Source organism: Actinoplanes sp. NPDC023714 (assembly GCF_040639855.1).
Lineage (GTDB): Bacteria > Actinomycetota > Actinomycetes > Mycobacteriales > Micromonosporaceae > Actinoplanes.
Genome location: NZ_JBFAAR010000010.1, coordinates 220,276 through 276,795, shown reverse-complemented (window position 1 = coordinate 276,795; position 56,520 = coordinate 220,276). Strand labels below are relative to the sequence as shown.

Here is a 56,520-nt window from a genome sequence, read left to right as displayed (position 1 = left end):
CGCTGGCCTGGCGCCGCTGGTCCCCGCGGCCGGCGGCCGGCGCGGCCGGGTTCGCGCTGACCGCCGCGGTCCTGATCGCCGGCCCGGCCCTGATCCCGCTGACCCAGCCGTCCGGGCCGTCGGTCACGGTCGCGATCGTGCAGGGCAACGTGCCCCGGCTCGGCCTCGACTTCAACGCCCAGCGCCGGGCCGTGCTCGACAACCACGTGAACGGCACCCGGCAGCTGGCCCTCGACGTCGCGGCCGGCCGGCAGAAGCAGCCCGACCTCGTGGTCTGGCCGGAGAACTCCTCCGACATCGACCCGCTGCGCAACGCCGACGCGGCCGACGCCATCTCCGCGGCCGCCGACTCGATCAAGGCGCCGATCCTGGTCGGCAGCATCCAGCGCACCGACGACCCGGAGGACATCTACAACGTCGGCATCCTCTGGTGGCCGGGCACCGGCCCCGACCACGACCAGCAGTACGCGAAGCGCCACCCGGTGCCGTTCGCCGAGTACATGCCGCTGCGCCCGATCGCCCGGCTGGTCACCGACAAGGTCGACCTGGTCCGCAACATGCTCCCCGGCGACCACCCGGGCGTCATCGACACCGGCAAGGTGACCCTCGGCGACGTCATCTGCTTCGAGGTGGCCTACGACGGGATCGTGCGGGACACGGTCACCGGCGGGGCGCAGCTGCTCGCCGTGCAGACGAACAACGCCACCTTCAACGAGGCCGAGGCGTTGCAGCAGCTGGCGATGGTCCGGCTGCGGGCGGTCGAGCACGGCCGCGAGGCGTTGATGGTCTCCACCGTCGGTGTGTCCGGGTTTGTCGACGGTTCGGGGCAGGTACACGGTTCGACGGGCTTCAACACGCCTGCGGTGGTGGTGCGTGACGTCGCCACGGAGGGACCGCGTACGCTGGCGACTCGTTCGGGCAACTGGCCCGAGGTGGCGGCCGTCGCGATGATGGCCGTCGCCCTCGCCGCCGTGCTGCCCCTGCGCCGCCGGCGGGCGGACATCGGCAATGACGGCGATAAAGACACGGAGGAACGGTGAGCGAGTACCCCGGCGTGGGACGAGCCCTCGTGATCATCCCGACGTACAACGAGGCGGACAACGTACGGGTGATCACCGACCGGGTGCGCAAGGCGGTGCCCGACGTCGACATCCTGGTGGCCGACGACAACTCACCGGACGGCACCGGCGCCATCGCGGACGAGCTCGCTCTCGCCGACGATCACATCTTCGTGATGCACCGGGCCGGCAAGGAGGGCCTCGGCGCCGCGTACAAGGCCGGCTTCGCGTGGGCCAAGGACAAGGGCTACGACGCGGTCATCGAGATGGACGCCGACGGCTCGCACGCGCCCGAGGAGCTGCACCTCCTGCTCGACGCGCTGAAGGACCACGACGTCGTGCTCGGCACCCGGTACATCCCGGGCGGCAGCGTGCACAACTGGCCGATGCACCGGCTGCTGCTCTCCCGCGGCGGCAACATCTACATCCGGATGGCCCTCGGCATGCCGTTCAAGGACGCGACGGGCGGCTACCGCGCCTACCGGATCGGCGTCCTCGACAAGATCGAGGTCGACAGCATCGCGTCGACCGGGTACTCGTTCCAGGTCGAGATGGCGTTCCGGTCGTACAAGCAGGGCTTCCGCATGGTCGAGGTGCCGATCACGTTCACCGAGCGGGTCAACGGCGTCAGCAAGATGAGCGGCAACATCTTCAAGGAGCAGCTGCTGCGGGTCACCATCTGGGGCGCGCAGACGCGAGCTGAGAGTTTGCGTAAAGTCTTCGATCGCAAGCCGCGACAGGGCTCCACCTGGCCGTGAGGTGTCATGCTTGAACCGGGCCCGCCCTGTCGTCGGGAGGGCCCGGGACACCGGAGGTCGATGTAATGCGCCGTAGCAGACTGGCTTACGCACCACTCGCACTACCGATCTGGGCGCTGGCCGAGTTCTTCGTCTTCGTGGCGGTCGCGCACGCGATCGGTGCGGGCTGGGCCATCCTGCTGCTGGCCGTCTCCACCCTCGCCGGCATCGCGCTGCTGCGCCGCGAGGGCATCAAGGGCTGGCGTGCCTTCCAGGAGGCCGCCCGGGAGAACCGGCCGCCCGGCGCCGGGGTGGCCGACTCGCTGACCGGTCTCGGCGGCGCGCTGCTGCTGACCATGCCCGGCTTCATCACCGGCGTGGCCGGCCTGCTCCTGCTCCTGCCGCCCGGCCGTGGCCTGGCCCGCCGGGGGATCGAGCGGTTCGCCGAGCGGTCGCTGGGCTCGGCCGCGACCGGCGACCTGTTCGGCCCGCGCAAGGTGAAGGTGCACTCCGGCGCCCCGGTCACGGTCGTCGTGGTCGACGAGGAGCCGCCCGCCGGCCGCACCCCGCCGCCCGCCATCGAGGGCGAGATCGTCCGCTAGAAGCACGCACGACGAAGGCCACCCCTGTCGACAGGGGTGGCCTTCGTCGTGTGCTTCAGGATCAGCGCCCGCGGCGCGTGCGGACTTCCTGGAGACGCTCGTTGAGGATGTCCTCGAGCTCGGCGATCGAACGCCGCTCGAGCAGCATGTCCCAGTGGGTGCGCGGCGGCTTCGCCTTCTTCTGCTCCGGCTCGCTGCCGTCGACCAGCCGGGCGACGCTGCCGTCGAACTTGCACTCCCAGGTGGTGGGCACCTCGGCGTCGACGGCGAACGGAACCTCGAACTGGTGACCCTTGACGCACAGGTACTCACGGGTCTGTCGGGGCGCCAGCTCGGTGTTACGGTCGGACTCGTAGCTGACTGCGCCTAGACGGCTGCCGCGCAGCATGCGTTCGCCCATGATCGGCTTTCCCCTCGCTCGTGGTGCTGCTCTCGTTGGTGTAACGAAAGTGGTGGCCGCTGGATTCCGGATCTTGGCATGGAGCTATGCCCGACCGGAACATCGGCTGTCTGTATCCGCGGTGTTAACGCTATGAGCGTAACCGGCCACCGCCCTTACCCGGCAAATCGAACCCGCGTTCCAGTGGACCTTGGTCCTCTATGCGGCATTTGCGATGTGTACGGGTAGTGCGATGTCGGTCACTCGATTCGGTTCACCAGCAATTTACTCATGTGTCGGTCACTGCTCGGTGCCTCAACGGTAGCGGCGTGGTAGCAGTGGCCCGCCCGATTCGACCCGTTCTCTAGCTGTTCGTGGTTGATTGCGGGTGAGAAATGTCGCGTGTCTGACCCGGCACCGCCGCGCCCCTGCTGCCGAGCGACGCCAGCGCCGACGCGAGATCACTGACCTGCGACGTCAGCTGCGCCACCCGCTCCTGCGCGGCCTCGGCGTCGGCCCTCGCGGACGCCAGCCGGCGCTCGAGATCGGCCCGATCAAGTTCAAGATCCTTTTGGGTACGGGCGAGCCGGTCCCGTTCCTCGGTGACCGCCACGATCGTCGCCTCCCCGGCCACGGCCCGGGCCTCCGCCTCCCGGACAGCGTTTTCCGCTTCCCGGACCGCGGCGTCGGCGTCCCGGACCGCGGCCTCGAGCTCGGTGGCGCGCGCCGTGGCGGCCCGCTCCCGAGCCGACGCGTCGGCTGCCCGGGCGCCGGCCTCCTCCACCTCCGACCGGGCCGTGGCCAGATCGTGTGCGGCCCGCTCGGCGGCCTCCTGCGCCGCCGACCGTGCCGCGGCCAGATCGGCGGCAGCCCGTTCGGCGGCCTGTTCCGACGTACGCCGGAAATCGGACGCATCCTTGAGCGCGGCAGCCAGATCGCGCTCCGCGGCATCGCGCCGGTTCCGGACCTCGGCCAGCTCGGTCGTCGCGGCGTCGCGCTCGGCCTCGGCCCGTTCCCGCAGCGCCGCCGCAGCCGTCGCCGCCCGCACCGCCTCATCCCGCGCCGCGACCGCCTCCTCGGAACGCTTCCCGGCCTCCTCGGCCGACCGCTGCGACCCGGCCGCCCGCTGCCGGGCCTCGTCCCGCTCGGCCGTGGCCGCCACCGCGATCTGCTGCGCCGCCGCCGTGGCGGACGCCGCCTGCTCGGCGTCGCGGCGCGCGTCGTCCCGCTCCGCGTGCGCGGCCGCCACCTGCCGCGACGTCTCCGCCCGGACCTCGGCCACCTGCCGCTCCACGCCGGCCGGCGACATCTCCGAATGCAGCGCCTCGGTCAGCGTGCCGACCAGCGTGTCCAGGCGGTCCACGACCTCCCAGGTGCGCGCCACCGAACCGGCCAGGCCGGGCGACGAACGGTGCCGCATCCGCGTGTTGCGCGACGCCCGCTGACACTCGCCGTCATTGTCACGGCAATACCGGAACGGGCGGCCGGCGGAGGCGCGCTGCGGCACGGGGCGGCCGCAGTGGGCGCAGGGGCGGGTCTCGGAGTCTGTATCAGGCGCAGTCATAGCGCCCCTCACCCTATTTCGTCGGCCTGCCCGGGCCGGTCAGCCGCGCCGCCGGTCCTTGCCGTGCCGTTCCCTTGCCGCGCCGCCGCCCTTGCCGCGCCGCCGGCCTTTCGCTCGTCTCCGGCCGCCGGCCGCGCCGTCACCTCGGTCGCCCGCACCTCCTCGCCCTCTTTCTTCGCGATCTTGTTGATCTGTGCAGGAACGTGGCGGCGGGAATCAACAAGATCTGTGAGGGGCGAGGCGAGGGCGTGGGGCGAGGCGAGGGCGGGGGCGGGCGGTGGTTCTTCGGAGTCAGCGGCGGCGGGGGGAGCGGGCCAGGTAGGCGTGGGGGTAGGGGAGCGGGCGGTCGCTTGCGGCGGTGAGGCGTTCGACGCTCTTGTCGTCGAGGGTCCAGCCTGCGGCGCCGAGGTTGTCGTCGAGCTGTTTCAGGGACCGGGCGCCGATGATCGGGGCGGTGACGCCGGGGCGCTGGGACAGCCAGCGCAGCGCCACCTGCGCCGGGGTGCGGCCGCTCTCCTCCGCCGTCTCGATCAGGGCGTCGGTGATCGACCAGGTGCGCTCGTCGACGCTGTTCTCCCAGTCGCCGAGCCACGGCTGCTTGTCGCCCTCCCAGCGGGAGTCCGGCGGCGCCTGGGTCATGCCGCGGCGGTACTTGCCGGTCAGCCAGCCGCCGCGCAGCGGGGACCAGGGGATGATGCCGGCGCCCTCGTTGAGGCAGACCGGGGCCAGTTCCAGCTCGACGTCGCGGTCGATCAGGTTGTAGAGGGGCTGGCACGCGACGAACGGCTCCCAGCCGTGCTGCCGTGCCACGTCGATCGACTTCTGGAGCTGCCAGGCCGTGTAGTTGCTGACGCCGATGTGCCGGACGTACCCCTGCTTGATGAGCCCGTCCAGCGTCGACAGCGTCTCCTCGATCGGGGTGGACTCGTCGAAGCAGTGCAGCTGGTACAGGTCGATGTAGTCGGTGCGCAGCCGCTTCAGGCTGGCCTTCACGGCGCTGATCAGGTGCTTGCGCCCGGCGCCGTGGTCGTTCGGCCGATCACCGGTGGGCCAGAAGCCCTTCGTGGCGATCACCAGGTCGTCGCGGTCCGCACCGGTCCGGGCGAGCCAACTTCCGATGATCTCCTCGGAGGCGCCGCCGCCGTACACGTCAGCCGTGTCGATGAACGTGCCGCCGGCCTCGGTGTACCGGTCGAGCAGCGCGTGCGACGTCTGCTCGTCCGCCTCCTTGCCGAACGTCATCGTGCCCAGACAGAGCTCGCTCACCAGAAGGCCGCTGTTGCCGAGATACCTGTGATCCATGGATCTGATTCTTGCAATGTTCGCGGGCCGCGGGCGACACAGTTGTCCACTGTGTCGCCCCGCGCCTGCTAGACGTTCTGCTTCTCGGTGCTGTCCGAGTGCAGCTGCGCCGTCGTCTCCGTCACGAACTTGCCGGTCTTGGCGCTCCGGTTCACCTCGCGGCCGCCCTTCTCCCTGTCCCCGCCGACCGTCTCGGTCGTCGTGGTGTCGGGCTGGCGCTGCGCCGTGCTCTCCTTGACGAAGCGGCCGGTGCGGGCGCTGCGGTTGACCTCGTGCTCGTTGCCTGCCATCGGGGAGACTCTCCTTCGTCGTCTAGGGATGTCTCATTCGTTCCCGGCGGTCCGGTGACCGAAACTGCCCCTCGTGGATGTCCCGCTACGGCGTGCGGCGGCCGAGCGTCGCGGCCGCGCCCAGCCGCAGGTGGCCGCCGGCGCGGTCGAGAGGGTGCGGCGAGGTGAGGGCGTCGAGCGTGAAGGCGACGTGATCGGCCTGCTCGTGGACGGTGTGCCGGAGAACCCGGCGGCCGTGATCGTCGGGCACCGCCAGGAGCGTGGTGGCGGACGGGGCCCGGTCGTCGTGGGCGGCGGCCCGGCGTGCGTGGGCCGCGCTGCGGTTGGCGTGGGCGGCGACCCGGGGTTCGTGGGCCGCGGTGTAGCCGGCGAGGACCAGCTGTGCCCGGTCCGCTTCCGGGGTGGGGGCGGTGGGGAAGCGATCGCCGTTCTCCACCCAGGCGGCCAGGGTGGGGCTACGGGCCAGCCAGCCGTCGGCGAGTCGCCGGAACGCCCGGTCGCGCCCGATCCGGCGCCGGGCCGCGGTGTGGATTCCGTCCAGTGCAGGGCGTGCCCGGCCTGCCGCTCCCGCTGCCGCCGGGGAGCCGAGGCGACGCTCAGCAGGGGAACCGTGTTGTTGTCCCAGACGTCAGCGGCCTCGACCACCGCGGCCCGGTCGAAGTGTCGCGCGTCGGCGGACGCCTCGGCGATCCGCGTCACCGAGCGGTCCAGCAGGGCGGTGAAGACCGCGAAGAAATCCTCCATCGTGGGTGCAGCGTAGAAACGTACACAAAGGGGGTCTGAAAATGTCGCAGCGGGAGGCGGTGCTGACCGGGCTCGCGGAGCGGATCCTCGGGGTCGCGGGTGGGGGATCGGGTTCGACGACATGTTGCGCCGCCTTCAAGGAGGCGGCCAGAGGTGCAGCCCGCGCGGCACGCCGACGTTGTGATCGACAACCGGATTCTCGCGGCTCCGAGGATCGTAAAACGCTGATGTCATAGGTTTGGCGGCGGTATGCGTAGACACCGATCGAATCTGGGCACCCTGCTCCACCACGTTCATGTGAGCGGGCCGCTCTCCCGCGCCACCCTCGCCGAGCGGATGGGCGTCAACCGCAGCACCATCCTCGGGCTCACCGCTGAACTGGCCTCCGCCGGTTTCGTCCGGGAAGAGCCACCCATGGGTACGACGGGAGCAGGGCGGCCGTCCTTCGTCGTGGTCCCCGAGTCGCGGCGGTTCTTCGTGCTCGCGTTCGACGTCGCGGTGGACCGGCTCACGGCGGCGCGGGTCGGGCTCGGCGGACCGATCCTGGACCGGCGGGAGGTGGCGCGGTCGCGGGCCGGCGCCGACCTGGACACGGTGGTGCGCGAACTCGCCGCGATGGGCGCGGAACTGCTCGCCGCGGCGCCGCCCGACGCCGTGGTGGCCGGGATCGGGGCGAGCTACTGCGGGATGATCCGGCCCGGCGACGGCATGGTCCGGTACGGCCCCGAGATGGGCTGGGTCGACCAGGCGTTCGGTGCGGAGCTGGAGCGGGCGCTCGGGATCGGCCTGCCGGTGGCCGTCGGCAACGAGGCCCACCTGGGGGCGCTGGCCGAATACGCCCGCGGGGCCGGGGTCGGGTCCCCGGACCTGATCTATCTGCACGGCGATGTCGGGGTGGGCGGCGGCATCCTGGTCGGCGGCAAACTGCTCGGCGGGGAGAGCGGGTACGGCGCCGAGGTCGGGCACATGCTGGTCAACCCGGTCGGCGGCCGGCCGTGCCTGTGCGGGTCGGCGGGCTGCCTCGAGGCCGAGACCGGGGAGCACGCGATCCTCGAAGCGGCCGGGCGGAGCGGGGAGTTCGGGCGCCGGGCGGTGCGCGACGTGGTCCGCGACGCGGAGAACGGTCACCTGCGCGAGGCCGCCGCGATGGCCGGGATCGGCGACTGGCTCGGCATCGGCGTGGCCAATCTGATCAACCTGTTCAACCCCGGGGTGGTGATCTTCGGCGGGATGCTGCGGGAGGTCTACCGGGTCGCGGCGCCGGAGGTGGCGGCCCGGATCGCGCAGCACGCCATGCCGGTGTCGCGGGAGCGGGCGAAGCTGAGGGTGTCCGGGCTGGCCGACGACGCCACGCTGCTGGGCGCGGCGGACCGGGGCTTCGCGGCCCTCCTCGCCGATCCGCTGGCCGGTCCGCGCGCCGATCCGCTCGTCGGCCCGCGCGCCGTTCCGCTGGCCGGTCCCCGCGCCGATCCGCTGAAAAAAGCCGAAAAAACGGTCTAAAGGGGAGCGGCGGGGCTACCTTCCGGTCGAGTGCACAAACCGGACGGGAGAGACGGATGCTCAAACCCTGCACCGCCGCCTTGCTGATACTGCTCACGGCCGGCTGCGGGGGCGGTGACGACGAGGAGACGACCACCGCGACCCCGACGGCGGCGGCCTCGACGGCGGCGAGCACCTCGACCGGCGGCACCGAGGACGTCCTCAACGCCACCAACGCGTTCCTGGCCCTGCTCGACGACACCCAGAAGTCGGCGGTCCAGGGTGAGCGCACCACCGAGAACCTGGCGAAGTGGTCCAACCTGCCCGACCAGCTCTTCAAACGGGACGGCCTGCGGATGGACGCGCTCTCCACGGCGCAGCAGGCCGCCGTCCTCAAGATCTTGCAGGCCGCCCTCAGCGCCGACGGATACGCCCAGGTCACCGGCATCACCACCGGCGACGGCGTGCTCAAGGCCGAGGGCGGGATGGACCTCGACTTCGGCGCCGACCACTACTGGATCCGGATTCTGGGCACGCCCTCCGAGACGGAGATCTGGACCATTCAGTACGGCGGCCACCACCTCGCGGTCAACCTCACCCTCAAGGGCGACCACATGACGATGGCGCCGACGCTGTGGGGTGCGCAGCCGGCCTCCTACACGACGTCCGGCACCACTGTCGAACCCCTGAAGGGCGAGACCGACGCCGCGTTCGCCGTGATGGACGCCCTCGACGACGAGCAGCAGGACGCCGCCCAGCTCGACACCGCGATCACCGAGATCGTCCTCGGCGCGCAGCAGGACGGCAAGAAGCCGGCCGAGGAGGGCGTCAAGGTCTCCACCTTCTCCGAAGAGCAGAAAGAGCTCCTCATGGCCCTGGTCACCGAGTGGCTCAGCCCGCTCACGCCATCCCAGGCCCAATCCAAGATCGAGGACGCCGAGAACAACCTCGACAAGACCTGGTTCGCCTGGTCCGGCAAGGTCACCGAGGGCGAGCCGATCTACTACCGCGTCCAGAGCCCCTCCCTGATCATCGAGTTCGCCCACCAGCAGGGCCAGGGCGCCAACGCCGGCGGCGTGACCCACATCCACTCGATCTACCGCGAGCCCGACAACGACTACGGGGCCGAACTCAATTGATCAAAAAGCTCGCCCTGATGGCGGCCGTGGTGTGCGGTGTGATGGGCCCCGCCCCCGCCCCCGCCTTTGCCCACTCGCTGGATGAGGTCATCCAGCAGGTGTATCTGACCCCGGCTGCGGCCACCCTTGATGTGCAGGTGGACATCGTGCCAGGGGCGCTCGTCGCTCCCGGATTTGCGCGGTCGCTTGATGGTGATGGGGACCGGGTGCTCAGTGACGCTGAGATCGCTGCTCATGATGGGCGGGTTGAGGCAGCGCTCGCCCTGGCCACGGACGGCGCGCCTGCGGAGCTCAGCGTCACCGGGTCGAGCTATCCGCCCTATGACCTCCTCGCTGCCGGGGGTGGTGCGATCACGGTGCGGGCCACGGCGCCGCTTGCCGCTTCGACCGGGGCGTTCGCGATCACCGATGGGTACATCGCCGAGCAGAAGACTCGTATTCAGATGAGCGTGCTGGTCGCCAAGGACGCCGGGCGGGCGGCCAGTTCGATCCGGCGCGGTCATGAGGGGCGCGCGATCGCCGTCGGGCTCGCGCCGGCTGCCGTGGCGCCGGCTGCCGTGTCCGAGGTGAAGACCGGCGAGAGTACGGGCGGAGCGATGCTGGCCGCCCTGCGCACACCGATCGAGTCGCCGCTCGCGCTCGCCCTGCTGATCGGCGTGTGCGCTCTGCTCGGCGCCCTGCACGCGCTGACGCCCGGGCACGGCAAGGCGATGCTGGCGGCCTATCTCGTCGGGTCCCGTGGCACACCCCGCCAGGCCGTCGCGCTGGGCGGGATCGTCACGGTGACGCACACCGGATCGGTGCTGCTGCTGGGAGCGGCCGTCCTCGCCGTGGGGCACTATGTCATGCCGAGCCTCCTCGTGCCTGGGTTGCAGGTGGTGACCGGGGCGGTCGTGCTCGCCCTCGGCCTGCGGATCCTGCGGCGTCGCCTGCGGGGTGCGGATGGCGTCCACACCCACGCCTTCGGGGAGCACCTGCGGGGTTCCGGCTTCCATTCTCATGTGGGGGGTGGGAGGGGGCACGCTGCCAGCGGACAGATTCACGCTGCCAGCGGACAAGGGCGGGCGCTCGCGGGGCACCGGCACGCGGGCGATCACGACGGGGACTTCGAGGAAGCCGGGGAAGCCTGGGAAACGCGAGAAGCCCGGGAAGCGCGAGAAGCCGGGAACGCCGAGGACTTCGATCGCGAGGGTGGGCGCTGGGCGGGGACCGCGCGGGGGCCGTACCTCGTGAAAGAGCGTGCGAAAGCCGCCCCGATCTCCACCGGGAGCCGCCGGGAGCTGGCCGCCATGGGCGCGGCGGGCGGTCTGATCCCGTGCCCGGAGGCGCTCGGCGTGCTGATCCTCGCGGTGGGCCTGAACCGGACGGCGCTCGGGCTCACCATGATCGTGGCGTTCAGCGCGGGGCTCGGCGCCGTGCTCGTCGGGCTGGGGCTGATCCTGGTCACCGCGCGGGATCGGTTCACCGACGTACGCCCCGGGCCGCTGCTGCGCCGCCTGCCGGTAGTGTCGGCCGCGATCGTCGTGGTGCTCGGCGTGGTGATGACCGTGAGCGGGCTGGCCGAGGCTCTCTGACTCTCCTTTGATGATCCGTCTGCGACAGTGGGGTTCGTGCTGTGAAGTTGCGTGAGGAAATCGTCGCGGTGCCGTCGGCGGCCGGGGACATCCGGACGGCGGTGATCGCGCCGGTCGGTGCCGGGTCGTGGCCGGGGGTGCTGCTCTACACCGACATCTTCCAGCTGACCGAGTCGACGCTGCGGACCGCGCGGCGGATAGCGGCCGCCGGGTACGTCGTCGTGGTGCCGGAGATCTACCCGCACGGCGCGGTGGCCGGGGTCGCCCTCGAGTTCGACGACGCCGGCAAGAAGGCCGGCCTCGACGCGGCGGCGGCCACCACGACCGCCTCCTTCGACGCCGACCGGCAGGCCGTGCTCGACTGGATGGCCGCGTACGACGGGATCGGCGCGCTGTTCGTGACCGGGTTCTGCCTCGGCGGGCACCTGGCGTTCCGGGCCGCTTTCGATCAGCGGGTGGAGGCGACCGTCTGCTTCTATCCGACCGGGCTGCAGAACGGCGCGCTCGGCGCCGACGACCCCGGCTCCCTGGTCCGGGCCGCCGAGATCCGGGGCCGGCTGCTGGTCGTGTTCGGCTCGAACGATCCGCACGTGCCGGCCGGCGCGCGGCTGGAGATCGTCTCGGCGCTCTACGCGGCCGGGCTGGACGATGTGGAGCTGCACGTCTACCGGGGTGGGGAGCACGCGTTCATGCGGGACGTCGGGCCGCGGCACGACCCGGAGCTGACCGACCTGGCGCTGGCCGAGGCGGTGTCGTTCTTCCGGGGCCGATCGCGCTGAAAAAGGTTGATCGCGCTGAAAAAGGTTGATCGCGCTGAAAAAGGCCGATCGTGCTGAAAAAGGCCGATCGCGCTGAAAAGGCCGGGAGGATTCAGGGGACCTTGCAGATGCGCCGGAGCATGGTGTCGAGGGCCGTCCGGTCGTCCTCGTCGACCGGGACGGTGCCGGCCAGCGGTTCGGCATCGTCGAGGGCGACCCGGACCGGGAACTCGAACGGCTTCTTCACCTCGGCGAACGCGTGCAGGTCGCAGCGCAGCGGCGTCACGACGATCGGGATGCTCGCCCGGGGCCGGGCGGCGGTGACCGCGGCCTCCCGCCGGCCGGGGAAGGCGAGCCGGTAGAGGACGTTGCCGTCGAGCTCGGTGACCCGCACGGCCCCGGTCGCGGCGGCGGTGCGGGTGATCTCGAGGCTGCCGCGGACGCCGTCCGGGCCGAGGTCCTGCCACGGGCCGAAGGCGAGGGTGACGCTCTGCTCGACCCGGTCGGCGGCGCAGTCGATGGCGAGGAGCTGGTCGAGCAGCGGGTTCGGGTCGGGCAGGTCGACGGTGACCTTCTGCCAGGATGTCGCGTTCTCCGGCCGGGCCGTGACGATCACCCGGGACGGCGCGGAGCGGGCCGGCGTGCAGCCGCCGGTGCCGAACGTGACCGGCACGTCGACGCGCAGGCCGCCGACCGGGAGCAGCGCGTCGGTGTCGGCCGCGGTCTCGCCCTCGAAGGACGGCAGGACCGGCTCGACCCGGGCCACCCGGATCGGCGTGGGCCCCTCGTTGTGCAGGGCGATCGCGAGCTGGCGGTTCACCTCGTGGACGCGCCACTGCTCGGCCGTGGCGCTGATCGCGAGCGGCGGATCCGGACTCTCCGGGGCTGCATCGCAAGCGGCGAGAAGAGCGGCGAGAAGAGCGGCGGGAAGAGCGGCGAGCAGCGCGGCGGGCAGCAGATCGACGACGGCCACCGCCCGAGACAAGACCCGCATCATCGGGACTGTAGCCGGGTTCCGTCCTCGGCGGGGACTGCCCGTCCCAGGCGGCGGACCGCCGGGATGAGCAGCAGGGTCGCGCTGCCCAGCACGCCGACCACGACCGAGACGCCGAGGACGCGTTCGGCGCCGACCGCGCCCGCCACCGGGCCGGCCAGGGCCTGGCCGATCGGGAGGCTGCCGGTGGAGCCGAGCACCTCGTAGGAGGTCATCCGGTTGAGCAGCTCGGGCGGGGTCTGGGTCTGCACGCTGGTCTGCCACTGGATCGACCAGAACGCCCAGACCAGGCCGTTCGCCCCGGCCGCGGCCAGCAGGAGCGGCAGCTCGGCGTGCAGGGCGATGGCCAGCGGCAGCAGCACGAAGGCGAACATCGCCACGGCGCCGGTCGCGAGCGGGCGACGGGGTGGGAACCGTAGCGCGAGCAGGCCACCCACGATCGTGCCCGCTCCGATCGCCGACTGCATCCACCCGTACGATGAAGGCCCTTGATTTTGACTCACCAGCACCGCACCGAGCGGGATCAGTGGTCCGAAGAGGAAGATCCCGTAGGCGATCCAGACCAGGATCACGCTCCAGATCCAGGTGCGGGCCCGGAACTCGCGCCAGCCCTCGGTGAGGTCCTTGATCGTCGAGCTCGCGGGGCGGCTGACCCTGCCGACGCGCAGGCCGGCCAGGCAGAGCGCGCTGATCGCGAACGTGGCGGCGTCGACCGCGTAGACGAGCCCGGCGCCGAAGAAGCCGAACAGGATGCCGGCCGCGGCGGGACCGAGCAGCTCGGCGACGGCGTTCGCCATCCGGATCGTGGCGTTGGCGCGGTTGGGATCGTCGGTGACCTGCGGGACGATGCCGTTGACGCCGGGCTGGAACATCGCGGCGGCCGTGCCGCTCACCGCCGAGCAGGTGATCAGCAGCCAGAGCGGCGGGGTGCCGGTGAAGAACGCGACGGCCGTGACCGCCTGGGCGACCAGCCTGATCAGGTCGGCCGCGAGCATGAGCGGGCGGGCGCCGATCCGGTCCGCGAACACGCCGCCGAAGAGGATGAACCCGAGGAACGGCACCATCCACGCCGCCAGGACCACGCCGACGCCGGTCGCGCCGTAGATCCCGCCGACCGCGAGTGCGGCGGCCACGGTCAGCATCGCGTCGCCGAAGGCCGAGACCGAGCGGGCGATGAAGTACCGGGTGAAGGTGGCGGTCCAGAGCATGAGCCCACTCTATTAAAAAGACAATTAACTGTACGGGGTGGCAGCCGCGCAAAGCGACGGACCTCCTCATTCGGAAATGCCTGCCATTCCAGGTCACAAACAAGATCAAATAGGGCGAATACTGAGAAGAACGTCACTATCCCGGCCCTCAGGCTTGGAATTCCGTCGATGGGCGTGGTTACCGTCGTGGCCGTCCCGCGATGGCGGGCACCGCGGGCGGTCCGCCGAATCCTGCCGCCGCCCGGGGAATCTATTCGCAGGGCAGGAGCGGGGGACCCAATCAGTACGGCGCCGGAAAGTGACGGCGCCTCGGGGTGAAGCCGCGAAGACGACGGCCGGGCGCCTCTGTCCGAACCCGACAGCTCACCTCGCAGGCGTGGAGGATCATCCATGTCTCGGATCGGTAGACGAACGCGCCTCGCCCTCGGTCTGGTGACCGCGGGCATCACCGGAGCCGGTGTGCTTCTCGCGCCGGCGAGCCCGGCCCAGGCGGCCCGGCAGGTGAACTGGGACGTCCTGGCGAAATGCGAGTCGGGCGGCCGGTGGCACATCAACACCGGGAACGGGTACTACGGTGGCTTGCAGTTCAGCCGCAGCACGTGGAAGGCGAACGGGGGCGGCAAGTACGCCCCGACCGCCGACCGGGCCACGAAGGCCGAGCAGATCAAGGTCGCGACGAAGCTCTACAAGAAACGCGGGCTCAAGCCGTGGCCGGTCTGCGGCAAGAAGCCGGGCGTCTACAAGAAGGCCGGCACCGGCAAGAAGGTCAAGGCCGTCAAGGGTACGTATGTCGTGAAGTCCGGCGACACCCTCGCGAAGATCGCCAAGAAGTACAAGATCAAGGGTGGCTGGAAGACGCTGTACCGGTTGAACAAGGATCGGCTCGACAGCCCGAGCGTGATCTACGTGGGTCAGCGCCTGCGCCTGAAGTGACCGCCCGGACCTGCGCCGGCATCGGGTGCGGGCGCAGGTCCAGCGCGGCTGGGTACCCTGACGGATCATGACCCTCGCCCACGCCGTCCTGCTGTTCCTGGGCGGGGTCGGCGGGGGTCTCGCCGGGTCGATGGGCGGGCTCGCGTCGGTCGTCAGCTATCCGGCCCTGCTGGCCGTCGGCATCCCGCCGGTGGCCGCGAACGTCACCAACACGGTCGCGCTGCTCTCCACGGCGTTCGGCGCCGCCGCCGGTTCCCGCCCGGAACTGCGCGGCCAGGCCCGCCGGATCGCCCGGCACGGCGTCACCGGCGTGGCCGGCGGCACGGCCGGGGCGGTGCTGCTGATGAGCACCCCGTCGTCGGCGTTCGAGCGGGTCGTACCCGGGCTGATCGCGCTCGGCGGGCTCATGCTGCTGTTCCGCGAGCCGCTGCGGGCCTGGTACGTGCGTCCCGGCCGGCGCCCGCCCCTCGCCGTCGCGGTGCTGCTGATCGCGGTCTACGGCGGCTACTTCGGCGCGGGCGCCGGCGTCATGATGCTGGCCGCGCTGTCGGTGGCGGCCGCCGAGCCGCTCGCCGTCACGAACGCGGTCAAGACCGTCGTCCTCGGCTTCTCCAACGTGGCGGCCGCGCTGCTCTACGCCCTCATCGCGCCGGTGCACTGGACGGCCGCCGCGCTGCTCGCGGCCGGATGCCTGCTCGGCAGCTGGATCGGGCCCGCCCTGGTGCGGCGCACGCCGGAGCGGCCGCTGCGGGTGGCGATCGGGCTGGCGGCGCTGGCGCTCGCCACGTTCCTCTGGCACGAGGCGGGGGCGTCGCCCGCGTCGTCGTGAAAGCTAGGATCCTAGGACGCCGCATCCTAGATTCCTAGGATGCTCTAGAGGCGGTGCGCGGGCATCGTAGGGTCGCGGCATGCGTGAAGTGATCGTCGCCCCGATGGCCGGCGGGCCGTCCACCGTCGCGCTGGTCGCCGGCGCCGCCCGGGCCGGGGCGCTGGGGTTCCTGGCGGCCGGCTACAAGACGCCCGACGCCGTCGCGGCGGAGCTCCGGCAGGTCGACGCGATCCCGCACGGGCTCAACATCTTCGTGCCGATGCCGGCGCCCGCGGATCCGGCGCCGCTGGCGGCATACCGGCTTTCACTGCGGGGAGAAGCCGATCGGTACGGGGTGGACCTGCCCCCGCTGCGGACGGAGGACGACGACCACTTCGCGGCCAAGGTGGAGCTCGCCGCCCGATTCCGGGTTCCGGTCGTGAGCTTCACGTTCGGCGTACCCGATCCGGGGATTGTGGAGAGGCTGCACGACGCCGGCTCGACCGTGCTGATCACGGTGACCAGCGCGGCCGAGGCGCGGGCGGCCCTCGCCGTCGAGCCGGACGGGCTGATCGCGCAGGCCGGTGCGGCGGGCGGGCACGCGTCCACGACCGACCCCGCCGGATATGCCGGGACGAGCACCGCCCTGGAGGCCCTCGCCGCGGTCCGGGCGGTGACCGAGGGGCTCCCGGTGATCGCGGCGGGCGGGGTCGGCACCGCCGGCGACGTGCACGGGCTGCTCGAGGCGGGCGCCGCGGCGGTGCAGTGCGGGACCGCGTTCCTGCTCGCCGACGAGGCCGGGACCCGGCCGGCGCAGCGGGCCGCGATGCTCTCCGGCGAGTTCACCGAGACCGTGGTGACCAGGGCGTTCACCGGGCAGCCGGCGCGCGGGCTGCGCAACCGGTTCATCGACGAGCACGACGCGGCGGCGCCGATCGGCTATCCGGCCGTGCATCACCTGACCGCGCCGATCCGGGCCGCGGCCGCCGCGAAGGGCGATCCGGGCGCGCTGAACCTGTGGGCCGGCACCGGGTTCCGGCACGCGAGGCCCGGGCCGGTGGCCGACCTGATCGCACGCCTGAGCGCGTGAAGCCCCGGGCCGGCGGCCGAGGTGATCGCACGCCTGAGCGGGTGAAGCCCGGGCCTGTCGGCTCGGCGGGACCGCCGGGACGGGTCTACTTTCGGTAGCCATGACGGCTACCGGGACGGTTCTTGGCTACGCGATGAAGGGGCTGCACCGGCTGCCCCGCACCCTCCGCCGGGCGGTCCTGCTCCGGGCCGCCGGCGGCGACCTGCCGGCGGTGCCCGACTACGTGCGGATGCTGGAGATCGCCGGGGACCTGCCGGAGACCGGGCCGACCGACGCCGAGTTGTTCGACCGGTTCCCGCAGCTCGCCGCCGTGACGGTCACCGAGCAGCCGGCCGGGGTGCCGGCGATGCTCTACCGGGGTCCGGGCACGCCGGCGGCCGGGCTGGTGTGGGTGCACGGCGGCGCGTTCGTGAGCGGCTCGCTGCGGATGGCCGAGGCGCACTTCACGGCGCTGGCCCTGGCCGCCCGCGGGATCGCGGTGCTGACCGTCGGCTACCGCAAGGCGCTGCGCGGGGTGCGCTACCCGGCCGGGTCGGACGACGTGCTCACCGGGTGGCTGTGGGCCGTCATGAACGCGGACCGGTTCGGGGTGCCGGCCGAGCGGCTGCACCTCGGCGGGGCGAGCGCCGGCGCGAGCCTCGCGGCCGGGGTGGCGAAGCGGCTGCGCGACGGCGCGGGGCAGCCGCCCGCCTCGCTGGCGCTGATCTATCCGTCCGTGCACGCGGCGCTGCCGCCGTGGGAGCCGGCCGAGCTCGCGGCGATCCGGGGCAGGAGGGCCGTGTTCTTCTCGCCCGAGTGGGTGGCGGCGATGAGCCGGCACTACTGCGACGACCTGGGCGACCCCTACGCGTTCCCGGCGAACGGCGAGGTGGCCGGCCTGCCGCGGACGCTGATCGTCAACTGTGAGCACGACACCCTGCGCAGCTCGGGGGAGGCCTTCGCGGACCGGCTGCGCGCCGCCGGGGTGCCGGTGACCGTGCACCTCGCGCCGAACGCCGTGCACGGCTGCCTCGGCGAGCCGTTCACGGTCGCGGCCACCGAGGTGATCGATGTGATGCAGGTGAATATCATCTCGCCGTGACGATGTTCCTGCGGTACCTGATCCACGCTCTGTTCCACGGTCCCGTCCCCGACCCGCCGGAGTTCACCGAGGATCTGCCGCCGCGCGACCCGGGCGAGCGGGAGGCGCGGCACCGGGCGGTCCGCGGCGACTGGCCGGCCGCCGCGAAGCTGATGGCCGACGCCGGCGCCGACGGGGAGCTGCGGGGCCGGCGCGCCGACCTGCTCGCCGCCGCCGCGGCGACCGACGGCGCGTGGCTGCAGCGCTGGCTGGAGGCGTCGCCGGACGACCCGGACGCCGCGCAGATCCAGGCCGCGACGCTGCAGCTCCGGGCCGCCCGGGCGCGCGGCTCGGCCTCGGCCGCGGAGACGACGCCGGAGCAGTTCCGCGCGTTCCACCTGCAGTCCGGGCTGGCCGGCCGGGCGGCCGACCGGGCGATCGCCCTGGCCGCGCCGGGTGACCCGCTGCCGTGGGTGCGCAAGCTGCGGACCATGTTCGGCGACCAGGAGGCCCGGGCCGGCTTCGAGGAGGTCTACGCCGAGGGCCGCCGCCGCGCCCCGCACCACTTCGGGCTGCACCTGACCGCGCTGAGCCTGCGCTGCCAGAAGTGGTTCGGCTCGCACGAGCGGATGTTCGCGATCGCCCGGGAGGCGGCCGCAGCCGCGCCGGCCGGGTCGGACACCGTGCTGCTGCCGCTGTTCGCGCACTACGAGTACGTGCTGCGCGAGTACACCTGGAACGCCGCGCCGGGTAAGGGGCTGCGGGCCTGCCGCGCCTACTTCCGCCGGCCGGAGGTGCGCCGGGAGATGGACGGCTGGGTGGCGAAGTGGCGCACCGGCGTGCCCGCGGGCGAGCGGAGCCGGGAGTGCCTGCACTGGGTAGCGCTGCACCTGGTGCTGGCCGGCCGGCGCGCCGAGGCCAAGGAGATCGTCGACGAGCTCGGGCCGGTCGTGGACCCGTCGGTGGCGTGGGGCTACGTGTACGGCGGGAGCGAGTACGGCTACATGCGGGCCTGGCTCTGGGTGAACCGGCTGGGCCGTTGACGGGTGGGGTCGACCAGGATCTTGGGGCCGTCGCCGGCGCCGGGCGGGCGGCGGCCGGCCAGCACGCCGGCCACCTCGTCGAGGCCGACGACCGCGGCGACCAGCGGTTCCGGGTCGACGAGTCTCCGCGCGTACGCTCCGGCCACGTCCTCGAGGCCGGCCGACGCCCCGAGGATGCCCACCGCCGTGACGTCCTTGAGCACCAGTTCGCGGGTGTCGACGGTGCTCGGCGTGCCGGCCAGCCCGATGTAGACGACCCGCCTGCCCGGCTCGACCAGCCGCACCGCGAGCCCGGGCAGCGACGGGGCGTTGCTGGCGTCGACGACCGCGTCCCAGGCGAGGTCCGGCAGCTCCGGCAGCGTCCAGGCCCGGTCGAACCCGAGCGAGCGGGCGAAGCCGAGGTGCTGCCCGAGCAGGTGCACCTCGATGCCGCGGGCGCGGGCGATCATGGCGGCCAGCAGCCCGATCGTGCCGGTGCCGAGGACGAGCAGCCGCTCGCCGGGGACCAGGCCGGCCGCCGCGACCGCGCGCTGGGCGTTGCCGCCGGGCTCGACGAGCGCGCCGACCGTGGCGTCCACGGCGTCCGGCAGGGCGTGCAGGTAGCGGGCCGGGAACGCCAGCTTCTCGGCGAGCGCGCCGGGCAGCCCGTCGGCGATGCCGATCTCCCGCATCGCGGCGCAGACGTGGTGCCGGCCGGCCAGGCAGCGCCGGCACGTGCCGCAGGCGATCATCGTGTCGCCGGTGACCCGGCGGCCCAGCCAGGACGGGTCCACGCCCGGCCCGGCCGCCGTGACGACGCCGGCCCATTCGTGGCCCGGGCGCAGAGGGTACGAGGACCGGCCGCTCGCGAGATAGCTCATCTCGCCGGTGAACAGTTCGACGTCGGTGCCGCAGACGCCGGCCCGCTCGACGTCGACGACGACCTGCCCGTCCCCGGCGACCGGGACGGGCACCGGGAGGACCTCGGCCCGGCCCGGCCCGGTGAACACCAGCGCCCGCATGATCATCAGTCCAGTAGAGCACGCGGCGCCGCGAGGTCCTGCACGCCGTAGAGGGCGGCCGGGTCGTCCGCGGCGGCGATCCGGTCCATCAGCGCGTCGTAGTCGTCGCCGGTCTCGCCCCGGTAGGACGCCTCCATCCGGCCCCACTCGTCCCAGGGCAGCGTCTCGACCTTGTTGAGCGCGGCCAGGTCGCGGATCACGTTGCCCCGGATCTCGGCCGGTCCCCAGTTCCCGGTGCCGCCGACGCCGAACCGGGCCGCGTCGATGCGGCCTTCCCGGTACGCCGACCAGGCCTCCCCGCCGGACAGGAACGTCCCCGGCTCGGGGAACCGGCCGAGCTGGGCGTCGAAGCGCACCCAGCGGCCGTCCGCGCGGTACTCGGCCACCCAGTGGTCGAGGCCGTGCCCCTCCTGGAAGTAGGTGGCGAACCCGCACCGGGCCCGCGCCGGCACGCCCCGGTGCCGCAGCAGCGCGACGGCGAGCACGGTGAAGTGCCGGCACGTGCCGACGATCCGGCGCTCCGGCGGGCGGGGCACGGCCAGCGGCGCCGGGTCGAGGCCGAGCAGGGCGGTGACCAGGGCGGCGGCCGGCCGGACCTGGTTGGTGGCGAACCGTTCCTCGGGCAGGTGGTGCGGGGCGGCCTCGAGCGGGTGCAGGACGAGATGCTGGACGATCCCGGCCAGCGCGTCCGGCGCGGCGGGCAGGTCGTCGAGGTGCGGGCCGGCGGGCAGGGCGCTGAGCGGTCCGGGAGAGGCGTAGTCCACCCGTGGCACGGTAGCGGGCCGCAGTCGTGCGGGCACGATGCGCACGGGCGCTGCGGCGTACCCATGAAAAGGTTTTGAATGCGGGCCGCGGAGGCAAGTCCTCCTATCGTGCGCGAGCCCGGGGACGGCTCGTCGGCTACGTTGTCTGCGGGCCGGTCGGCGGCATGCCGATCGGCTCGATCAGCTCGACGCGGGGAGAATCGGGGCACATGAGCGGTACGGCTGCGGCGGACGTGTTCGCCGCGGGTGGCGACGTCGGCCGTGACCTGGCCGCCGTGGACTGGACGCAGACGCCGCTCGGACCCCCGGGCGCGTGGCCGCAGAGTCTGCGCACGGCGGTCAGCATCCTGCTGGCGTCACGCTTCCCGATGTGGATGGCGTGGGGGCCGGAGCTCACCTTCTTCTGCAACGCGGCATACCGGCGCGACACGCTGGGGCGCAAGTACCCGTGGGCGCTCGGCCGGTCGGCCAATGAAGTGTGGAAGGAGATCTGGGGTGACATCGGCCCCCGGATCGAGAACGTGCTGAGCACCGGCGAGGCCACCTGGGACGAGGGCCTGCTGCTCTTCCTGGAGCGCTCCGGATACCCGGAGGAGACCTACCACACCTTCTCCTACAGCCCGCTGCGCGACGACGACGGCGAGCTGGTCGGGATGCTCTGCGTGGTCAGCGAGGAGACCGACCGGGTCATCGGCGAGCGCCGGATGGCGACGCTGCGTGACATCGGCTCGGACCCGAGCGTGATCCGCACCGAGCAGGAGATGCTGGCGTTCACGGCGCAGCAACTCGGCAAGAACCTCAAGGACCTGCCGTTCACGCTCACCTACCTGTTCGCCGAGGACGGGCGGGCGCTGCTGGCCTCGTCGACCGGGATCGCGGCCGGGCACCCGGCCGCGCCGATCATCGGTGAGGCGGGCGGGGTGTGGCCGATCGAGGGCCCGGTCCGGCACGAGTCGGCGCTGGTGGAGCTGACCGGTCCGGCCTTCGAGGCGCTGCCGGGAGGCGACTGGCCCGAGCCGCCGTCGCAGGCGCTGCTGGTCCCGCTGCTGCGGCAGGGCGGCGCGCCGTACGGGTTCCTGGTCGCGGCGCTGAACCGGTACCGGCCGCTGGACGAGTCGTACCGCGGCTTCGTCGAGCTGACCGCCGGCCACGTGGCCGCCGGGATCGCCAGCGCCCGCAGCTACCGGGCCCAGCAGCGGCGGGCCGAGGAGCTCGCCGAGCTGGACCGCGCGAAGACCACCTTCTTCTCCAACATCAGCCACGAGTTCCGCACCCCGCTCACCCTGATCATGGGTCCGCTGGAGGAGTTGCGCGGCCGCGTCGACCCGGCGCTGCGCGAGGAGGTCGAGGTGATGCGCCGCAACGGGCTGCGCCTCGGCAAGCTGGTCAACGCGCTGCTCGACTTCTCCCGGCTCGAGGCCGGCCGGATGCAGGCCCGCTACGAGCCGGTCGACCTGGCCGCCACCACGGCCGAGCTGGCCAGCGTGTTCCGGTCCGCGGTCGAGCGGGCCGGCCTGACGTTCGAGGTGGACTGCCCGCCGCTGCCGGAGCCGGTCTTCGTCGACCGCGGCATGTGGGAGAAGGTGGTCCTCAACCTGCTCAGCAACGCCCTGAAGTTCACCTTCGACGGCGGCATCCGGGTCAGCGTGCGCGCCGACCACGGCAACGCCGTGGTGACGGTCGCCGACACCGGCGTCGGGGTGCCGCAGGAGGAGATGCCCCGGCTGTTCGAGCGCTTCCACCGGATCGAGAACGCCCGGTCGCGGTCGAACGAGGGCAGCGGCATCGGCCTGGCCATGGTGAAGGAGCTGATCCTGCTGCACGGCGGCACGGTCGGCGCGGAGAGCACCCACGGTGAGGGCACGACGTTCACCATCCGGCTGCCGTTCGGCGCGGCGCACCTGCCGGCCGACGCGGTGGCGGGCTCCTCGGGCGTGCCGGCGTTCCCGTCCGGCGCCGACCCGTTCGTGCAGGAGGCGCTGCGCTGGCTGCCGTCCGGCGGCGAGGTGCCGGTCGAGGTGCCCGCCCCGGTGGCCGGGGACCCGGCCCGGGTGCTGGTCGCCGACGACAACGCGGACATGCGCGACTACCTGGCCCGGCTGCTGCGCTCGGCCGGTCACCTGGTCACCGCGGTCGGCGACGGCCGGCAGGCGCTCGACGCGGCCCGCGCCGACGCGCCCGACCTGGTGATCAGCGACGTCATGATGCCGGTGATGGACGGCCTGGAGCTGGTGGCGGCGCTGCGGGCGGACTCGCGCACGGTCGGCGTCCCGGTGCTGCTGCTCTCCGCCCGCGCCGGTCAGGAGGCCGCGATCGAGGGTCTCGAGGCGGGCGCCGACGACTACCTGTTCAAGCCGTTCTCGGCGGCCGAGCTGCTGGCCCGGGTGCGCGCCAACGTCGAGCTGGCCCGGTTGCGCAACCACCACACCCGGTGGCGGACCGCGCTGGTCGAGCAGCTGCAGGAGGCCTTCTTCGTCTGTGACGCGGAGGGCTCGGTCATCGAGATCAACAAGGCGTTCACCGACATCCTCGGCTACGGGCAGGAGGGCCTGCCGTACCGGCCGGTGCACCCGTGGTGGCCGGACGCCGCGTCGGACGCCGACGCGCACGCCGAGGTGTCCGACGCCTTCGACCTGCTCACCACCCACCAGCACGGCACCTACACCATCCCGGTCACCCACCGTGACGGGCACCGGCTGTGGGTGGCGGCCGCGTTCACCCAGGTCCGCGACCCGGACAGCGGGCAGCAGGTGATCGTCGGCACGTTCCGGGACGTCACCGACGAGCACTACGCGATCCAGCGGGAGAGCGCCGTGGCCTCGCTCAGCCTGCGGCTGTCGCAGGCCGACGACCTGCCGGGCGCGCTGGGCGGCGCGCTTGCGGAGCTGCGGGGTCTCTGGCATGCCGGGTACGTGTCGGCAGCCGTGTTCGACGGTTCCGGGGCGCCGGCGTTCCACGCCACCGACGAGGAGCTCACCTGGGAGGCCCTCCCGCAGGCCCGCCGGGACTCGATGGCCGCGCTGCGTGACGGGCCGCCGCTCACCGCGGTCAGCGAGCAGCTCGCCGGCGCCGGCATCGCGCTGGCCCACCCGGACGGCACCATGGTCGTCTGGCTGGAGCTCGGCGACCGGCGGCCGTTCACCGAGCAGGACGAGACGCTGCTCGCCCTGCTCGCCGGCCACCTCGGCCAGGGCCTGCGCCGGGTGCACCAGATCGACCAGCAGCGGGAGACCGCGCTGGCGCTGCAGCGGGCCATCCTCGGCCCGGCGCAGCTGCCGGCCGGGTTCGCGGTGCGCTACGAGCCGGCCACCCGGCCGCTCAAGGTGGGCGGCGACTGGTACGACACGGTCACCCTGCCGGACGGCCGGATCGGCATCGTGGTCGGCGACTGCGTCGGCCACGGGCTGCCCGCCGCGACCGTGATGGGCCAGCTGCGCAGCGCCTGCCGGGCCCTGCTGCTGCAGGACACCGGGCCGGCCCGCACGCTGACCGCCCTGGACCGGTTCGCGGCGCTGCTGCCCGGCGCCACCTGCGCCACCGTGTTCTGCGGCGTGCTCGACCCGGCGACCGGGCACCTGGTCTACTCGAGCGCCGGGCACCCGCCGCCCATCGCGGCGCACGCCGACGGCACCATCGAGCTGCTCGACCGGGGCCGGTCCCGGCCGCTCGCGATCCGGCCCCAGATGGAGCGGGTCGAGGCCGAATACCGGATGCCGCCGCGGGCCACGCTGCTGCTCTACACCGACGGCCTGGTGGAGCGCCGGCGGCAGCCGCTCACGGCCGGCATCGAGGCGGCCACCGACGCGGTACGGCTGGGCCGCAGCACGCCGATCGACGACCTGGCCGACGAGGTGATGGACCGGCTCGCCCCGGCCGGCGGGTACGACGACGACGTCGCCCTGCTGATCTACCGGCAGCCGGGCCCGCTCGAGCTGGAGTTCCCGGCCGAGGCGTCCCGGCTCGCCCCGGTGCGCTCGGCGCTGCGCGGCTGGCTGGAGCGCTGCGCCATCGACCCGGTGACGATCCAGAACGTGCTGGTCGCGGCGGGGGAGGCGTGCGCCAACGCGATCGAGCACGGGCACCGGGACCGGGGCGGGCAGATCCGCCTGCGCGCCATCGCCACCGCCGAGGACCTGCGCCTCACGGTCGTGGACAACGGACAATGGCGGACGCCGCGCGAGGCCGACAACCCGTACCGTGGTCGGGGCCTCATGCTGATGAGGGCGTTCATGCACCACGTCACCGTCACCACCGGCATCGCCGGCACCACCATCGACATGCAGGCGAGGATCGTCCCATGACCACGGCGCTTCAGCTGACCAACGGGCAGCGGCCCGACGGCGTCCCGGTTCTCGCGGCGGCCGGTGAGATCGACATGAGCAACGCCGACCGGTTCGCCTCGGCGCTGGAGGCCGCGGTGTCCGGGTCGGACGCGGCCCTGCTGCTGGTCGACCTGACCGCCGTGGAATACCTGGACAGCGCGGGCCTGGCGACGCTGTTCCGGCACGCCGACCGGATCGAGGTGGTGACCGGGCCGCTGCTGGCGCCGCTGCTCAACGTGTCCGGGCTGGCCGAGCTGACGACGGTCCGGGGTCTGTGAACGAGAAAGGACCGGCCCGCTGGGCCGGTCCTTTCTCGTCGGTGCTTCTCCGCCGGTCAGCAGAGCTTCCGTCGGTCAGAAGCGGCGGAGGAGCGCGTCCCAGCGGCTGCGCGACCGGCGCGCCTCGACGGCCTTGGCGGTGCCGTAGACCCCGGCGGCGACGACCGCCGCGATCGCGGCCGTGGCCAGGATGATCGGCAGGATGCGGCGGCGGTCCTTACCCACCAGCTCCTCGACGGCCGCCTCGGTGTCCGCCGCGATCTCGGCGGTGTCGCCGGAGGGCGCGATGTTGCTCTTGGCGTCGACCGTGCTGTCGTAGATGGTCATCAGGTGTCCTCCCAAGGGGCTTTCACAGCGACTTGCCCCGTTCCCGATCCGGTTAACCGGATCATCACCGGCGGGCGGCCGGCCTCGCCTCATCCCGGGCGGATGGTTGCCCTAGGCTCGGCCGGATGCTCGACGTGTTGATGTGGCCCGACCGGCAGTGGCCGGAGTCGCGCCGGGAATGGGAGCGCGCCGACCGGATGGGGATCGGGCGGGGCTGGCTCTGGGACCACCTGACGCTCGGCGGCCGGCCGGTGTGGCACGACGCGTACGCCACGCTCGCGGCCGCCGCGGCGGTGACCACCCGGATCGGGGTGGGCACCATGGTGACCGCGCCGAACTTCCGGCACCCGGTCACCACCGCGAAGGCGGCGCTGGCGCTGGACGCGATCAGCGGCGGCCGGTTCGTCCTGGGGCTGGGCGCCGGCGGGCCGGGCGCGGACGCCGAGGCGCTGGGCACGCCGCCGCTGACCGCGGGCGTGCGCGGGCGCCGGTTCGCCGAGTTCGCGGCGCACACCCACCGGCTGCTGACCGAGCCGGCGCCGACCCTGGACGGGGAGTTCTTCACGGCCCGGGCCGCGGACGTCGGCGGCGGGGCGGGCCGGCCGCCGATCGCGGTGGCCGCCACCGGGCCGCGCGGGATGGCCGTGGCGGCCGCCTGCGCCGACCTGTGGATCACCCAGGACGTGGTGAAGGATCCGCGGGTCGGCGCCGCCACCCCGTTCGCCGAGGTGGCCCGGCAGCTCGGCCTGCTGCGCGAGGCCTGCGCGCGGGCCGGCCGGGACCCGGACACGCTGCCGGCCGTGGTGGTGCTCGGGTACGGCGGGGAGCGTCCCCTGGACTCGGAGGAGGCCTACCGGGACTGCCTCGGCCGCTACACCGTCATCGGCGCGTCCCGGCTCGTGGTGCCGTGGCCGCGCGGCGACGACGCGGACCGGCGGCTCGGGGTGCTGGAGCGGGTCGCCGCGCTCTGACCCTGTCGCTCAGGATCGGCGGGCCGGTGCCGAATGGTCCAGCGATGAGTGGCGTGTCCGTGCAGCCGAACCCGGTGCAGAATGCCCTGGCCGACCCGGCCCGGCTGGCCGCGGTGCGGGCGACCGGCCTGATCGACCGGGACGACGCGGTCCTGGACCGGATCACCTCGCTCGCCCGGCGGCTGGTCGGCGGGCGCCGCACCCTGGTGACGCTGGTGCAGGAGGAGCGCCAGTGCTTCGTGAGCCAGGCCGGTCCGGACGCGTCGCCGATGGTCCGGGAGACGCCGCTGACCCACTCCTACGGCCAGTACGTGGTCGAGTCGGGCCGGCCCATGGTCGTGCCGGACGCCCGGGAGCACCCGCTGCTGCACGACAACCCGGCGATCGCCGAGTTTCAGGCGATCGCCTACCTCGGGGTGCCGCTGCGCTCGCCGGACGGGTTCGTCCTCGGCACGCTCTGCGCGGTCGACAGCGAGGTGCGGGAGTGGACCGCCACCGACGTCGGGGTGATGGAGGACCTGGCCGCCGCGGCGACCGCCGAGATCGCCGCGCAGGTCGCCGTGCACGAGGCGGCCGAGGCGAGCGCCCGGCTCGAGAAGATCGTCGGCAGCACCCTGGACGCGTACGTGGCGACCGACCCGGGCGGCCGGATCACTGGCTGGAACGAGGCGGCCGAGAAGATGTTCGGCTGGGGGGTGCCGGAGGCGCTGGGCCGCCCGATGAGCGAGCTGATCATCGCGCCGCAGGACCGGCGCGAGCACGCCGCCTGGCTGATGGCGATGTCGTTCGAGGTCGAGGTCGACCCGGCGGGCCGGCGGATCGACCTCACCGGCGTGCAGCGCGGCGGCCGGCAGTTCCCGATCGAGCTGTCGCTGACCGCCCTGGACCGGCCGGGCGGCATGGCGGCGTACATGTTCGTCCGCGACCTCACCGCGGTACGCCGCAGCGAGATGCTGCGCAACCTGGAGTACTCGGTGGCCGGCGCGCTGGCCGCGTCGCAGAGCGTCGAGCAGGCCACCGACCAGGTGGTGGAGGCGCTGGCCGAGGGCCTGGGCTGGCCCTACATCGAGTACTGGCACCTCGACGACGACGAGACCCGGATGGTGCGGCTGGCCGTCGCGGCCCGGGACCGTGCCGTGACCGCGCCGATGGAGGAGATGAGCGAGTTCGGCCGCGGCCACGGCGTGGTCGGCCAGGTCTGGGAGTCGGCGTCGGCCCGCTGGATCCGGGAGCTGCCGGCCGCCGACATGCCGCGCTCGGCCGCCGCCGAGGCGTCCCGGCTGAACACCGCCGTCGCGGTGCCGGTCCGCAACGGCACCGACGTGGTCGGCGTGCTCGCGGCCTTCGAGCGCCGGCGCACCGAGCCGGACCAGGAGCTGATGGCCGCCCTGGACACCGTCGCCACCCACATCGGCCAGTACGTGCACCGCCGCCGTGCCGAGGAACTGGAACTGGAGCTGTCCCGGGCGCGGCGCGACTTCGACCGGGTCATCGCGAACCTCGAGGACTTCATCTGGACCGTGAAGGTCAACGCGCCGGGCGACGTCGCGATGGTCTACTCCAGTCACGACCGCACCGGCATCTTCGGCGGCCTGGTGCCCTCCAACGCCGAGCTCTCCGACGTCGCGACGTCCATGGTGCACCCGGAGGACCTGCCGCAGTTCGCCGCGTTCGGCGCCGAGATGCTGGGCGGGCAGGCCGCGCAGATGACCTGCCGGGTGATCGGCGCGGACGGCGTGACCCGCTGGGTGTGGACGCGCGCGGTGCCGCGGATGGAGGGCGGCGCCTTCTACATCGACGGCGTCTGCAGCGACGTCACCGAGCGGCAGCACGACCAGGAGCAGCTGCGCCAGCAGGCCGAGCTGCTCGACCTCGCGCCGACCGCGGTGATCGTGAAGGACCTCGAGGACCGGGTCACCTACTGGAACCGGGGCGCCGAGGCCACGTACGGATGGGACGCCGACGCCGCCCTCGGCTGCCCGACCCACCGGCTGCTCGACACCCGGTTCCCGGTCCTGCGCACGCTCGTCGACACCGAGCTGGCGGAGAAGGGTGAGTGGCACGGCGAGCTGGACCACCTGCGCAGCGACGGCACCCGGATCACCGTGCTGTCGCACATGGCGGTGCAGTACGACGACGCCCGGCACCCGGTCGCGATCCTCGAGGTCAACATCGACGTGACCGCCCGCAAGGTCGCCGAGCGCCGGATGGCGGACAGCGAGAAGCGGCTGCGCACCCAGTTCTCGCTGGCCACGGTCGGCCAGGCCACGATCGCCCTGGACGGCCGGTTCCAGCAGGTCAACCCGGCGCTCGCGGCGATGCTGGGCCGGTCGGTGGCGGTGCTGGAGGGGATGACCCTCGACGACATCACCCACCCGGACGAGCGGGCCGACAACCACCGGGCCGCGGCCCGGCTCTTCACCCAGGACCTGCCGCTGGACCGGCACCTGCGGATGCTGCACGCCGACGGGCACCTGGTGGACGCGGCCATGGGCATGTCCCTGGTCCGGGACAGCGACGGCCAGCCGGTCAGCTTCATCGCGGTGCTGCAGGACGTGACGGCGCGGCTCGCCGCCGAGCGGGAGCGCGCCGCGGCCGAGGCCGAGCTGGCCGAGCGCAACGACGAGCTGGAGGACAGCAACTCCCAGCTGGCCGCCGCGAACGCGCTGAAGCTCGACCTCATGGGCATGCTCTCGCACGAGATCGGCACCCCGCTCAACACCATCACCGGGTACGCGGAGCTGCTGCTCGGCAGCCTCGACGACGTCACGCCGCCGCACCGCAAGGCGGTCGAGGTGATCGCCCGCTCGGCGCGCCGGCTGGAGATCCTGCGCGCCGAGATCCTGACCATGTGCACCCTCGACGCCGGGCAGATGAGCGCCACCCCGGAGCCGGTGGAGCTGTGCCCGGCGCTCGGCGACATCCTGGCCGGCCTCGAGGTCAGCCCGCCGGTCAGCTGCGCGCCGGGGATGACCGTCCTGGTGCACCCCAGCCACCTGCAGCAGATCGTCACGAACTTCTGCACGAACGCGGCCAAGTACGGCGGCGGCGTCACCGAGGTGATCGTCGAGCGGCGCGGCGGCACCGCGGTGATCGGGGTGTGCGACGAGGGCGAGGGCATCCCGGAGGACCTGCGGCCGCACCTGTTCGACAGGTTCACCCGGGCGGCCGGGATGAGCCCGGCGATCAAGGGCCACGGCCTGGGGCTCTACATCGTCAAGGGGCTCGCCGAGGCGAACGACGGGACGGCCGGCTACGAGCCGAACCCGAAGGGCGGCAGCATCTTCACGCTGACGCTGCCGATCTCCTGAAGGACCCCTTGCCGTCGTTCTTGGCCTGGTACATGGCCTGGTCGGCGACGCTGAGCGCGTGCGAGGCGCCGGTGAAGGAACCGGCGGCGAGACCGACGCTGGCCCCGGTCACCACCCGGTCCCCGGACGGCAGCCGGAAGGGGTCCGCGAAGGCCGCGACGATCCGTTCCGCGATGCCGGCGCCGGTGCCGTCGCCGTCCGGCAGCAGGATCGCGAACTCGTCGCCGCCGAGGCGGGCCACCAGGCCGGCGTCGCGGACGCACTCCCGCAGGCGCCGGGCGGCCTCGACCAGCACGGCGTCGCCGGCCGCGTGCCCGAAGCGGTCGTTCACCGGCTTGAAGTCGTCGAGGTCGACGAGCATGACCCCGACGTCGGCGCCGGACTCCAGCGCGGAGGAGAGCGCGTCCAGGAAGAAGGCGCGGTTGCGGGCGCCGGTCAGGCTGTCGGTGAACGCCATCGTGTGCAACCGCTCGGCCAGCGCGTCCCGCTCGGTCAGCAGGCGGGCGTTGTCGATGAACGCGATCAGCTGCCGGGCCACCACGATCGCGCTGCACGTCACCGCGCCACCCAGGATGATCCACGCCCGCAGGTCGAGGCCGTAGATCGCGAGCGTCGCCACCAGCAGGCCGAAGACCGCCGCGAGAGCGAGATAGGGCAGGACACTGTACGGCCTCCGTCGCACGCGGGGCGCCACCGCGCGATACCGGCGGTACTGGAGCCAGGCCGTGCCGAGCAGCATCACGTGCGAGCCGACGCTGAGCACGAACACGAGTCCGGGCCGGCCCTCCCGGGCCAGCGCCGGGCCGAGCGCCCGGGCGACCCCCTCGGCGATCGCGGCGACCGGCCCGACCACCCCGACGTGCCAGTGGAACGGCGCCGCACCGCTGAGGTAGAGCCGGCCGGCCGTGAACGCGGCCATCATGGCGACCACCGGCCCGGCCGCGATCCCGGCCAGGTTCTGGGTGAACGCCGAGCCGGTCACCGTCCAGTAGATGCCGTAGACGCCGGCCGCCACCACCACGGTCGCCAGGTCGAGGTGGTAGCAGAGCCGGACGTGCGCGGAACGGTGCGGCAGTGGATAGGTCGCGAGGACGGCCACGAGCGCGGACCCGCCGAGAGCGAGCGCGACCGTGCGGGCCGCGCCGGTGCCGGTGAGCGCCTCCACCGACGAGGGCGCCGCGATCGTCTGGGCCAGCTGGATCCACTCGCCGGCGCTGAAGATCACCCCGGCGGCCGCGAACGTCCGCCAGAAGCGCCGCTGCGGGTCGTCCGCGGCGATCCGCGGCAGCGAGCGGACGATGAAGTAGGTCATGGCCGTGGCGCAGACGGCGACCGCGAGCCAGCAGCTGATCGCCCCCACGGTCCTCCTGTCGGCAGGTTGCGCCGATCGGTGAGCGCTTGACGTGATCATGAGGGCCCGGATAGCTTGCAGCCACAACTGAACAAGCCGTTCACCCGCAGCGGGAGAGCTCCGATTCTCGTGAATCGGACGCCGAAGGAGCAACTTCTCCCTCAGAATCTCTCAGGCCCCCGTACCGCTGCGATGCAGGCGACTCTGGAAAGCCGTCCCCTGGGACGCGCCCACGGTGCAAGCCGCCCCACGCGGAGGCGGTGAAGCTCTCAGGCCCCATGACAGAGCGAGGGAGGCCCACCCTTCTCGATCCTGGAGCCTCCCGTGAGACGCACCGCGCTCTTCGACGTCCATGCGCGCCTCGGCGCGAGCCTCACCACGTTCGCCGGCTGGACCATGCCGCTGCGCTACGGCAGCGACCTCGCCGAGCACCACACCGTGCGGACCGCGGCCGGCCTGTTCGACCTGAGCCACATGGGCCGCATCGCGGTGACCGGGCGCAACGCCGCCGAGTTCCTCGACTACGCGCTGGCCGGGCGGCTGTCCACGGTCAAGGCGGGCCGGGCCAGGTACACGATGCTCTGCCACACGACCGGCGGCGTCCTCGACGACCTGGTCGTCTACCGGCTCGCGGAGGACCGGTTCCTGGTGGTGGCGAACGCCGCCAACGCCGCGATGGTCCGGGCCGTGCTGGGCGAGCACGCCAACGGCTTCGCCGTGGAGATCACCGACGCCGGCGGCTCGCTCATCGCCGTCCAGGGCCCGCACGCCGTGAAGGTCGTGGGCGCCGGCGACGACCTGCCCTACTACGGCATCCGGCCCGCGGAGGTGGCCGGCCGCGACGTGCTCCTGGCCCGCACCGGCTACACCGGCGAGGACGGCTTCGAGATCTACTGCGCGGACGCGGACGCCGAGGCCGTCTGGGACGCCCTGGCCGCCGGCGGGGCGAAACCGGCCGGGCTGGCCTGCCGGGACACGCTGCGCCTCGAGGCCGGCATGCCGCTCTACGGCCACGAGCTCACCGTGCGGACCACCCCGTTCCACGCCGGCCTCGGCCGCGTCGTCGCCCTCGACAAGCCGGACTTCGTGGGCGCCGAGGCGCTGCGCCGGGCCGCCGCCGAGGGCACCGCGACGGTGCTGACCGGCCTGGTCACCGCCGGGCGCCGGGCGCCCCGCGCCGGCCACGCCGTGCTCGACCCGGTCAGCGGCGACCGGGTCGGCGAGGTCACCAGCGGCGCCCCGTCGCCCACGCTGGGCCACCCGATCGCGATGGCCTACGTCCCGCCCGTCTTCGCCACCCCCGGAACCCGGCTGGTCGTCGACGTGCGGGGAACCCGCGAGGACGCCGAAGTCGTCGCACTGCCCTTCTACCGCAGGAGCCCCCAGTGATCCCCCTGAACCTCCGCTACAGCCGCGACCACGAGTGGCTCACCGACGACGAGATCGCCACGGTCGGCATCACCGCGTTCGCCGCGGACGCGCTCGGCGACGTGGTCTTCGTCGACCTGCCCGAGGTGGGGACGGTCACGAAGGCCGGCGACCCGTGCGGCGAGATCGAGTCGACCAAATCCGTCAGCGAGGTGTACGCGCCGGCCGATGGAGAGATCGTGGAAGTCAACAGGGCGCTCGCCGACGACCCGGGGCTGATCAACTCCGATCCATACGGCGCCGGCTGGCTCTACCGGGTACGGGTGACCGGCACGCCCGAGGTCCTCGACGCCGCGGCCTACGCCGCGCTGATCTCACCGGAGTCATGATCATGGCCGTCTCCGTGTTCGACCTCTTCTCGATCGGCATCGGCCCGTCCAGCTCGCACACGGTCGGCCCGATGCGCGCCGCCCGGATGTTCGCCGGCCGGCTGACCGATGTCGGCGGCGTGGCGTCGGTGCGGGCCGAGCTGTTCGGCTCGCTGGGCGCGACCGGTCACGGCCACGGCACGCCGAAGGCGGTGCTGCTCGGCCTGGAAGGGTGCGACCCGGAGACGGTGGACGTGACCCGCGAGCCCGCGACCGGCGACCTGCCGTTCGCCGTGGACCTCGTGCTGCACCGCCGCCGATCCCTGCCCGAGCACCCCAACGGGATGGTGTTCACGGCGCTCGGCGCCGATGGCGCCGAGCTCCTGCAGAAGCGGTATTTCTCGGTCGGCGGCGGCTTCGTGGTGGGAGACCTCTTCGCCCCGGTACGAGGGTCACAGGCGCCCGTCCCGCATCCGTTCGCGTCCGGTTCCGATCTGCTGAGCCTCACCCGGTCGACCGGGCTGTCGATCTCCGGCCTGATGCTGGCGAACGAGTCCGCGTGGCGGCCCGCGGCGGAGGTCCGCTCCGGGCTGCTCAGGATCTGGTCGGTGATGAACGCGTGCGTCGACGCGGGCCTGTCCACCGAGGGCCTGCTCCCGGGCGGGCTCAAGGTCCGGCGGCGGGCCGCCGCCACCGCCGTCCAGCTGCGGGCGGCCGGTAATTCGGCGGAGCACGCCATGGAGTGGCTCACGGCGTACGCCATGGGGGTGAATGAGGAGAACGCGGCCGGCGGCCGCGTCGTGACCGCGCCCACCAACGGCGCCGCGGGAATCATCCCGGCGGTGCTCCGCTACTACCTCGACTTCGTGCCCGGCGCCTCGGACGAGGGCGTGGTGCGCTTCCTGCTGGCGGCCGGCGCGATCGGGCTGCTGTTCAAGGAGAACGCGTCCATCTCCGGGGCCGAGGTCGGCTGCCAGGGCGAGGTCGGCTCGGCCTGCGCCATGGCGGCGGCCGGCATGTGCGAGGTGCTCGGCGGCACCCCCGAGCAGGTGGAGAACGCCGCCGAGATCGGCATGGAGCACAACCTCGGCCTGACCTGCGACCCGGTCGGCGGGCTCGTGCAGATCCCGTGCATCGAGCGCAACGGGATGGCCGCGGTCAAGGCGGTCACCGCGGCCCGGATGGCGCTGCGCGGCGACGGCCGGCACCACGTCTCCCTCGACAAGGTCATCAAGACCATGAAGGAGACCGGCGCTGATATGAAGGTGAAGTACAAGGAGACGGCGCGCGGCGGGCTCGCGGTCAACGTGATCGAGTGTTGACTCTCCTGTAGGGGGAGCACTTCTGCTGGGTCTCAGGGAGGAACCGCATGCCTCATCTGATACCCATCGGCCGCTTCGCCCGCATGGTCCGGTTGTCCGTCAAGGCCCTGCGCTTCTACGACGAGCAGGGCCTGCTGCCACCCGCCCGGGTGGACCCGTCGAGTGGCTACCGCTTCTACACGGCGGGGCAGGCCGCTCGCGCCGAGGCCATCCGGGTGCTGCGGGCCATCGACATGCCGGTCGCGTCGATCCGGTCGCTTCTCGACGATCCGGATCTCGTCGTGAAGCGGCTCGCGGATCACCGGGAGCTGCTCCGCGAACGGGTCGCCGAGCAGGAGCGGATGCTGCGGTTCCTCGAACGACTCATCGATCGAGGAGGAATCATGCCCTACGAGGTGTCCGTCAAGCAGGTGCCGGCGCAGACCGTCGCGAGCCTGACCGTGACCACCAGCCTGGCCGACATCGGCGCGGAGATGGGACGGGGGTTCGCGGCGCTCGCCGCCCGCATCGGCGCGGCCGGTGGTACGCCGGCCGGCCCGCCGTTCGTGATCTACCACGATGTGATCGACGCGCAGACGCCCGGGCGGATTTCGCTGTGCGTCCCGGCTGCCGAGGGTGACGCCGAGATCGCGGCGTCGCTGGTCGCCTGCGTCACCCATCGCGGGCCCTATGCCGAGATCTCGCCCGCCTATCACGTCCTCGCCGGGTGGATCGAGGAGAACGGCCGGGAGGCCGGGGGCGCGCCGCGCGAGGTCTACCTGAACGACCCGCGGACCGTGGCGCCGGAGGACCTGCTCACCGAGGTCCAGTTCCCGATCGTCCAGTAAAGATCATTTGTTCGGCTCGCTCATCGTGCGATCATCGCGCGATGAGTGAGCTGGACATCTGGGACGAGGCCAAGCGCTGGCGCGCGTTCCTGGACGCCCGCAACGGAACGTCCGACCTCGAGCTGACCCTGCGCGTCCTCAAGCTGACCGAGGAGTGCGGCGAAGCGGCCCAGGCCTGGATCGGCCGGCTGGGCCAGAACCCGCGCAAGGGCGTCACGCACACCCACGAGCAGGTGGTCGCCGAGCTCGCCGACGTGGTGTTCACTGCACTGGTGGCGCTGGAGAGCATCGGCGCCGACGCGCGCGAGGCGGTCCAGCAGTGCGCCACGAAGGCCGCCACCTACCGCCGGCCCGCCTGACGAGGGAGACCGCGATGGACTGGGTGTCCGATTTCTATTCCCGGACGGGCCGCTGGTGGGGTCCCGCCGAGGCCCGCATCGGCGAGCGCGACCACGACCGGGTGGCGCTGCTGCACCGGCACGCCGGCGCCGATCCGATGACCGTTCTCGAACTGGGCTCGGGCTATGGCACGACGGCCGCCGCCACGGCGATGGCCGGCCACACGGTCACGGCCGTGGAGATCAGCGAGCGGGTGGGGCACGCCGCGAGGCTCGCCGCCGGCCTTCCCACCGGGTCACTCACCACGATCAAGAGCGACTTCTTCACCGTACGGATCGAAGCACGGTTCCGGGCGATCACGTACTGGAACGGCTTCGGGGTCGGGTCGGACGCCGACCAGCGGCGGCTCCTCGCCCGCGTCGCGACGTGGCTGGAGCCGGGCGGGATCGCGCTGATCGACGTCTTCAACCCGATCGTCTGGGCGTCGTGGCACGGCCGGGGCGAGCACAAGCTGCCCCACGGCGACTACCGGTACGAGCTGCGGCGGCTCACCACGTTCGACCCGGTCGCGTCGACCGCCACCGACACGTGGTGGCAGGTGGACCGGCCGGACGAGCGGATCAGCCAGTTGCTGCGCTGCTACGGCCCGGCCGAGCTGGCCCTGCTGCTGGAGGGGACCGGCCTGCGCCTCACCGGCATCGACGACCGGGGCCGCGACATGCTGACGGAGGCGGACGAGTACACCGCCCTGCTCACCCACGAGCCGGCCGGCGTGGCTTCGCTCTGAGCAGCCCGCCCTCGTCCGGCCGCGCCACTGTGGACGGCGCGGGGCGGCACACCGCCCGTCCCCAAGATCGACAATCCGCCCTCGTCCCGACCGGATCAGTCGGCTTAGAGTGTCGCCATGTCATGCCTGACCGTCATCGAGGCCGGTGGGCCGCACGCGATCATCGTGCGCGGCCCGGCGCTGGAGATCATCGACCTCACGTCCGGCGCGTCGGCGGGTTCCATCCCGACCGGCCTGGCCCGGATCACGGCGGTGGCGGGCGCCGAGCTCGACGGCCGCCCGATCGCGATCTGCGTGGCGAACGAGCGGCTGCACGGGTTCGACCTCGCCTCCGGTGAACCCCTCGAGGCCACGTTCGCCGGCGCGGGCCCCCAGGTGATCACCGCCGGGGTGATGAGCGGCCGCCCGGTTCTGATCGGCGGCACCGGCACGGCGCTGCGCCGCTGGGACATCGCCACCGGCACGGAGATCGGCGGCCCCCTCGAAGTCCACCGGGCGCCGATCACGGCTCTGGCTCTTGTCACCGTGGCGGGCCGTCCGACAGTGATCAGCGCCGACGGTTCCGGCGTCATCCAGCGCTCCGACCTGGCGACGGGCGAGGAGGCGGGCGAGCCGTTCCACCGCCCCGGCGGCCCGATCACGGCACTGGCGGCGGCCGAGGTGGACGACGAGGTCGTCATCGCGATCGGCGACGGCGGCGATCTGTCGATCGCCGCGGCCGGGACGTGGACGGGGTCCGCGCCGGAAGGCGGCCCGATCGCCGGCCCTTCCGCTCAGGCCGGCGGGTCGCCTGCTGAGGCCGGTGGATCGCCTGCTCAGGCCGGCGGGTCGTCTGCTCAGGCCGGCGGATCGCCTGTTCAGGCCGGCGGATCGCCTGCTCAGGCCGGCGGATCGCCCGCTCAGGCCGGCGGATCGCCCGCTCAGGCCGGCGGGTCGTCTGCTCAGGCCGGCGGGCCGTCTGCTCAGGCCGGCGGCTCCTCGGTTCGTATCGCCTCCGTCGAGGAGGTGGCCGCCGCGGCCGTGGCCTCCGTGGACGGGCGGCCGGCCCTGATCACTCTGGGCCACGACGAGTCGGTGCGCGGCTGGTCCCTTCCGGACGCCGCCCCGGTCGGCCGCCCGTGGGCCGACGAGACCGTGTCGATCACCGCGGTGGCGATCGCCCACGCCGGCGGCCGGCCGATCGCGATCAGCGGCGACGGCGACGGCACGCTGCGCCGCTGGGACCTGAGCACCCTCACCCCGCTCGGCGACCGGATCCAGGGCCACTCCGCGTGGGTGCGCGCCATCGCCACCACCCGGCTCGACGGCCGGACGGTGGCGGTGACGGCCGCCGACCGTACCCTGCGCATCTGGGACCTGGAGACCGGCGCCCCCGCCGGGGCGACGAGCGCGCCCGCCGCCGGTGATGCGGACGGGACGCCGATCGACACCCGCTACCAGACGACGGTGCTCACCAGCGCCACGTGGAACGGGATGACCATCGCCGTCTGTCTGCACAGCGACGGCCGTACCCGTGCCTGGGATCTTGCCACCGGCAAGCTCGCCGCCGGTCCCCTGCAAGAGTGGGCAGGCGCCCGGGCTTTCGCGCAGGTCGGTGAGGTGATCTATGCGGTCACCGAGGACCACCCCTACGACGAGGAGTCGGCGAGCTACGACGTCACCGAGACGGCGCTGCGGGCCTGGGACCTCTCGGCCGGGACCGTGCTCGGCCAGGCGATGATCGGCGGCGGTCACGGCGGGACGGTGACGTGGCCGCCCGTGAAGGTCGTCGAGTTCGGCGGCCGTCCGGTGATCGTCTCCGGCGCGGGCGACGACGGCCGCCTCCGCCTCTGGGACCTGACCACCGGCGAACTGCTCACCGAACCCCTGGCCGGCCACGACGGGGAACTGACCGCGGTGGCCGCGATCGTCCACGAAGAACGGCTCGTCGTCGTGTCCGGCGGCGAGGACGGCACGCTGCGCATCTGGGACCAGGGGAGAGGCACCCGGCTGACCGGCCACACCGGGCGGATCACCGCGGTGGCGCTGGACGGTACGCAGGTGGTCAGCGCCTCCGACGACGGCACCCTCCGCGTGTGGGATCTGATGACCGGATCGTTGAAGGCGCGGTTCCGGGCGCGGTAGGTCGACGGCGATCCCTCACGCTCCGCAACGTGGAACGGGACGGCCTGGTGCTCCCGGGCGGTGTCCCTGAGATCGTGGGCCGCCTTTCCTGGGTGCCGGCTTTGAGTACCTGTGTGCCCAGAAGTCCGCTCGTCGCGCGGAGTCGTCTCGGGAGGCCGCGCAGGCGAAAGCCGAGTCTGCGGCTCGCGAGGTCGCCCAGGCGGAGGTGCGGGCCGAGGCTCGTGAGGTCGCCCGGGCGAAGGTGCGGGCCGAGGCTCGTGAGGTCGCGCGGGCGAAGGTGCGGGCTGAAGCCAAAGCAGGCCGCCAGGGATCAGCGGATCGCCGGCGTTCTCGGCGAGGACGCGTTGTCGCAGCGCCCGTCGCGGATGGTCAGCCGGCTGACGGAGTTGGGCGTCGACCCGCGTGACGTGCTGCGCAGCGGTGACCTGGCGGACATCGCCGTCTGAGAGCGAATGGCGTCATCTGCTCGTGTCGTCGCCTCCTTTCGCGTTGCCGGTCACCAACTGCCCGAGGAACCGCCGCCGTCCGACGAGCCGCCGCCGAAACCGCTGGAACCTCCGGAGGAACTGCTGGAGCCACCGGAGTCGTGGCTCGAGTGCGACGACGTGAAGCCGGTCATCGTCGCGTTGTTGTGGTGGTAGTGGTGGTGGTCGGTTCGGGAGCCCGTGGTGGAGCGCTGACTCCGGGAGGCGGCCCAGCCGAAGAGGCCCAGGATGCCGAACGCCGCCAGGACGAACACCCACACCGGTGAGCTGCCGCCGGCGTCCTCGTCGTAGGCGTAGTCGTCGACCGGCGGGAGGAACTCGGAGTCGTCGCTCAGGAGGTTGCCGTCGTCCTCCAGGGCGGGCCCGTCGACGCCGCCGGCCGTGTCGTCCGAAGTCGCCGTGCTGTCCGCGCCGGCCTGCTGGTCAGCGCTGGCCTGCTGGTCAGCGCTGGCCTGCTGGTCAGCGCCGGCCTGCTGGTCCGCGCCGGCCTGCTGGTCCGCTCCGGTCGGGGTCAGGGAGGCGAGGGCGGTGGTGGAGTCGAAATCGTGGTCGAGGGTGCGGCGCACCGAGTCGAGGCCGTTGAGGATGCCCGCGGCGTAGTGGTCGCCGGCGAACTCGGGGGTGATCACCGTGTTGACGATCTCGGCGGCCGTGGTGTCGTCGAGGCGGTGGGACATGCCGCGGCCGGTCTCGAGGCGTACGCGGTGGTCGTCGACGGCCACGACCAGCAGGATGCCGTTGTCGGCGCCGGCCTTGCCCACGCCCCAGTCGTTGAAGAGGCCCGTGCTCCACGTCTCGATGCTCGCGTCACCGGTCGTCTCGACCACGGCCACCGCGATCTCGTCGGAGCTCGCCTTCTCGTCGGCGCGCAGGATCCCGGTGATCCGGCCGCACAGCCCGCCGAGCACCCCCACCTCATCGACACAACGCCCGTCCGCCGCCGGGAAAGCCGGCGCCGCGAGGACAGCGGGCGCCGCGAGGACAGCGGGCGCCGCGAGGACAGCGGGCGCCGCGAGGACAGCGGGCGCCGCCAGGGCGGCGGAGGCGGCGGGGGCGGCCACGGCCGGGGTGGCGAGGGCGGCCGACAGGGCCACGACGGCGAGGGGCGTCGTGGCTGCCAGCAGGGCCGGACGTGCGTTCATGTGATCACTGTGAGCCGGGGTGTCAAGGAGTTCACGCCGACCATCGTGCGCCGGGGGTACGACACTTTCCGGCGACGGGAGCAGCCGAGCCCCCGGCCGCTGACCGCGGGAAGGCCGTGTCCCGGTGGGGAGGTGATCCGCACGGGACGGGAGGCGTACGAAATGCGGGGAAAATCACGAACGGTCACTCGGGGATGACCGCCAGGCCGGCTCGGGCGACGATCTCCTGCAGCGCCGCTACGTGGCCGGCGAAGGCCTCGTGGCCTCGCGGTGTCAGGCGGGCTGACGTGCGCGGGCGCTTGCCGACGAAGCTCTTGCGGATCGCGACGTAGCCCGCCTCCTCGAGGGTCGTGAGTTGTTTGGAGAGGGCCGAGTCGGAGAGGCCGGCGCTGTCGCGGAGGAAGCGGAAGTCGGCCCAGTCGGTGGCGGCGAGGAGGCTGACCAGCGACAGCCGGGTCGGCGCGTGGATCAGGTCGTCGAAACGAGGCGAGCCGGAAGCCGGCTCGGGGGAAGGGGACATCAGGAGTTCGCCGGCGGGCGGGCCAGCATGATGCGGCGCAGCAGTGCCATCAGGCGGGGACCGCCGAACGCGAGGCCGAGGGCGACCGGGACGCAGGCCAGGGTGGCGGGGAACGGCGCGCCGGCCGTCTCGAGCGCGAAACCGAGGCCGATGCCCGCGGCGACCAGGATGAGGGTGAAGGCCGCGATCGCGAGGGCGCCACTCAGGCCGATCAGGCCGGGGCGGACCTGGACGCGGGCGTGCCGGACCACCGCGATGATCAGGGCGGTGAGGCCGAGCGGGTAGAGGGCGGTGCCGAGCGCGACGACCCAGGTGACGCCGGACTCGACCGCGAGGACGAAGGCGATCATCAGGACGGCGACGCTGGTCCAGAACCAGGACGGCACGAGGTTGGAGTCGATCACCTGGGCGCGGCGTGCCCGGATCTCGGCGAGGGCGAGTTCGGCGTCGATGGGCGGGATACTCATGCTTTCCAAGGTAGCGTGTACTTTCCTGACAGGAAAGTAGAGATTTCGCTTCATGCGCAAGAAACCTCACTGAAACCTGCCCATCGACAGCCGGCCATGTTGTCATCCCCGCAGCGGGGGGAGGGCAGCCGTGAGCGTTCGGCGATTCTTGTCCATTGTGGTTACGTCTGTGCTGGTTGCGGCGTTGCTGGGAGTTGTCGGAGGGGTTCCGGCGCAGGCCGCGGTGCTGCCGGCCGGCTTCCGCGAGCAGACCGTCCTGTCCGGACTGGATCTGCCGATGAACATCGAGTTCGCCCCGGACGGCCGGATCTTCGTGGCCGAGAAGGCCGGCCGGATCAAGGTGTTCGACTCGATCGCCGACACGTCGCCGACGGTCTTCGCGGACCTCAGCGTGAACGTGCACAACCAGAACGACCGCGGCATGCTGGGGCTGGCGCTGCATCCGAGCTTCCCGACCGTCCCGTACGTCTACGTGCTCTACACCTACGACGCCCCGCCGGGGCAGACCGCGCCGGTCTGGAACGACAACTGCGGTGCCGTGGGCGGCGCGAACGGCGGCCGGTGCGTGGTCACGGGCCGGCTGTCCCGCCTGATGGCCGACGGCGACGTGATGACCGGTGCGGAGACCGTGCTGCTGCACGACTGGTGCCAGCAGTACCCGTCGCACTCGATCGGCGACCTGCACTTCGGGCCGGACGGCATGCTCTACCTCAGCGCCGGCGACGGGGCGAGCTACAACGTGGTCGACTACGGCCAGCTCGGCAACCCGGTGAACCCCTGCGGCGACCCGGCGAGCCAGGGTGGCGCGCTGCGCTCACAGGACGTGCGGACCGCCACCGACCCGACCGGGCTGGACGGCGCGATCCTGCGCCTCGACCCGATGACCGGCGCGGCCGCCCCGGGCAACCCGGGCATCGGCTCGCCCGACCCGAACACCCGGCGCATCGTCGGCTACGGGATGCGCAACCCGTACCGGTTCGCGCTGCGGCCCGGCACCGGCGAGATCTGGTTCGGCGACGTCGGCTGGAACACCTGGGAGGAGGTCAACCGGATGCCGGACACCGGCGCGGTCCGCAACTTCGGCTGGCCGTGCTTCGAGGGCACCGGCCGGCAGGGCGGGTACGACGGCGCGAACCTCGACCTCTGCGAGAGCCTCTACACGGCCGGCGGGCAGACCGCGCCGCTCTACGCCTACCAGCACTCCGGCCAGGTCGTCGCCGGCGAGTCCTGCCCGACCGGCGGGTCCAGCATCTCCGGCATGGCGTTCTACCCGGCGGCCGGCGGCGACTACCCGGCGCAGTACCGGGGCGCGCTCTTCTTCGCCGACTACACGCGGGACTGCATCTGGGCGATGCTGCCCTCCGCGGCCGGCGAAGCTCCCGACCCGGCCAACCGGCTCACCTTCGTGGCCGCCGCGGCCAACCCGGTCGACCTCGCGATCGGGCCGGGCGGCGAGCTCTACTACGCCGACGCCGGCGGCACGATCAAGCGGATCCGCTACTTCGCCGGCAACCAGCCGCCGAACGCCGTGCTCGAGGCGTCGCCGACCACCGGCGAGGCGCCGCTCACCGTGAACTTCGACGCCCGCCAGTCCAGCGACCCGGACGAGGCCGACGCGGGCCTGCTGAAATACGAGTGGGACTTCACCGACGACGGGGTCGTGGACGCGCGGACGGCGACGGCGACCCACACGTACGGCACGGACGGCGGCCCGTTCACCGCACGGCTCCGCGTGATCGACTCGCTCGACGCCGCGGACACCCAGACCGTGCAGATCCAGGCCGGCAACAGCCCACCGGCGGCCACCATCAGCACGCCGGCGGCCGGCACCACCTTCGCGGTCGGGCAGACGCTGAGCTTCACCGGCGGCGCGAGCGACCCGAACCAGGGCACCCTCCCGGCGTCGGCGCTGCGCTGGCGGCTGCTGCAATACCACTGCTACACGGCCGACAACTGCCACATCCACACCGTGCAGGAGTGGAACGGCGTGGCCGGCGCCTCGTTCCCGGCGCCCGACCACGAATATCCGTCCTATCTGGAGCTGGTGCTGACCGCCACCGACGCGGGCGGGCTGTCGTCCACGGTGACCCGGCGGCTCGACCCCCGTACGGTCGATCTGACCTTCACCGGGAACCCGCCCGGAACCCAGGTCGCGTTCGGCGGCGCCGCGCTGACCACGCCCTTCACCCGCCGGGTGATCCAGGGCTCGGCGAACACGGTCAGCGGCATCACCCCGCAGACCACGGGCGGGGTCCCGTACGTCTACGCCGCCTGGTCCGACGGCGGCGGCCAGACCCACACGCTGACCGCGCCGGCCACGAACACCACGTACACGGCCACGTTCGTGCCGCAGCGGCGCGCCCAGTCGGCCATGCGGGTCCGCTCGGCCGACTCGGCCGAGACGAACACCCCGGCCGCGAACGTGCTGGACGGCAACCCGGCCACGTTCTGGCACACCAGGTACGCCGGCAACCCGGACCCGCCGCACCCGCACGAGATCCAGCTCGACCTCGGCGGCATCTACGACGTGACCGGCCTCTTCTACCGCGGCCGGCCGGACGGGCCGAACGGCCGGATCGCCCGCTACGAGATCTACGTGTCGGTGGACGGCACGAACTGGGGCACGGCGCAGGCCACCGGCACGTTCGCGAACAACGCCGACGAGCAGGCGGTGGCCTTCCCGACGAAGAGCGGGCGCTATGTCCGGCTACGGGCGCTCTCCGAGGTCAACGGCCAGCCGTGGACGTCGGTCGCCGAGCTGAACGTGGCTCTCGCGCCGCGGTTGCCGCGGATCGCCACGACGGTGCGCTACGCCGACAGCGAGGAGACGGTGGTCGGCGACCACAAGGCCACCAATGTGCTCGACAACAACCTCGCCACGTTCTGGCACACCCGCTGGAACGGCGAGCCGGACCCGCCGCACCCGCACGAGATCCAGCTCGACCTGGGCCGGGCCATGTCGGTGAGCTGCGTCTACCAGCGACCGCGGCAGGATCTCGTGAACGGCCGGATCGGCCGCTACGAGGTCTACACGTCGACCGACGCGGTCACCTGGGGCACGCCGGCCGCGACCGGCACCTGGCCGAACGTGGTCGACGAGCAGAACGCCTGCTTCACCGCGCGGACCGCCCGCTACGTCCGGTTGCGGGCACTCTCCGAGACGACCGGCAAACCCTGGACCAGCATCTCGGAGATGAGGGTGGCCGCACGGTAGTCCCGCGGGCCCACCCGCTCAATGGTGGAAACCGGCCGCCGTGGACGCGTCGTGGGCCGGCGCCGGCTGCTTCTCGAGCCGGATCAAGTGCCGCCGCAGGTCGTCGAGGAGCAGGTCGGCGAGGTCGTGGGTGAACCCGCGCCGCACCACGATCCGCAGCGCCGCGATGTCGGTGCGGTTCGCCGGGAAGGTGTAGGCCGGCACCTGCCAGCCGCGTTCGCGCAGCGCCTCGGAGACGTCGAAGACCGTGTAGTTGGTGATGTCGTCGCGCAGCTTGAAGGCGAACACCGGCAGCTCGTCGCCGCGGGTGATCAGCTCGAACGGCCCGAGCTCGGCGATCATGCCGGACAGCCGGGTGGCGACGTCCCGGGCGTACCCTTGCACCCGGGTGTAACCGGCCACGCCCAGGCGCAGGAAGTTGTAGTACTGGGCGACCACCTGCGCGCCCGGCCGGGAGAAGTTCAGCGCGAACGTGGGCATGTCGTCGCCGAGATAGTTCACCCAGAAGATCAGGTCTTCGGGCAGCGCCTGCGCGTCGCGCCACACGATCCAGCCGACGCCGGGATAGACGAGGCCGTACTTGTGCCCGGACACGTTGATCGACGCGACCCGGGGCAGCCGGAAGTCCCACGCCAGATCCGGGTCGAGGAACGGCGCGACGAACGCCCCGGACGCGCCGTCGACGTGCACCGGGACGTCGATGCCGGTGCGCTGCTGCAGGTCGTCGAGGGCCGCGCAGATCTCGGCGACCGGCTCGTAGGAGCCGTCGAACGTGGACCCGAGGACCGCCACGACGCCGATCGTGTTCTCGTCGCAGAGCGCCACGGCCGACGCCGCGTCCAGGTGCAGCCGGTCGCCCTCCATCGGGACGAGCCGCATCTCGACGTCCCAGTAGTTCGCGAACTTCTCCCAGCACACCTGCACGTTGATGCCCATGACCAGGTTGGGCCGGCCGGAGCCGGTGCCGCGGTGCTGCCAGCGGCGTTTCAGCGCGAGCCCGCCGAGCATGGCGGCCTCGCTCGACCCGGTCGTCGAGCAGCCGGTGGCCTGCGCCGCGGACGGCGCGTTCCACAGCCGGCTCAGGATGTGCACGCAGCGCGCCTCGATCTCGGCGGTCTGCGGGTACTCGTCCTTGTCGATCATGTTCTTGTCGAAGCACTCGGCCATCAGCCGGTCGGCCTGCGGCTCCATCCACGTCGTGACGAACGTGGCGGCGTTGAGGCGCGCGTTCCCGTCGAGCATCAGCTCGTCGTGCACGATCTGGTAGGCCGTCTCCGGTGGCAGCTCGCCGGCCGGCATCTCCAGCCGGGGGATCGCGCCGTCCGGAAGCTCGAATCGCGGCGCGATCGAGAGCGTCTCCGACGAGTTCCTGGTCCGTTTCAACATGTGCGCCTCCCGTGTCGTCAGAGGCACCCTCACCGGGGAGCCCGGGCCCGCGCATCACTCCTGCCGGATGAAAGGCCGGGTACGGCGCAGGCAAGGAAGCAGGCGGCGCCGAGCGAGGTGTTCACGTTGGCGGCCGTCGCGCTCACCTCGGCGCCGGCCGCCGACGGCAGGACGTAGGCGGCGAGCGCCGAGATCCCGAAGAACACGCAGCCGAGCAGGTTCACGGCCGGTTGCCAGCCGCGCCGGCCGGCCGCCCGGTACGCGATCACCCCGGAGACCAGGAAGCAGATCGAGCCGAACATGTCGGGCCGCCACACCAGCCGGTCGTAGTCCGGATCGGCGACGACCACCTGCAGGGCCCGGAAGGTGGAGACGTTGAAGAAGAGCGTGCCGGCCGACTGGATCCACGCGGCCCACCGGTCGGCGCGGGTCACCGCGTGCCGGACCTGGAGCGCGCCGCCCGCCGTGAAGAAGATCGAGCCGGCGAAGAAGGTGACCGCGTCGGCCGTCGCCCCGACCAGGCCGGCGTACACGTCGAGCGGTCCGATCAGGAAGCAGAGCGATCCGATCGCGAAGCACCACGCCATGACGCTCATGGAATCCGGCGCCGGGGGACCTCGCATCCCCCGGCGCGGATGACGGCTCACACCTCGACGGGGGTGAGCTCCGGCAGCACCTCCGGCCGGCGGGCGGCGGCGGATCGGCGCCCGGACGGCACGAGCAGAGCGACCGCGAACGCCGCCGCGCTGGCGACGGCCAGCAGCAGGAACGCCTGGGTGTACCCGGCCTCCGCGGGCAGCCCACTCTGCGTCGTGTGACCGGTGACGACCGTGCTGACGAGAGCCGTGCCGAGCGAGGCTCCGATCGTACGAATGTTGGTGTTCATGCCGCTCGCGGCGCCGGTCTGATGCGCCGGAACGCTCTGCACGATCAGGTTGATCATCGACGAGTAGATGAGGCCGAGACCGATCCCGAACAGGCCGGCCGCGAGCGCGACCATCCACTTCTCGTCATGGGCCACAGCCAGCGAGAGGCAGGCCACCGTACCCATGGCGGAGCCCCACAGCAGCTGAGCCTTGTTGCTGACCCAGCGCGTGAGAGGCCCGCTCAGCGACCCGAAGACCGCCATCGCCACCATGAGCGGCAGCATCAGCAGGCCGGCGCCGGTCACGCTCATCCCGAACCCGTATCCGGTCGACGCCGGCACCTGCAGCAGCTGCGGCAGGAACGCGAACACGCCGAACATCGCGGCCCCGAACAGCAGCGCGGCCAGGTTGGTGGTCCACACGGCCGGCAGGCGCATCATCCGCATGTCGATGAGCGGCTCCTTCGCGCGCAACTCCGCCACCAGCCATCCGGCGGCGAGGACCAGGGCAAGAGCGAAGAGCCCGAGGGTACGGCCGGAGGCCCATCCCCATGACCTACCCATCGACAGCGGCAGCAGCAGGGCCACGAGCCAGCCGGCCAGCAGCGTGGCGGAGAGCCAGTTGATCCGGCCCGCGCCGTGTCGTGGCGATGCCGGGATGACCCGCCAGGCCACCACGGTGACCACGGTGACGACGGCCATCGGGATCCAGAACAGCCAGCGCCAGTCGAGCACGCCGACGATCGGCCCGGCCAGCACGATGCCGACACCGCTGCCGGTCGCGATCACCGCGGACAGCACGCCGAGCGCCGACGCGAGCCGGGCCGGCGGGAACTCGTCGCGCAGGATGCCGAACGAGATCGGGAACACCGCGCCGCCGAGGCCCTGGATGACCCGGGCGGTGATCAGCACGCCGACGTTCGGGGCCAGCGCGGCGAGCAGGCAGCCGACGGCGATCGCGCCGAGCGCCACGAGCAGCGTGCGGTCCTTGCCGATCGTGTCGGCGACGCGTCCCATCAGCGGGGTGGCCACCGACGCGGCGAGCAGCCACGCGGTGAGCACCCAGGTGACCGTGGCGGTGCTGGTGCGCAGATCCTGCTGGATCGTCGGCAGCACCGGGGTCACCAGCGACTGCATGAGCGAGAACGCGGCGGCCGCCGCTGCCAGCACCGCGAAGGTCACGCGGGGAGCCGGCTGGTAAAGTCGAGGCATGCCTCCACATTACCGGAGGCTGGCCTCCGGTTGGCAAACTGTTTTCTCGCAGCGGGGATGTGATCTGGATGACCGACGCGATCGCCACGCGGCGTCCCCAGCGCGCCGACGCCCGGCGCAACTACGACGCGCTGCTCGCCGCCGCCCGCGACGTCTTCGCCGAGCGCGGCGCCGACGCGTCCCTCGAGGAGATCGCCAAGCGGGCGGGTGTCGGCATCGGCACGCTGTACCGCAACTTCCCGGCCCGCCAGGATCTCTTCGAGGCGGTCTACGTCGACGAGATCAACCAGCTCGCCGCGGCGGCCGAGGCCGCCGCGGCGCTTCCAGCATGGGAGGCGTTGCGGGCCTGGCTCCAGCGATTTGTCGCGTACGCCGTGACGAAGCGCGCCATCATCGACGTCCTGAACAGGGACTCCGAGATGTTCCGCGCCTGCCGTGTCGTCATGTATACAGCGGGCGAACCCCTGATGATCCGCGCCCAGCAGGCCGGCGAGGTCCGCGCCGACGTCAGCTTCGACGACGTCCTGCGCCTGGTCTCCGGCCTCACCTCGGCCTCCTTCGTCGACGACGCCCAGCGCGACCGGGTGCTGCACATCGCCCTCGACGGCATCCGCGCTGTCCGGTAGGTGATGGACGGGGCGCCCGTCCCGGTCGCAACCTGACGGCATGGCCAACGAGAAGAGGACACTCAGCGACGCCAATCTCTTCGACATCCTCGGGCCCATGCAGATCAACTTTGCGAGCTCGAGCATCAAGGGGGTGCCGCTGCTGTCGTACCGAGACGCAACCCTGAATCTGAACTTCGAGGACGAGGACATCACCCGGCTGCCCACCCCGGCCGGCGGGCAACTGGTGACGGTCACCCTGGAGACGGTGCCGGACGCCTTCGACCGCACCCTGACCCTGGTGCTCCCGGCCGTACGCCTCACCATGGGCGACACCGTCGAATTCGAGACGTTCGTGGTGGAGACCTTCGACCGCTCCCAGGCGCACGTCGTCACCCCGGGGCCGCGGGGCGCCCTCCAGTCCTACCTCTTCCACCAGGTGAAGGCCACAGCCCAAGCCGTCAACTTCTGACCCTCGACACGCTCTGGACCCGGCGGCCGCTCACCGGCGGCCGCCGGTCCGTCATGAGTCATCGCGTGGCGAGGCGCCCGCGGCTACCTTCCTCGACGCGCTCGTCACCGGCACCGCTCTTGCTCGACTCCACCGGCGCCGGGCTCTCCTTGACGGCCCCATTGCGTTCGCTGACGGACCCGTCGGTTTCCTGCGTCGACTCGCTCTCGGCCGATGTGGACGACTCGGCCGGCGCGTTCTCCCGGACGGTCGCATTGCGTTCGCTGACCGACCCGTCGGCTTCCTCGCGGCTTCCGGCGTCCCCAGCCTCGGCAGGTTTGTCGGCTTCCCCGGCCGCACCCGAATGGTCGTTGATGCTCCCCGGTTTCTCGCTGCTCGTGCCCTCGGCCTCCTCCGCCGCCCCACCCTCAGCAGGCGTGATCACCCCGGAGGCCTCCCCATTCGGCCTGATCGTCGCGTCGCCCCCGGCCGAACTCAACCCACCAGCCATCCCACCGGCAGCCCCGCCGACGGACCCACCAGAGCCGTCCCCCGACCCGGCGATCCCAGCCGCCATCCCACCGGCAGCGGCACCGAGCGAACCCCCACCCCGCACCACATCCACCGACCGGACGACAGGCACCCCCTGAGCCGCTGCCTGCCGCGTCCTCATCCCCCGAACAGCCTCAACCATCTCGGCCCGGGCCCCGGCAGCCTCCCCAGCAGCGACCTCATAGACAGCCACCTGCCGCGCGTACTCCGGCGCCGAGGGGTCGACAGGCTCCGCGATGACGGTGCCATGGACCGGAAGCCCGCCGGCAGCAGCCATCTCCCGCGCCGCGGCCATCCTTCCTTGAGCCCTCGCCAGCCGATCGGCATAGGCGTCGAACGCCCCCGCGGTGGACGAGATCTCCCCGTGCAGGGCACCGGCGAGTTCGGCGGCCCGCGCCATCCGGCCACCGAAGGCCACCCCCGCCGATCCCCGCCAGCCCTCGGACGCATCCGATCCCGCGGACCGCAACACCTCCGAACTCGACGACACCTCGAAGCCGAGTTGATCACGTAACCATCCGGCCGCCGCGAGGATCGAGCCGGAATCCCCGTCGAGGCGGGTTTCGATAGGCATCATGACACCCCGCTCATCCTCTGTCCGGCCGCGGAGTCCTCCGACGCGTACATCTGGCCCGCGTCCGAAACGCGCAGGCCGGCCTCGGTCAATCCGGCCGCGAGGCCGGCGGAGCTCTCGGAGAGCCGGGCCAGGAGCTCGGCGAAGATCGGGGTGGACTCGCCGGCGTCGACGTGCCGCGGCGCGCGGGAGCCGGTGGCCCTCAGCGACGTGCCGGAGCGGCGGAGCCGGTCGGAGATGGACTCGAGAAGTACCAGGTCGACAGTCAGGCGATCAGCCATGATGATTCCTCCCACCGTGCGGATGCAGAGATGTACACCGCACGATGGGAGAAGGTTCAGCAGGCGATCTTCGTACGCCCCTTCTTGTTCCCCCAGGAGCAGGTGTCCTGGGTCTTCTTGCTGGGCTTGCGCAGGGTCGCCTTGTCGCCGGTGTTGTTCCAGATGTAGTTGCCGCTGTTCCAGTACACGTGGGTCTTGGTGTTCTTGCCGTTCCCGGTGTGCAGGTAGATCTTGCCGCCCTTGCCGGGGATGCTGACGGCGCCGAACGTGTAGACCCGGCCGCCCTTCTCCTTGATCGACCAACCCTTCAGATTGACGGCCTTCTTGCCGGTGTTGACCAGCGCGATCCACTCCGCGTTGCGGGACTTGTTGCTGCGCGTGTCCTTGCCCGGCGAGTCGTACTGGGCACTGTGGAACCGCAGCGCGGGCGCCGCCTGGGCCGGGCTCGCCGCGGCGAGGGTTCCGCCGAGGGCGATGGCGAACGCGGTGACGGTACCGAGCACTCTGCGCATGAAGCGTCTCCTCGAGAATTTCCGGTGGAGTCAGCATCTTGCCGAGCGCCGGGCCGCAGGACACGCATCGACGGTCGGGCGTCAGGCTGATTCGCTCGATCCGTTCAGCTGTCACAATCACGCCGTCGACCGATGCCGTCCGCCTGACCGGAGGAGTCCCTCATTCTTCAAGATCAAGCCCGCGAGGGTACGCCGGGAGCACCGCGAACGCCGGCCCCCGCCGCCACCCGCTCGTGGGGCTACCGCGCCCTGCTCCTGCTGACCGCCCTGACCTGCGGCTACTTCGTCGCGGCGGGTGCCACCCGGGCGGCGTGGGAGGCGGTCCCCGACTACCCGTCCGGCGAACGCCTCACCGCGATCACCCGTACCGTCTATCCCGGCCTGCCGGTCGAGGGCGGGCGGGCCGCCGAGGGCCTCTTCTCCGACGTGATGGGCTGGGGCAGCCTGGGCCGCCACGACGAGGACTTCGAGTTCGCCTCCTACGACTTCCTCCCGTCGGCGGAGTTCCTCGTCGGTAGGTACCGTCCCTGGATCGACGACACCGCCCGCCGGCTGACCGCCGAAGGCTGGACCGTGCACACCATCGAACCGACCGGCCCCATCGTCGTCTCCACCGGCGAGATGGAGGAGACCGGCCGCACCTTGTACGCCTCCCGTGACGGCCTGATCCTGGAGGTGGGAACCGAGAACGGCGTCTACCCCTCCTCGGCGGGAGGCTTCGTCAGCTGGGCCGAGCTGAACCGCGAACCACCGTGGTGGCTGACCGCGACCGGAGCAGCGGCCTGGCTGCTGGGCGGCCTGCTGTCCTGGCTGACCTGCACCTGGGCGAACCGCCGTACCCGAACCGCCAGCGGCACCGCCCGCGTGGTGGCCGTCAGCGCCCTGCCGGCAGCCCTCCTCTTCCTGGTCCCGCTATCCGCGACAGGAGCCGTCGCCTTCATGGCCGAGCTCTTCCGCACCCACCCCTTCCCCCAACCGTTCTGGGGCCTGAGCTCCACCTACGGCTGGGGTTGCGCCGTCCTGGGCCTCTTCCTCCTGCTCGTGGCCCTGGTAGCCACCCTGACCGCCGGCAGTGGACGGCCGCGTAGCGGCACGTGAGCCTCCGAGCACGGTCGTCCCGATCTGCGCCATGTTCGTTCCGTCTTCGCCTCTGGCGAGCAGCTCCTTGTACCGGTCGGGCGCCGTCTCGGCGATGACTCGGGCCTGAGCGACGAGGTGGAGCAGGAAGGGCTTCGACGGAGTCATAGACCAAGCTGACCTGGGACCAGTACCAGGCGCGCACGGCGCAGACCTTCTTGTTTTCATGCTCGTTCTCGATGACCGAGATCAGGTAGCGCTGAACCTCGCGCCGACCCACAGCCCGCACGGCGGGATAGATCAGTTGTCTACTCGCGGACACGTCCTCATCGCAGACGATCGCTGACAGCAACTGACCGGCGTGAGCCGCTGCGAGGTCGGGCCGGGCCTGGTAGACATCACCGGCGCGGGTTCGTTTCACACCGATCCTGTGGTACTCCTGGAAACGTCGATCGCTCCGATACGGCTCGGGGAGGTCGGGGGGCTGCCACCCGGGACTGGCTTCGGCGAGCAGGCCGTCGAGGCGGCGCTCGAACTCGGTTGCGAGATCACCGTCGGTCCACCCGGGCATGGCGTCATCATGCCCTGCGGCCGTGCACAACCTCCGCCGCGGTGCCACCTCCGAGCGGCAGAGGACCGGCGGCTGTCGGCGGCCGGATGGTTGCGTGATCAACTCGGCTTCGAAGTGTCGTCGAGTTCGGAGGTGTTGCGGTCCGCGGGATCGGATGCGTCCGAGGGCTGGCGGGGATCGGCGGGCGTGGCCTTCGGTGGCCGGATGGCGCGGGCCGCCGAACTCGCCGGTGCCCTGCACGGGGAGATCTCGTCCACCGCGGGGGCGTTCGACGCCTATGCCGATCGGCTGGCGGGGGCTCAAGGAAGGATGGCTGCGGCGCGGGAGATGGCTGCTGCCGGCGGGCTTCCGGTCCGTGGCACCGTCATCGCGGAGCCTGTCGATCCCTCGGCGCCGGAGTATGCGCGGCAGGTGGCTGTCTATGAGGTCGCTGCTGGGGAGGCTGCCGGGGCCCGGGCCGAGATGGTTGAGGCTGTTCGGGGGATGAGGACGCGGCAGGCAGCGGCTCAGGGGGTGCCTGTTGTCCGGTCGGTGGATGTGGTGCGGGGTGGGGGTTCGCTCGGTGCCGCGGCCGGTGGGATGGCGGCTGGGATCGCTGGGTCGGGGGACGGCTCTGGTGGGTCCGTCGGCGGGGCTGCTGCTGGGATGGCCGGTGGGTTGAGTTCGGCCGGGGGCGACGCGACGATCAGGCCGAATGGGGAGGCCTCCGGGGTGATCACGCCTGCTGAGGGTGGGGCGGCGGAGGAGGCCGAGGGCACGATCAGCGAGAAACCGGGGAGCATCAACGACCATTCGGGTGCGGCCGGGGAAGTTAACAAATCTGCCGAGGCTGGGGACGCTGGAAGCCGCGAGGAAGCCGACGGGTCGGTCAGTGAACGCAACGGGACCGTCAAGGAGCGGTGAGGCCCGCTGCCGGCGACATCCCTTCTCTGCCGGACTGTCCCGCGATTCTGCGAAGTCGGCCCGTTCGGCTGATCCGGAAGTGTCGGAAAGTCCCCTGGTCGCCGTAAAGGGAATACGTCTGTCCGAGGGGTCGTGATCCGCTTACCCGCGTCAGCCATTGAACACGCCGCACGCGAAGCCGCGGAGGAACTTCTGCAAGGCTCCGAAGGGCGACGGTGAGGCAACGGAGTAGAGGTACATCGACATGCGCAGAACGATGAAAGCGGCGGTGGCAGCGCTCGCACTGACGGTCGCGGCACCGACCGGACCGGCCTTCGGCAGCGGCGTCAGCACCGGTGGAACCGTCCGCACCGTGCAGGAGGTCACCGATCCGACCTTCGAGATCGTGCCCGAAGTGACGACCGGAACGACGGACTGCGTCACCGGGGCCCGCGACGGCAGGTGGAGCAACTGGAGTTCGTTCACCGCCCCGCCCGGATGGCGGCTCATCCGGGATCAGATCTCCTACACCTGGCGGCACCAGCGAGGTTCGGAGAACCATTACCAGGTCGACTGGGGCGACTGGATCTATCCGTTCCCCGGAGCGCCGGACGTGTCCCCGAAGACCATCCGGGTCCGGGTCCATGCGCGCAGTTCCTCGGGCCGCTGCGGCGGTTCCGGCAAGTCCGTCCTGGCGGTCAGCGGTCGGCTCTACGCGGCCATGCAGGACGTGCCGGCGCCCCCGCCGCCCGCGTGAAACGTCGCGTGCGAACACGCGAAACCGGCGACCGCTGATCGGCGGCCGCCGGTTTCGTGCCGGATCGGGGCAGGGCCGGAGCGCGGGCCTACTGCCTCTTCAGGTACAGGTAGAACTCGTTGAGGTCGTAGCGATGCTTGGGCCACCGTCCGGCCAGCTCGTAGTCGGGGTCGTCGCGGAGGAGGCTCATCATCAGGGCGGTGCTGCGGTCGAGGTCGTCGTCACCGGTGGCGCCGGACATCAGGATGACGCCGGTGTACTTGCCGGCCGCCACCTCGGCCCGCATCTGGTCGGGGCCGGCGCCGTAGAGCGTCCACGGCTCGGTCCAGCGCAGGTTCGGTTGGTCCTTGGAGTAGTAGGCCATCGAGTCGGCGCCGACGCCTATGTAGAGGCCGGACCGGTTGTGCTTCTTGACGGCGTCGACGACCGGGCTGCTGTCCGGCCACTCGTGGAACATGAAGTCGGCGCGGTAGAGGGCGGTCACCGCGAGCAGGTAGATGGCAGCCGAGATGACCAGGGGGCGGACCAGGGCTCTGGTCACGGTCGCGATCTGGGCGGCCAGCGGCGCGAAGAAGAGGGCCGCGAAGATCAGGTGCTTGTTGAACGAGGTGTACTCGTGCAGGCGCGCCTGGCTCACCGCGATCGCCGCGCCGGCCCCGAACAGGACGATGCCGGTGAGCAGGGCACGCCGCCGGGCGAGCAGGACCAGGCCGGCGAGGGCCAGCGCGGTCAGCAACCCCATGGTCAGCAGGAACTCGTGGCCGAGGAAGCCGAGCGCCCGATAGCTGTGCGCGGCCCGGCCGGTGGTGGTGAACCGGATGCCCTCGGTGATCCAGGCGGCGTTCGGGAGGTAGACGGCGAGCATCGTGGCGACGGCGGCGCCCACGATCAGACCGGCCCGGCCGAGGCCGCGCGCCACCGTCGGCGCGGAGACGACGGCCAGGACGGCGGCCACCGCCACGAAGGGGGCGCCGGTGTACTTCACGATCGCGCCGGCGCCGCCGATCACGCCGGCGAGGAGGGCGGATGCGTAGCCGGTGCGGGTCACGGCGAGGGCCGCGGCGCCGAGCACCGCGGCGGCGCAGCAAGCGTCGAAGGTGGCGAGGTTGCCGGCGAAGAGCGTGGGTCCGGCGAGGACCGCGAAGAGCAGGGCGGTCACCCGTACGAATGTGGGTCTGGAATCTCCGGCGAGGCGCACCGCGATGGCGCCGCTGCAGAGGACGGCGACCATCGTGAAGAGCAGGCTGGTGAAGCGGACCAGGCCGAGGCCGCCGAGGTTGTCGACGGCGGCGGCGAAGAGCGGGTACGCCCACGGGAAACCGGAGAAGTAGGCGCCGTAGTCGGCGGCCTGGGGACCGCCGCTCCACTGGCTGAAGTAGGCGTGCCCGGCGTCGATGTAGAGCGCCTCGTCGGCGTGCGCGATGTTGTCGAGCCGCAGCGTCAGCACCGCCTGCACGCCGAGGACCAGCGCGACCGGCGCGAGGTGCAGCCACCGCCGCACCGCGTGGCTGTGCCGGGGCAGGAACGACTCGACCATGACCCGGGGCAGCGAGGCCCCCATCGTGGTCATGCCCGCACCGTCCGCTTGACGGCGAGCCAGGCGACCGGCAGGGCGATGTACGCGTTCAGCGCCATGAGCGGCAGCAGCGCCCAGTAGTGGTCGATGCCGTAGCGCGCGGTGTCCCACGCCAGCCCGGCCACCACCAGCACCTGGGTGGCCAGCAGGTAGGCGGCCATGGTGATCCGGACGCGGGCCGCGCCGGGTTTGCGCGAGGTGGACGCGCCGGTGGGACGCCACTCCATGCTGCGGCCGCGGATCAGGTCGAACAGGCAGAACAGGTGCGCGAAGCCGTAGACGGCCTGCACCCGGAACACCTCGATGCGCCAGCGGCCGGCCGCCAGCATCGGGAACACGAGCAGCCAGAGCAGGACGGCGGCGAGCAGCAGGAGCACGTTGCCGTTGGAGACGCGGTCCGGGAAGAACCAGAGCATCACGAGTACGGCGATCGGGGCGAGCAGCGCGTTCATGCTGGTGGTCACGTAGTAGGCGAAGCCGGACCAGTAACTGGCCCGCTGCCCGAGCGTCATCGAGCGCTCCAGGTGGAAGCGCGGGTCGGCGAGGAGCGACATCGAGCCCTCGCACCAGCGGTACTGCTGCATGATGAACGAGTCCAGGTCGTCCGGGCAGCGTCCCCGGCTGACCAGCGTGGACACGTACTTGAGCTGGTAGCCCTCCTTGGCCATCTCGATGCCGGTGTAGACGTCCTCGCTGTGCCCGATCTGCGGGAAGCCGCCGATGGCCTGGAGCGCGGCCCGCCGGTACACGGCCGAGGTGCCGACGCAGATGGCCGCGCCGACGGCGTCCCGGCTGGGCTGGATGAACCGGTAGAACATCTCCTGGGTGGCGCCGGCGCAGCGTTCCAGCCAGGTCATCTTCTTCGCGGTGAAGAACAGTTGCGGGCTCTGCACGATGCCGACCGACGGGTCGTCCATGTAGGGGATCAGCTCGAGCAGATAGTCCTCGCGGGGCGCGAAGTCGGCGTCCAGGATGGTGATGTGGTCACCGGTCGACCGTTCGAGAGCCCACTGCAGATTCCCCGCTTTCTTGTACGCCGACCCCGGCCGTGCGATGTATTGGAACCCGTACCGTCGGGCCAGCGCCGCGACAGACGGGTCCCCGGCGTCGTCGAGCAGATAGACGGTCAGCCGCCCGGGCCAGCGCATCTTCGACACGTGGTAGGCGGT

General features: G+C 72.2%; 51 protein-coding genes and 2 riboswitches (2 of these 53 cut by a window edge). Of the genes, 29 read left to right on the top strand and 22 right to left on the bottom strand.

All coding sequences use genetic code 11. From position 1 onward, the window contains the following. From lnt to AB0G10_RS34955, 3 genes are all read left to right on the top strand, one after another. Positions 1-1,040: the 3' portion of an apolipoprotein N-acyltransferase gene (lnt, locus tag AB0G10_RS34965; RefSeq protein WP_360931937.1), read on the top strand. It extends 580 nt beyond the left edge of the window; the window shows 1,040 of its 1,620 coding nt (coding positions 581-1,620); the start codon falls outside the window, past its left edge; it ends in the stop codon at positions 1,038-1,040. Further along, complete coding sequence (locus tag AB0G10_RS34960) at positions 1,037-1,816, top strand: polyprenol monophosphomannose synthase (RefSeq protein WP_360931783.1); 780 nt, start codon at positions 1,037-1,039, stop codon at positions 1,814-1,816. Before lnt ends, AB0G10_RS34960 begins: the two co-directional genes overlap by 4 nt. Before the next feature lie 65 nt (positions 1,817-1,881). Continuing rightward, a complete protein-coding gene (locus AB0G10_RS34955; protein WP_360931780.1) occupies positions 1,882-2,397 on the top strand; it encodes an FxsA family protein in 516 nt (171 codons plus the stop codon). A gap of 61 nt (positions 2,398-2,458) precedes the next feature. Here the strand turns inward: AB0G10_RS34955 and AB0G10_RS34950 are convergent, their stop codons facing one another. The 5 genes from AB0G10_RS34950 to AB0G10_RS34930 all read right to left on the bottom strand — a co-directional run bounded on the left by AB0G10_RS34950 (position 2,459) and on the right by AB0G10_RS34930 (position 6,368). Continuing rightward, on the bottom strand, positions 2,459-2,797 hold the full coding sequence (locus AB0G10_RS34950) for an RNA polymerase-binding protein RbpA (RefSeq protein WP_014689763.1): 339 nt from the start codon (positions 2,795-2,797) through the stop codon (positions 2,459-2,461). Between the two features lie 343 nt (positions 2,798-3,140). Further along, positions 3,141-4,340 carry a serine/threonine protein kinase gene (locus AB0G10_RS34945; protein ID WP_360931778.1) on the bottom strand — a complete coding sequence of 400 codons (1,200 nt, stop codon included), beginning with the start codon at positions 4,338-4,340 and terminating at the stop codon, positions 3,141-3,143. Between the two features lie 291 nt (positions 4,341-4,631). Then, the gene (locus tag AB0G10_RS34940; protein ID WP_360931775.1) at positions 4,632-5,642 is read right to left on the bottom strand and encodes an aldo/keto reductase; all 1,011 of its coding nucleotides are present in this window, start codon (positions 5,640-5,642) and stop codon (positions 4,632-4,634) included. A gap of 68 nt (positions 5,643-5,710) precedes the next feature. Continuing rightward, positions 5,711-5,932, bottom strand: coding sequence for a hypothetical protein (locus AB0G10_RS34935; RefSeq protein WP_360931772.1), 222 nt, complete (start codon positions 5,930-5,932; stop codon positions 5,711-5,713). Between the two features lie 85 nt (positions 5,933-6,017). Next, positions 6,018-6,368, bottom strand: a complete 351-nt coding sequence (locus AB0G10_RS34930; RefSeq protein WP_360931769.1) for a hypothetical protein — start codon at positions 6,366-6,368, stop codon at positions 6,018-6,020. 557 nt (positions 6,369-6,925) lie between these two features. On the opposite strand from AB0G10_RS34930, the gene AB0G10_RS34925 reads away from it, so the two are divergent. The 4 genes from AB0G10_RS34925 to AB0G10_RS34910 are packed head-to-tail and all read left to right on the top strand — an operon-like array spanning position 6,926 to position 11,647. Continuing rightward, the gene (locus AB0G10_RS34925) at positions 6,926-8,176 is read left to right on the top strand and encodes an ROK family transcriptional regulator (protein WP_360931766.1); all 1,251 of its coding nucleotides are present in this window, start codon (positions 6,926-6,928) and stop codon (positions 8,174-8,176) included. Positions 8,177-8,232: 56 nt separating this feature from the next. Next, positions 8,233-9,294, top strand: a complete 1,062-nt coding sequence (locus tag AB0G10_RS34920; protein WP_360931764.1) for a DUF3500 domain-containing protein — start codon at positions 8,233-8,235, stop codon at positions 9,292-9,294. Then, positions 9,291-10,868 (top strand): hypothetical protein, encoded by a 1,578-nt coding sequence (locus AB0G10_RS34915; protein WP_360931761.1) that lies wholly within the window; start codon positions 9,291-9,293, stop codon positions 10,866-10,868. Before AB0G10_RS34920 ends, AB0G10_RS34915 begins: the two co-directional genes overlap by 4 nt. A gap of 41 nt (positions 10,869-10,909) precedes the next feature. Beyond that, on the top strand, positions 10,910-11,647 hold the full coding sequence (locus tag AB0G10_RS34910) for a dienelactone hydrolase family protein (protein ID WP_360931758.1): 738 nt from the start codon (positions 10,910-10,912) through the stop codon (positions 11,645-11,647). Positions 11,648-11,738: 91 nt separating this feature from the next. On the opposite strand, the gene AB0G10_RS34905 is transcribed toward AB0G10_RS34910, so the two are convergent. Both AB0G10_RS34905 and AB0G10_RS34900 read right to left on the bottom strand, forming a co-directional pair. Beyond that, positions 11,739-12,620, bottom strand: a complete 882-nt coding sequence (locus tag AB0G10_RS34905; RefSeq protein ID WP_360931755.1) for a hypothetical protein — start codon at positions 12,618-12,620, stop codon at positions 11,739-11,741. Continuing rightward, positions 12,620-13,828, bottom strand: a complete 1,209-nt coding sequence (locus AB0G10_RS34900) for an MFS transporter (protein ID WP_360931753.1) — start codon at positions 13,826-13,828, stop codon at positions 12,620-12,622. Before AB0G10_RS34900 ends, AB0G10_RS34905 begins: the two co-directional genes overlap by 1 nt. Positions 13,829-14,040: 212 nt before the next feature. Further along, positions 14,041-14,220, top strand: a riboswitch (cyclic di-AMP (ydaO/yuaA leader). Here AB0G10_RS34900 and AB0G10_RS34895 point away from each other — a divergent pair. The 5 genes from AB0G10_RS34895 to AB0G10_RS34875 all read left to right on the top strand — a co-directional run bounded on the left by AB0G10_RS34895 (position 14,219) and on the right by AB0G10_RS34875 (position 18,762). Further along, positions 14,219-14,761 carry a transglycosylase family protein gene (locus AB0G10_RS34895; protein ID WP_360931750.1) on the top strand — a complete coding sequence of 181 codons (543 nt, stop codon included), beginning with the start codon at positions 14,219-14,221 and terminating at the stop codon, positions 14,759-14,761. (Overlaps the previous riboswitch by 2 nt.) A 67-nt stretch (positions 14,762-14,828) precedes the next feature. Next, the gene (locus tag AB0G10_RS34890) at positions 14,829-15,590 is read left to right on the top strand and encodes a sulfite exporter TauE/SafE family protein (protein ID WP_360931747.1); all 762 of its coding nucleotides are present in this window, start codon (positions 14,829-14,831) and stop codon (positions 15,588-15,590) included. A 79-nt stretch (positions 15,591-15,669) separates the two neighbouring features. Beyond that, positions 15,670-16,659 (top strand): nitronate monooxygenase, encoded by a 990-nt coding sequence (locus AB0G10_RS34885; RefSeq protein WP_360931744.1) that lies wholly within the window; start codon positions 15,670-15,672, stop codon positions 16,657-16,659. 100 nt (positions 16,660-16,759) lie between these two features. Further along, complete coding sequence (locus AB0G10_RS34880) at positions 16,760-17,740, top strand: alpha/beta hydrolase fold domain-containing protein (protein ID WP_360931742.1); 981 nt, start codon at positions 16,760-16,762, stop codon at positions 17,738-17,740. Continuing rightward, a complete protein-coding gene (locus tag AB0G10_RS34875) occupies positions 17,737-18,762 on the top strand; it encodes a hypothetical protein (RefSeq protein WP_360931739.1) in 1,026 nt (341 codons plus the stop codon). The genes AB0G10_RS34880 and AB0G10_RS34875 overlap by 4 nt, the downstream gene beginning before the upstream one ends. Here the strand turns inward: AB0G10_RS34875 and AB0G10_RS34870 are convergent. After that, positions 18,720-19,769 (bottom strand): alcohol dehydrogenase catalytic domain-containing protein, encoded by a 1,050-nt coding sequence (locus AB0G10_RS34870; protein WP_360931736.1) that lies wholly within the window; start codon positions 19,767-19,769, stop codon positions 18,720-18,722. The genes AB0G10_RS34875 and AB0G10_RS34870 overlap by 43 nt on opposite strands. Continuing rightward, positions 19,769-20,527: a transglutaminase-like domain-containing protein gene (locus tag AB0G10_RS34865; protein WP_360931733.1), complete on the bottom strand. Its 759-nt coding sequence runs from the start codon at positions 20,525-20,527 to the stop codon at positions 19,769-19,771. The genes AB0G10_RS34870 and AB0G10_RS34865 overlap by 1 nt, the downstream gene beginning before the upstream one ends. A 209-nt stretch (positions 20,528-20,736) precedes the next feature. Here AB0G10_RS34865 and AB0G10_RS34860 point away from each other — a divergent pair, with 209 nt between their 5' ends. Both AB0G10_RS34860 and AB0G10_RS34855 read left to right on the top strand, forming a co-directional pair. Beyond that, complete coding sequence (locus AB0G10_RS34860; protein WP_360931730.1) at positions 20,737-24,828, top strand: SpoIIE family protein phosphatase; 4,092 nt, start codon at positions 20,737-20,739, stop codon at positions 24,826-24,828. Continuing rightward, complete coding sequence (locus tag AB0G10_RS34855; RefSeq protein WP_360931727.1) at positions 24,825-25,127, top strand: STAS domain-containing protein; 303 nt, start codon at positions 24,825-24,827, stop codon at positions 25,125-25,127. The genes AB0G10_RS34860 and AB0G10_RS34855 overlap by 4 nt, the downstream gene beginning before the upstream one ends. A 75-nt stretch (positions 25,128-25,202) precedes the next feature. On the opposite strand, the gene AB0G10_RS34850 is transcribed toward AB0G10_RS34855, so the two are convergent. Next, positions 25,203-25,454 (bottom strand): hypothetical protein, encoded by a 252-nt coding sequence (locus AB0G10_RS34850; RefSeq protein ID WP_360931724.1) that lies wholly within the window; start codon positions 25,452-25,454, stop codon positions 25,203-25,205. Positions 25,455-25,579: 125 nt separating this feature from the next. Here AB0G10_RS34850 and AB0G10_RS34845 point away from each other — a divergent pair, with 125 nt between their 5' ends. Next, positions 25,580-26,425: an LLM class flavin-dependent oxidoreductase gene (locus AB0G10_RS34845; protein ID WP_360931721.1), complete on the top strand. Its 846-nt coding sequence runs from the start codon at positions 25,580-25,582 to the stop codon at positions 26,423-26,425. A gap of 44 nt (positions 26,426-26,469) precedes the next feature. Beyond that, on the top strand, positions 26,470-29,736 hold the full coding sequence (locus AB0G10_RS34840; RefSeq protein ID WP_360931718.1) for a PAS domain S-box protein: 3,267 nt from the start codon (positions 26,470-26,472) through the stop codon (positions 29,734-29,736). On the opposite strand, the gene AB0G10_RS34835 is transcribed toward AB0G10_RS34840, so the two are convergent. Continuing rightward, positions 29,711-31,096 (bottom strand): GGDEF domain-containing protein, encoded by a 1,386-nt coding sequence (locus AB0G10_RS34835; protein ID WP_360931715.1) that lies wholly within the window; start codon positions 31,094-31,096, stop codon positions 29,711-29,713. The two genes, AB0G10_RS34840 and AB0G10_RS34835, sit on opposite strands and share 26 nt — an antisense overlap. Positions 31,097-31,187: 91 nt before the next feature. Continuing rightward, positions 31,188-31,284: riboswitch (glycine riboswitch) on the top strand. 127 nt (positions 31,285-31,411) lie between these two features. Here AB0G10_RS34835 and gcvT point away from each other — a divergent pair. From gcvT to AB0G10_RS34800, 7 genes are all read left to right on the top strand, one after another. Further along, positions 31,412-32,476, top strand: a complete 1,065-nt coding sequence (gcvT, locus tag AB0G10_RS34830) for a glycine cleavage system aminomethyltransferase GcvT (RefSeq protein ID WP_360931712.1) — start codon at positions 31,412-31,414, stop codon at positions 32,474-32,476. After that, positions 32,473-32,844: a glycine cleavage system protein GcvH gene (gene gcvH / locus AB0G10_RS34825; RefSeq protein ID WP_360931709.1), complete on the top strand. Its 372-nt coding sequence runs from the start codon at positions 32,473-32,475 to the stop codon at positions 32,842-32,844. Before gcvT ends, gcvH begins: the two co-directional genes overlap by 4 nt. Before the next feature lie 2 nt (positions 32,845-32,846). Continuing rightward, complete coding sequence (locus AB0G10_RS34820; RefSeq protein WP_360931706.1) at positions 32,847-34,145, top strand: L-serine ammonia-lyase; 1,299 nt, start codon at positions 32,847-32,849, stop codon at positions 34,143-34,145. A 47-nt stretch (positions 34,146-34,192) separates the two neighbouring features. Further along, positions 34,193-34,972: a MerR family transcriptional regulator gene (locus tag AB0G10_RS34815; RefSeq protein WP_360931703.1), complete on the top strand. Its 780-nt coding sequence runs from the start codon at positions 34,193-34,195 to the stop codon at positions 34,970-34,972. Between the two features lie 41 nt (positions 34,973-35,013). Beyond that, on the top strand, positions 35,014-35,331 hold the full coding sequence (locus AB0G10_RS34810; RefSeq protein ID WP_360931700.1) for a MazG-like family protein: 318 nt from the start codon (positions 35,014-35,016) through the stop codon (positions 35,329-35,331). Between the two features lie 14 nt (positions 35,332-35,345). After that, a complete protein-coding gene (locus AB0G10_RS34805) occupies positions 35,346-36,098 on the top strand; it encodes a class I SAM-dependent methyltransferase (protein WP_360931697.1) in 753 nt (250 codons plus the stop codon). Between the two features lie 117 nt (positions 36,099-36,215). Then, positions 36,216-38,222, top strand: coding sequence for a hypothetical protein (locus AB0G10_RS34800; RefSeq protein ID WP_360931694.1), 2,007 nt, complete (start codon positions 36,216-36,218; stop codon positions 38,220-38,222). Between the two features lie 496 nt (positions 38,223-38,718). Here the strand turns inward: AB0G10_RS34800 and AB0G10_RS34795 are convergent, their stop codons facing one another. The 3 genes from AB0G10_RS34795 to AB0G10_RS34785 all read right to left on the bottom strand — a co-directional run bounded on the left by AB0G10_RS34795 (position 38,719) and on the right by AB0G10_RS34785 (position 40,836). Continuing rightward, positions 38,719-39,849 (bottom strand): TPM domain-containing protein, encoded by a 1,131-nt coding sequence (locus AB0G10_RS34795; protein WP_360931691.1) that lies wholly within the window; start codon positions 39,847-39,849, stop codon positions 38,719-38,721. 184 nt (positions 39,850-40,033) lie between these two features. Further along, entirely contained in the window at positions 40,034-40,369 is a 336-nt protein-coding gene (locus AB0G10_RS34790; RefSeq protein WP_360931688.1) for a transcriptional regulator, read from the bottom strand. Beyond that, positions 40,369-40,836, bottom strand: coding sequence for a hypothetical protein (locus AB0G10_RS34785; protein ID WP_360931685.1), 468 nt, complete (start codon positions 40,834-40,836; stop codon positions 40,369-40,371). Before AB0G10_RS34785 ends, AB0G10_RS34790 begins: the two co-directional genes overlap by 1 nt. A gap of 184 nt (positions 40,837-41,020) precedes the next feature. Here AB0G10_RS34785 and AB0G10_RS34780 point away from each other — a divergent pair, with 184 nt between their 5' ends. Next, entirely contained in the window at positions 41,021-44,050 is a 3,030-nt protein-coding gene (locus tag AB0G10_RS34780) for a discoidin domain-containing protein (protein WP_360931682.1), read from the top strand. Between the two features lie 18 nt (positions 44,051-44,068). On the opposite strand, the gene AB0G10_RS34775 is transcribed toward AB0G10_RS34780, so the two are convergent. The 3 genes from AB0G10_RS34775 to AB0G10_RS34765 are packed head-to-tail and all read right to left on the bottom strand — an operon-like array spanning position 44,069 to position 47,513. Further along, positions 44,069-45,436, bottom strand: coding sequence for a glutamate decarboxylase (locus AB0G10_RS34775; RefSeq protein WP_360931679.1), 1,368 nt, complete (start codon positions 45,434-45,436; stop codon positions 44,069-44,071). Positions 45,437-45,465: 29 nt separating this feature from the next. Continuing rightward, positions 45,466-46,023, bottom strand: coding sequence for a hypothetical protein (locus AB0G10_RS34770; RefSeq protein WP_360931676.1), 558 nt, complete (start codon positions 46,021-46,023; stop codon positions 45,466-45,468). 56 nt (positions 46,024-46,079) lie between these two features. Then, entirely contained in the window at positions 46,080-47,513 is a 1,434-nt protein-coding gene (locus AB0G10_RS34765) for an MFS transporter (RefSeq protein WP_360931674.1), read from the bottom strand. Between the two features lie 68 nt (positions 47,514-47,581). On the opposite strand from AB0G10_RS34765, the gene AB0G10_RS34760 reads away from it, so the two are divergent. Beyond that, positions 47,582-48,139: a helix-turn-helix domain-containing protein gene (locus tag AB0G10_RS34760; RefSeq protein ID WP_360931671.1), complete on the top strand. Its 558-nt coding sequence runs from the start codon at positions 47,582-47,584 to the stop codon at positions 48,137-48,139. A 40-nt stretch (positions 48,140-48,179) separates the two neighbouring features. Then, complete coding sequence (locus AB0G10_RS34755) at positions 48,180-48,590, top strand: hypothetical protein (RefSeq protein ID WP_360931668.1); 411 nt, start codon at positions 48,180-48,182, stop codon at positions 48,588-48,590. 58 nt (positions 48,591-48,648) lie between these two features. On the opposite strand, the gene AB0G10_RS34750 is transcribed toward AB0G10_RS34755, so the two are convergent. The 3 genes from AB0G10_RS34750 to AB0G10_RS34740 are packed head-to-tail and all read right to left on the bottom strand — an operon-like array spanning position 48,649 to position 50,488. Further along, positions 48,649-49,695, bottom strand: a complete 1,047-nt coding sequence (locus AB0G10_RS34750) for a hypothetical protein (protein ID WP_360931665.1) — start codon at positions 49,693-49,695, stop codon at positions 48,649-48,651. Continuing rightward, complete coding sequence (locus AB0G10_RS34745) at positions 49,695-49,976, bottom strand: hypothetical protein (RefSeq protein WP_360931662.1); 282 nt, start codon at positions 49,974-49,976, stop codon at positions 49,695-49,697. Before AB0G10_RS34745 ends, AB0G10_RS34750 begins: the two co-directional genes overlap by 1 nt. 56 nt (positions 49,977-50,032) lie before the next feature. Continuing rightward, positions 50,033-50,488: a lamin tail domain-containing protein gene (locus tag AB0G10_RS34740; RefSeq protein WP_360931659.1), complete on the bottom strand. Its 456-nt coding sequence runs from the start codon at positions 50,486-50,488 to the stop codon at positions 50,033-50,035. 429 nt (positions 50,489-50,917) lie between these two features. Between AB0G10_RS34740 and AB0G10_RS34735 the strand changes: the two genes are divergently transcribed. The 3 genes from AB0G10_RS34735 to AB0G10_RS34725 all read left to right on the top strand — a co-directional run bounded on the left by AB0G10_RS34735 (position 50,918) and on the right by AB0G10_RS34725 (position 53,775). Continuing rightward, positions 50,918-51,586 carry a hypothetical protein gene (locus AB0G10_RS34735; RefSeq protein WP_360931656.1) on the top strand — a complete coding sequence of 223 codons (669 nt, stop codon included), beginning with the start codon at positions 50,918-50,920 and terminating at the stop codon, positions 51,584-51,586. Positions 51,587-51,926: 340 nt separating this feature from the next. After that, on the top strand, positions 51,927-53,039 hold the full coding sequence (locus AB0G10_RS34730) for a hypothetical protein (protein WP_360931653.1): 1,113 nt from the start codon (positions 51,927-51,929) through the stop codon (positions 53,037-53,039). A gap of 244 nt (positions 53,040-53,283) precedes the next feature. Continuing rightward, positions 53,284-53,775: a hypothetical protein gene (locus AB0G10_RS34725; protein WP_360931650.1), complete on the top strand. Its 492-nt coding sequence runs from the start codon at positions 53,284-53,286 to the stop codon at positions 53,773-53,775. A gap of 88 nt (positions 53,776-53,863) precedes the next feature. Here AB0G10_RS34725 and AB0G10_RS34720 read toward each other — a convergent pair whose 3' ends face one another. Together AB0G10_RS34720 and AB0G10_RS34715 are read right to left on the bottom strand one after the other, a co-directional pair. Next, positions 53,864-55,345: a hypothetical protein gene (locus AB0G10_RS34720; protein ID WP_360931647.1), complete on the bottom strand. Its 1,482-nt coding sequence runs from the start codon at positions 55,343-55,345 to the stop codon at positions 53,864-53,866. Continuing rightward, on the bottom strand, positions 55,342-56,520 hold the 3' portion of the coding sequence (locus AB0G10_RS34715; RefSeq protein WP_360931644.1) for a cellulose synthase catalytic subunit. The gene runs 402 nt beyond the window's last position; 1,179 of the gene's 1,581 nt are visible here — the last part of the coding sequence; the start codon falls outside the window, past its right edge; the stop codon is at positions 55,342-55,344. Before AB0G10_RS34715 ends, AB0G10_RS34720 begins: the two co-directional genes overlap by 4 nt.

Bases quoted from the DNA above. Each gene is read 5' to 3' on its own strand.
- AB0G10_RS34855 (WP_360931727.1), top strand. From the start codon at position 24,825: ATGACCACGGCGCTTCAGCTGACCAACGGGCAGCGGCCCGACGGCGTC.
- AB0G10_RS34955 (WP_360931780.1), top strand. From the start codon at position 1,882: ATGCGCCGTAGCAGACTGGCTTACGCACCACTCGCACTACCGATCTGG.
- AB0G10_RS34815 (WP_360931703.1), top strand. From the start codon at position 34,193: ATGCCTCATCTGATACCCATCGGCCGCTTCGCCCGCATGGTCCGGTTG.
- AB0G10_RS34840 (WP_360931718.1), top strand. From the start codon at position 26,470: ATGAGTGGCGTGTCCGTGCAGCCGAACCCGGTGCAGAATGCCCTGGCC.
- AB0G10_RS34760 (WP_360931671.1), top strand. From the start codon at position 47,582: ATGACCGACGCGATCGCCACGCGGCGTCCCCAGCGCGCCGACGCCCGG.
- AB0G10_RS34900 (WP_360931753.1), bottom strand. From the start codon at position 13,828: ATGCTCTGGACCGCCACCTTCACCCGGTACTTCATCGCCCGCTCGGTC.
- AB0G10_RS34885 (WP_360931744.1), top strand. From the start codon at position 15,670: ATGCGTGAAGTGATCGTCGCCCCGATGGCCGGCGGGCCGTCCACCGTC.
- AB0G10_RS34950 (WP_014689763.1), bottom strand. From the start codon at position 2,797: ATGGGCGAACGCATGCTGCGCGGCAGCCGTCTAGGCGCAGTCAGCTAC.
- AB0G10_RS34820 (WP_360931706.1), top strand. From the start codon at position 32,847: ATGGCCGTCTCCGTGTTCGACCTCTTCTCGATCGGCATCGGCCCGTCC.
- AB0G10_RS34735 (WP_360931656.1), top strand. From the start codon at position 50,918: ATGGGCTGGGGCAGCCTGGGCCGCCACGACGAGGACTTCGAGTTCGCC.
- AB0G10_RS34850 (WP_360931724.1), bottom strand. From the start codon at position 25,454: ATGACCATCTACGACAGCACGGTCGACGCCAAGAGCAACATCGCGCCC.
- AB0G10_RS34750 (WP_360931665.1), bottom strand. From the start codon at position 49,695: ATGCCTATCGAAACCCGCCTCGACGGGGATTCCGGCTCGATCCTCGCG.
- AB0G10_RS34770 (WP_360931676.1), bottom strand. From the start codon at position 46,023: ATGGCGTGGTGCTTCGCGATCGGATCGCTCTGCTTCCTGATCGGACCG.
- AB0G10_RS34740 (WP_360931659.1), bottom strand. From the start codon at position 50,488: ATGCGCAGAGTGCTCGGTACCGTCACCGCGTTCGCCATCGCCCTCGGC.
- AB0G10_RS34755 (WP_360931668.1), top strand. From the start codon at position 48,180: ATGGCCAACGAGAAGAGGACACTCAGCGACGCCAATCTCTTCGACATC.
- AB0G10_RS34805 (WP_360931697.1), top strand. From the start codon at position 35,346: ATGGACTGGGTGTCCGATTTCTATTCCCGGACGGGCCGCTGGTGGGGT.
- AB0G10_RS34745 (WP_360931662.1), bottom strand. From the start codon at position 49,976: ATGGCTGATCGCCTGACTGTCGACCTGGTACTTCTCGAGTCCATCTCC.
- AB0G10_RS34925 (WP_360931766.1), top strand. From the start codon at position 6,926: ATGCGTAGACACCGATCGAATCTGGGCACCCTGCTCCACCACGTTCAT.
- AB0G10_RS34790 (WP_360931688.1), bottom strand. From the start codon at position 40,369: ATGTCCCCTTCCCCCGAGCCGGCTTCCGGCTCGCCTCGTTTCGACGAC.
- AB0G10_RS34945 (WP_360931778.1), bottom strand. From the start codon at position 4,340: ATGACTGCGCCTGATACAGACTCCGAGACCCGCCCCTGCGCCCACTGC.
- AB0G10_RS34720 (WP_360931647.1), bottom strand. From the start codon at position 55,345: ATGACCACGATGGGGGCCTCGCTGCCCCGGGTCATGGTCGAGTCGTTC.
- AB0G10_RS34795 (WP_360931691.1), bottom strand. From the start codon at position 39,849: ATGAACGCACGTCCGGCCCTGCTGGCAGCCACGACGCCCCTCGCCGTC.
- AB0G10_RS34935 (WP_360931772.1), bottom strand. From the start codon at position 5,932: ATGGCAGGCAACGAGCACGAGGTCAACCGCAGCGCCCGCACCGGCCGC.
- AB0G10_RS34895 (WP_360931750.1), top strand. From the start codon at position 14,219: ATGTCTCGGATCGGTAGACGAACGCGCCTCGCCCTCGGTCTGGTGACC.
- AB0G10_RS34940 (WP_360931775.1), bottom strand. From the start codon at position 5,642: ATGGATCACAGGTATCTCGGCAACAGCGGCCTTCTGGTGAGCGAGCTC.
- AB0G10_RS34920 (WP_360931764.1), top strand. From the start codon at position 8,233: ATGCTCAAACCCTGCACCGCCGCCTTGCTGATACTGCTCACGGCCGGC.
- AB0G10_RS34810 (WP_360931700.1), top strand. From the start codon at position 35,014: ATGAGTGAGCTGGACATCTGGGACGAGGCCAAGCGCTGGCGCGCGTTC.
- AB0G10_RS34845 (WP_360931721.1), top strand. From the start codon at position 25,580: ATGCTCGACGTGTTGATGTGGCCCGACCGGCAGTGGCCGGAGTCGCGC.
- AB0G10_RS34785 (WP_360931685.1), bottom strand. From the start codon at position 40,836: ATGAGTATCCCGCCCATCGACGCCGAACTCGCCCTCGCCGAGATCCGG.
- AB0G10_RS34905 (WP_360931755.1), bottom strand. From the start codon at position 12,620: ATGCGGGTCTTGTCTCGGGCGGTGGCCGTCGTCGATCTGCTGCCCGCC.
- AB0G10_RS34890 (WP_360931747.1), top strand. From the start codon at position 14,829: ATGACCCTCGCCCACGCCGTCCTGCTGTTCCTGGGCGGGGTCGGCGGG.
- AB0G10_RS34870 (WP_360931736.1), bottom strand. From the start codon at position 19,769: ATGATCATGCGGGCGCTGGTGTTCACCGGGCCGGGCCGGGCCGAGGTC.
- AB0G10_RS34765 (WP_360931674.1), bottom strand. From the start codon at position 47,513: ATGCCTCGACTTTACCAGCCGGCTCCCCGCGTGACCTTCGCGGTGCTG.
- AB0G10_RS34725 (WP_360931650.1), top strand. From the start codon at position 53,284: ATGCGCAGAACGATGAAAGCGGCGGTGGCAGCGCTCGCACTGACGGTC.
- AB0G10_RS34880 (WP_360931742.1), top strand. From the start codon at position 16,760: ATGACGGCTACCGGGACGGTTCTTGGCTACGCGATGAAGGGGCTGCAC.
- AB0G10_RS34775 (WP_360931679.1), bottom strand. From the start codon at position 45,436: ATGTTGAAACGGACCAGGAACTCGTCGGAGACGCTCTCGATCGCGCCG.
- AB0G10_RS34800 (WP_360931694.1), top strand. From the start codon at position 36,216: ATGTCATGCCTGACCGTCATCGAGGCCGGTGGGCCGCACGCGATCATC.
- AB0G10_RS34860 (WP_360931730.1), top strand. From the start codon at position 20,737: ATGAGCGGTACGGCTGCGGCGGACGTGTTCGCCGCGGGTGGCGACGTC.